Source organism: Nitrosomonas sp. Nm51, from assembly GCF_900111165.1.
Lineage (GTDB): Bacteria > Pseudomonadota > Gammaproteobacteria > Burkholderiales > Nitrosomonadaceae > Nitrosomonas.
Window position 1 is genome coordinate 1 of sequence record NZ_FOGH01000022.1, and the last position, 47548, is coordinate 47548.

The window sequence follows — 47548 nt, forward strand, 5'->3', positions numbered from 1 at the left end:
TTCCTCAATAGCCACCCAATTGTCCGCTCCACAAATAACTGAACAAAGAGTGATAAAAAATATATCCTGGAGCTGATGTTTCTTTTGCCTATCCACTCTTGGGTCTTTTATACTTGAAAAATGATGAATGATTGAAGGCGTTGCCGTTGGTTTGTCTATCATTTGAAATCAAAATGATAAACCTAATACCTCAACTAATTTCTATTTTCAAGTATTTTTAAGCCCGATTGCCCTGATTCGAACTGTTCATATGCTGGTGCATTCAGCAGGTTGGGGTATAATACCTGGTTTATTTATTTTTGAATTGTTGGGGGTTTTTATGCCAATTTATGAATATCTTTGCAATTCATGCGGCACCAAAAATGAGCATATGCAGAAAATGAGCGATACGCCGATCAGAGTCTGTCCTGAATGCGGCAGTGAAAACTATGTGAAACAAATATCTGCCGCCGGGTTTCAGCTGAAAGGCAGCGGCTGGTACGTGACAGATTTTAAAAACAAGCCTTCGCAATCGACAGCCAAAACGGAAAAAAGCGGTGTATCGTCCAAACAGACGGACAATCAAAAAGGTACGACGGAAAAAACATCTAAAACAGCGACTGCATCTGCACAAACCGCTGACAGCAAATCCAGTTCATCTACAACTGCAGCAACAGACTGATAATAAGCCGGTTATATTTTCCAACACGTAACACAATAGAATAAAAATTTTTACTACGACACCAGCCTAAAAAGTCCTGAAACCATGCGAACAAACTATTGCGGCGCCATCAACACTCATTATCTCGACGAAACCGTTACTTTGTATGGCTGGGTGCATAGACGGCGCGATCATGGCGGTGTAATTTTTATTGATTTGCGTGATCGCGAGGGTCTGGTGCAGGTAGTCTGCGACCCCGACACGATAGAGATATTTCAACTCGCGGAAAAAATACGTAACGAGTATGTGTTGATGGTCGTTGGCAAAGTCAGAAGACGACCTGAGGGCACCATCAATCCAACACTGCACAGTGGCGAAATCGAAGTACTGGTGGTTAACATGGAAATATTGAATACGTCGTTGACGCCGCCATTTATGATGGACGATGAGCATATCAGCGAATTTGTCCGCCTGGAACATCGCTATCTTGATTTGCGCCGCTCAGTCATGCAATCCAATCTGCGCCTGCGCCACAAAGTCACCATGGCGGTACGCGTTTTTCTCGATCAACAGGGTTTTCTCGATATCGAAACACCCATTCTGACCAAATCAACACCCGAAGGTGCACGCGATTACCTTGTGCCATCACGCGTCAACGTCAGTCACTTTTTTGCATTACCGCAATCGCCCCAGTTGTTCAAACAGCTACTTATGGTGTCTGGATTTGACCGCTACTATCAAATCGCGCGCTGCTTTCGCGACGAAGATTTGCGCGCGGACCGGCAACCGGAATTCACCCAGATCGATATAGAAACCTCGTTTCTTACCGCCGAAGAAATCATGACGCTGATGGAAGAAATGATGCGGTATCTATTCAAAACAACCAGCGATATTGATTTACCTGATCCGTTTCCACGCCTGACCTATGCCGAAGCCATGCATAGATACGGCAGTGACAAACCGGATCTGCGTATTTCACTGGAGTTGACGGAGTTGACAGATATTATGACGGATGTACCGTTCAAGGTATTCAAAGACGCAGTGGAAAAACCCGGTGGCCGTGTTGCCGCTTTACGGGTACCTAACGGCGGCCAGCTGACACGCAAGGATATCGACGACTACACGCAATTCATCAGTATATACGGCGCTAAAGGTTTAGCTTACATCAAGGTCAACAAGCGTGAAGACGGTCTTCAAGGTTTGCAATCGCCGATTTTAAAATTTTTGCCGGAAGACGTGGTTTATTCCATTCTTGAACGCACTAAGGCCCAGAGCGGTGATTTGATTTTCTTTGGCGCGGATAAAACGCGTGTGGTCAACGAGTCACTCGGTGCGTTGCGGGTCAAAATCGGTCATCAGCACGGTCATGCCGACTCGGACTGGCGGCCTGCCTGGATTGTCGATTTCCCGATGTTCGAGTGGGACGAAGAGGAAAGCCGCTGGCAAGCGTTGCACCATCCGTTTACCTCTCCCGCCGATAGTCATGAGGATTTGTTACTTGACCATCCCGGACAGGCGTTGTCAAAGGCCTACGATATGGTCTTAAATGGCTCGGAAATCGGCGGCGGTTCCGTTCGTATTCATCGCCAGGATGTGCAGACAAAAGTCTTTCAGGCGCTGAATATTTCGGAAGAAGAAGCCAACGAGAAATTTGGCTTTCTGTTAGAGGCGCTACAATATGGCGCGCCACCGCACGGCGGCATCGCATTCGGGCTGGACCGCATTGTCGCGCTGATGGCCGGTTCGGAATCAATTCGTGATGTAATTGCATTCCCGAAAACACAACGCGCGCAGTGTCTGTTGACACATGCACCGGATACTGTTGATGAAAAACAACTGAGAGAATTAAACATTCGCCTGCGTAAGTCCGATCAGTCTAAAAACTGAGCATCGATTTTATATATGTCACTGCTTATACCATGTACAAGCTGCCTGTATCCGTTCTGGTTGTAATTCATACGCTGGACTTGGATGTATTATTACTCGAACGTTCGGATCACCCGGGTTACTGGCAGTCCGTGACAGGCAGCCAGCATTGCGGCGAGACATTACGGCAAACCGCACTGCGCGAAATTCATGAAGAAACCGGGCTGAATCCTTGCGATTATATGTTATTAGACTGGGAAACCGAATACCGTTACGAAATATTTAAAGAATGGCGCTGGCGTTATGCGCCGGATATCACTCATAATACAGAACATGTATTCAGCCTTTGCCTGCCCGAAAAAGAAACTGTCGCCATTGCGCCCGAAGAGCATCTTGATTATCTTTGGCTACCCTGGCACAAGGCTGCAACCAGGGTGTTCTCATGGAGCAATGCAGAAATTATCCGGCGTCTCCCCCGGCATTTGGGTGCGATGAGTGATCTTTTACTGCTACCAACTTAACGGACTGTCAAAGCACACAGCCCTTGACACTTCTACACAATACCCGACAAATCAATAAAACGGCTCAATGCCGGCAAATCAGGTTTGGAATCAAATGGTACCGTTCCTAATAACGGACGATCAATCCGGTGCTGCAAAGCTATGATATTTTCTTCGAGCGCCTGCATCTTCGGATCAATACAATTTGCCACCCATCCGAGCAGCGGTAATCCGGCGTGCTGAACTGCATGCACAGTTAACAAAGCATGATTAATACATCCCAGCCGCATGCCTACGACCAGTATTACTGGTAAACCCAGCGACTGCGCCATATCCGATGTATCCTGATACGTATTGATGGGTACGAGAAATCCGCCGGCACCCTCCACGACCACATAATCCGCCGCCTTTTTAAGCGCATGAAACGCATTGAGAATAGCCGGCAAATCAATCTCGACACCTTGTTGCCGGGCTGCAATGTGCGGTGCAATTGCTTGATCCAGCGCATACGGGTTGATCAGTTCATGTGGGACTTGCACATTACCCGCTGTACGCAGCAATTCCACATCCGGCCACTTGCCGTTTTCCTTGCCGGCGGCAATAGGCTTCATACCGACAGTCTTGTTACCGAGTGCTGACAAGGCATGTAGCATCAGGCTGCTGACCAATGTTTTACCAATCCCCGTATCTGTACCGGTTACAAAAAAACCCGCCGTCATTTTATCCATTCGTCAAAATCTGTCTACGAGTTTCCGGCGTTAAGACAGTTTCCTTAGGCGGCAACTTCCAGGCGTGCCCGTAAATCACTTCATAAGTAGCGGGCAGCTTTCCTTGCTCGCGCCAAGCATCGTAGCCATCAATTATCTTTTGCCATTTTACTTTACCCATCAAGCCCTGGCGCCTCCCCTGCGTCACATTATGCGCGCCAATTGCTTTAAGATCGCGCATCACGCCGACAACATCTTCGTATGTCAGCGTGATATATTCCATATCCATAACGGGCGTCGCAAATCGATTGCGCACCAACAGATCGCCGACATCATGCATATCAACAAATTGATTGACATGCACATAGTCATCCACTTGACCGAATACCTGCCTGAGTTCCTGCAAAGTATCCGGCCCGAAGGTACTGAACATCAACAGACCATCCGGTTTTAGCACACGATTCATTTCGCGAAACGTCAGATTCAAGTCATTACACCACTGCAGTGCCAGATTCGACCAGACCATATCCACACTGTCTTCACAAAGTGGCAATCGCTCGATATCTGCACAGACATAGTGCGTTTGTCTGCGATTAAACGGCCAATATTGCCGCCAGCCTGCTTTAACAGGCCGGGCCAGTAATAACATCGCTTGCGCAATATCCATTGCAATCAAACGGCTGTTCATATAACGTGCACCGAGTTTCCTGGCGCAGTAGCCAGTCCCGCAGCCCGCATCAAGAATTGTATCCGGCGCGTAGTTAATATAATCCAGACGCGCAAACATCCGGTCCCCAACTTCACGCTGCAATACTGCGGCACGATCGTAACCTTGTGCCGCGCGCTCAAACGCATTACGCAACAAACGTTTATTCAATGTAAAATGACTCATTAAAACTGGAAACAAATTTTTCAGGATCGTTCAGGAACGGCGCATGACCGCAACGTGGAAACATGGCCAGTCTCGAATGTTTCAACTGTTCATCCATCCATTGCGCGGCGAATGGGTGTGTGATCATGTCGTTCTCACCATGCAACAGCAATACCGGCTGCTCGATTCGAGATAATTTTTCACGCATGTCATTAGTTTGTAAAATCAACAGCCCTTTTTGCAACGCGTTATGGTCGGGTTGGCTGCGCTCAAAAAAGTATTGACGCAATTGTGTCAGAGTACTGGACATCTCTTGACCACCGTTAATTTGCAACGTCAAAAATCGGTTAATTGTAGTACGGTAATTTTGATGCAGATTTTCCATAAAAAATTGCAGAAACTTGCTATCCATTCCCCACGGCCAGTCGTGCCGTTTTACAAAACAGGGGGTGGTGGACACAAGTGCCAGACCTTTAATACGCACGGGATCACGTAGTGCTAGTTCCATCGCCACCTGCCCTCCAAGCGACCAACCACAGACGACACATGTAGCCGGTAGTCTTGCCTGGATGACTTTGACAACATGATCGAAATCACCCGGCTCGCAAGCAGAGCTAAATCCATGCCCCGGCAAATCAAGCATATGTAAGCGAAATTGCTGCGCCAACTGATCACGGATACCTTTCCAGATACCGCTATGCATTGCCCAGCCATGCAGCAATACCAGGTCAGTTCCGCTGCCCAGTGTTTCAATATGCATGGCGTCTTTTGACATAAGCGTTGAAATCGGCGTGACAATTAGTTATGCCAGACTTCGAAGCGTGTCCGCCAAACGTATAATATCCGCTTCTTGATGTAAAGCCGATAATGAAATGCGCAGTCTGGCTGTGTTTATCGGAACGGTCGGCGGTCGAATGGCCGGAACCAGAATTTTTTGCGCTTTCAGCTCCTGGCCGATACGCAGCACTTCACGGGTACTACCGATAAATACGGGCTGAATCGGCGTATTTGATGGCAATAGCCGCCAGCTTGTCTTCCGCAGTTCATGTTTCAAGCGATTGACGAGACGGAACAAATGTTCGCGCCGCCAGTTCTCATGTTCAATCAATGTGAGACTGTGCAGTAAAACATGCGACAGCAGAGGCGGCCCTGCAGTTGTATAGATATAGCTTTTAGCAGTTTGTATCAGGGTTTCTATGATTTCTGATGATGCGGCGACAAATGCGCCGGAAACGCCAGCGGCTTTTCCAAGTGTCGCCATGTAAACAATATGCGGGGAATGCAGAACATTGCAACCGTGTGTCGGCATGCTGTTTTCGGTAAATAATATACCGCGCCCTTCTTTACCAAGTACGCCAAAACCATGTGCGTCATCCAGCAGCAGCATTGCATTGTAGCGTTCACACAGCGCAGCCAAATTTGGGATTGGTGCGGCATCGCCATCCATACTGAACACTGCGTCTGTGATCACCAATTTGCGCCTGGCATTGGTTTTTTTCAGATGTTGTTCAAGCGCCGTCAAATCGAGATGAGGATAACGAATCAACCGCGCCCTGGACAGTATCGCCGCATCATTAAGCGACGCATGATTCAATTTATCTGCGAAAACCACATCATGACGCCCGACAAGGGCTGTCACAACACCGATATTGGCCATATAACCGTTGGAAAACAATAATGTACGCGAAAAACCCGTAAACTGCGCCAGAGCCTTTTCCAGTTCATGGTGCGCGGCACTGTGCCCATAAAGCAAATGCGATGCTCCGGCACCCACTCCATAATGCCGCGCTCCCTGACAGGCTGATTGAACTAACACCGGATGGTTGGACAATCCCAGATAGTCATTACTGCCAAAGGATAAATATTCGTTTCCGTCAATGTCAACATATCTGGACTGCGGGCTATCAAGTATTGATCGATAACGCTTTAAACCCTGTTGCTCGCGAATCGATAATTGCTCAGCCAGATCATCGAAAAACATGTATGATCTGAATACTCATTCCGGGTCAAACGGTAATGACTGCATCCCTAATTTATTGAGCAATGCCTGATCCTGTTGCACCTCGGGATTGCCGGTAGTCAGCAATTTATCGCCATAAAAAATAGAATTGGCTCCTGCCAGAAAACACAGTGCCTGCACTGCTTCTGACATTTCCCGCCTGCCAGCTGATAATCGGACCATTGTCTTCGGCATGGTAATACGTGCAGCAGCTATGGTTCTAACAAATTCCAGCGGATCCAGCTTGGCCGTGCCATATAAAGGCGTACCTTCAACTTGTACCAGATGATTAATTGGCACAGACTCAGGGTATGGATTTAGATTGGCAAGTTGGGCGATCAAGCCGGCACGTGTCTCACGAGTCTCACCCATTCCTACAATACCGCCGCAGCAGACGTTAATACCTGCATCACGTACTTCTTGCAGGGTATCCAAACGATCCTGGTATTCGCGCGTAGAGATAATAGTATCGTAGTAATCGGCAGATGTATCCAGATTATGATTGTAATAGTCCAGACCAGCAGCACCCAATTGTCCGGCCTGTCCGGGCTTCAGCATACCCAATGTAGCGCATGTTTCCATCCCCAATGCTTTTACTGCGCTGATCATTTTCGTGACAATTTCAATGTCACGCTGTTTGGGGCCCCTCCAGGCTGCGCCCATGCAAAAGCGTGTTGCACCCTGCTCCTTGGCCGCAACAGCAGCGGCCACGACACTGTCTACAGAAAGTATTGCCTGATTATCCACGCCGGTATGATAACGCGCCGCTTGCGGACAGTACCCGCAATCCTCGGGACATCCTCCCGTTTTGACAGATATCAGCGTCGATAGTTGAACGGCATTTGCATTATGATGCTGACGGTGCACTTGTTGGGCCTGAAAAATCAGATCGCCGAATGGCATATCAAGCAGCGCCTGTACTGCCCCAATATGCCATCTGTTTGATTTGCTGCGTTTCAATGCGTTACTTTCATCATTTTCGTGACCATCAGCCAATTCTGGTAGGATTGAATTACATTGCATACTTGCATCCTTGACTATAATAGGATTGTTTTACCGTGTTTCAATTTATAATGACGAGGATGATTACGGATTCAGACACTATTGTCAATTTTAAGCAGCTGTTTTTTTCCAGAGTAACAACGTGAAGCAGCTGATATATAAAAACTGTATTCTTTGCGATACATTATCCCGCAACGACTTTTGCGATGCATGCTTTAAAAGTCTTCCTCGGCTTCCCACTGATTATTGTATGATGTGCGCTAAAATCGTTACTATCAGCAGGGACGGCTGTTGCGGTGATTGTCTGACCGATCCGCCGGCATATTCTGCAACAATCGCTGCATTGACCTATACTTTTCCAATTGACATGCTGATTCATGCACTAAAATATCGCATGCAGCTCGCCATCGCACCTGTTCTGGCAAAATTGCTTTTAGAAAAAACTATGGCAAAAGAACTGACTGAGCGCCCGGATTTAATTATTCCCATGCCGCTACACCCAAAACGGCTACAAGAGAGAGGGTTCAATCAGGCATTAGAAATTGGCCGCTATGTGGCACAACAAATGCACATCGAATTGTCCCCAGATAGCTGCAAACGCATCAAAAATACGTCGCCGCAAACAGAGCTGCCGTGGAAAATGCGCAGAAATAATGTAAAAAATGTTTTCAGCTGCGATCCAAACCTGTCAGGAAAGCATTTAGCGGTCATTGATGATGTCATGACAACTGGGGCAACATTGAACGAATTGGCACAACAACTACGTAAACAAGGTGCAAAGAAAGTTACGAACTGGGTTGTAGCCAGGGCACAAAAGGACCGGTTTTGGACACAACTCGATCAATATTTTTAGGGTCTCAGCAGTCTGCTTTGCGTTCGTTAGATGTAAAGCATGTTTAACATTATTCTTTATCAACCGGAAATCCCGCAAAATACAGGTAATATTATCCGTCTGTGTGCCAACACGGGAACACAGCTGCATTTAATTAAACCGCTTGGATTTGTATTACGCGATAAACAACTGCTGCGCGCAGGCCTAGATTATCATGAGTTCGCCAGTATCAGGATTCATAACAACTGGATGGATTGCCTTGATCAGATTGACACCAATCGTCTTTATGCAATAACGACCAAAGGTAATATTCACTATGACACGGTCGGATTTTCCCGTGGTGATGCATTTTTGTTTGGTTCCGAAACGCAAGGATTACCCGGAAATATTATGAATAACATCTCAGATCAAATGCGTCTGCGTGTACCTATGGTAAACGGTAGCCGCAGTCTGAATTTATCGAATACTGTCGCCATCATCACGTATGAAGCATGGCGACAGTCTGGATTTCAATCTGGAATATAGTTTTCCTATTGCAAATTCAGCCTTTCATTTAGGATGCGCGGCGTTACAAAAACCAACAGCTCGCGCTTATCATCACGTTTCGATGTATTCCTGAATATATATCCGATGTAAGGTATATCTCCGAGTAGCGGCACCTTATTTACGATGTTATTTTCGGTACGCTCAAAGATACCGCCGATTACGACTGTTCCACCATTTTCAACCAGCACCTTGGTTGTTACTTGTTTTGTATTAATCGCAGGTGGTAAAAACGCACTGACACTTTCACCGATTTTATCTTGATTAACAGTAAGCTCCATGTCGATCTGATTATCAAACGTAATCAACGGTTTTACTTTTAAACTCAATACCGCGTTAACGAAACGTACACTGGTTGCGCCGCTGCTGGTCGCCTGCTGGAAAGGCACGCGGTCACCTTGTTCGATGATCGCTTCAACACCATGCGCTGTTACAACGCGCGGGCTGGCAATGACACGCCCCTTGGTGTCTGTTTCCAGCGCCGACAGCTCTAGATTGATTAACCGGGAATTATTGATTTTTAATAAGCTCAGCCCCAAAGCTGCCGGACCGCCAAGCAAACCGGCGCCTGCAGCTGCAGGCAAGTTCACGTTCAGGTTATCCCCGGCAGGCACTTCCTCCCCAACCGCCAGATTGCTTGAATCAGTGACATTGCCTGAAACCCCTAGACGGCGGTTACCAATATTGGAAACATTTTTGACGCCAAAACGGGCACCGAGATCTCGGCTGAACGTTTCAGTCGCTTCTACAATCCGCGCTTCTATTATGACCTGTCTCTCAAATACATCCAGACGCTTGATTCGTTTTCTGATTTCGACGATTCTTTGTGGAATATCGGTCACGGTCAATGTGTTACTAATTTCGTCAAGATTAATTGTGCCGCGTTCACTCAACATGCCATCGAAAGAAATTGAATCAACCCGGCGATGATTCAATTGAAAAGTTTCTGTGAGAAGAGGCTCCATTTCCGCGACTTGCTGTTTTGCTTCCAGCTCAAGCAACTCTCTATCGGCCATTTCCTTGCCTGGCGCAACAAAAATCACATTTCCTGTCTGGCGTTTTGCCAGGCCATTTGCTTGTAATACAATGTCCAGTGCCTGATCCCAGGGCACATCTCTTAATCGCAGCGTCAGATTACCGCCGACAGAATCGCTGGCTATAATGTTTAGATTTGTAAAGTCAGCAATCACCTGCAATACAGCCCGAACTTCAACATCCTGAAAGTTAAGCGACAGTTTTTCTCCAATATAACCGCCATTTGCGCGCCTGCGTTCTGCAAGCTCATCTTCATCTTCAGCCAATGCGCGCACTTCCAGAACAAATTGTGTATCTGTCTGACGTGCCGTATGTTCCCAGCGGCCGGACGATTCAACCATCATGCGCACATTGTCGCCCAGCATCATCGTATCAATGATGTGTACAGGCGTGGCAAAATCAATCACATCCAGCTTACGTTCCAGATTGCTGGGCAGATAGGTATCAATAAACTCCACAACGAGCTTCTCTCCTTGCTGATGAACATCGATGCCTGTTCCAGTATTCATTAAATCAACAATAATCCGGCCTTCACCACTGTCACCGCGGCGAAAATTTATATCGAGTATGTTATTTAATTCCTTCTCCAGTGTATTTTGAGAAAATTGTGCGACCGGCCCTGGATTCTGATACGCATCAACGGATTTCAGACTGACCAATAAGATGTTATCCTGTAGCAACGTTTCATGATGCATCAGGCCATGCAGATTAAATACGACTCGCGTACGATCACCCACCTGTATAATATTAATGCTTTGCAAATCACCCTCTTCCACTTCCTGAAAATTTTTCCCCAGTCCGTTAGACGCATGGTGCAGATCAAAATATATCCGGTGCGGATTACTGAGAGAGACACCAATAGGCGAGCTTGCAAGCGGTTGTTCAAGCTCCAATTTCACAACCACCCTGCCGTCTTCTATAGTTGAAACATCAATCAAAATCAATTGATTGAATACTTTTTCATGCAGGGTATCAGCATTAACAGAACATGGTAATAGCAATAACAACATGACAAGCCATACTCTAAAAGACATAACGCTGTTGCTGGATAGTTTCATTGCTAAACTCCTAGTTTTTGAGCATAAGCGTACTGATACGCTCTGTCCATTCATTGACACCATCTTGCACTAATTCCCTTAATCTGATTTCTGATTCAGAAATTTGATTGATTCTGCCAAAATCCTGGCCTAGGTAATTTCCAATACCGACCCGAAGCAGACTGCCTTCCGGCGTTCTAACCACTGCGTATATGGTTTCATTTTGTTCTAACGAGCCGACCATCTCCAGACTTTCCAATGGAAAGCTTTCCAGGTATTCTTTTCTCCGCGTCAGATCAGGCTTAATGCCATTACCTGCGCCTTGTGTTTGTTCGTTTTTCCTTGGTTCAAAGGGGCTTGACATCTCAAATGCATCGTAAGTAAAAAATTCATAGGACTTAACCTCCGGCAACGGATCAACCTGCCCGCGCAACCCTTTACCGGCGGTACTGATAAAGTTTTCAAGATCATCATGACCACCGCTTTCGCAAGCCATTAACAATGCTGCAGCAAACATGATCGCTATGAGTCGTATTTTCATTGCCCTTGTGTTCCCTGATTGATCATTTCATTTTCATCAAGATAGCGGAATGTTTTGGCAACGGCATCCAGTATGAGCGTATTGTCTGCACCTGGAACAATATTGATGTTATTCAGCGTTACAATCCGCGGCAGTTGCGCGATATCACTTGCAAAAGACCCAATATCATGGTAGCCACCAGTTACTCTGACGGTAACAGGTAATTCTGCATAAAATTCGTGTATGGTTTCATTTTCAGCAGGTTTGAATAGCTCGAACTGAAGCCCGCGGCCAAGCCCGGCCTGATTGATATCGACCAGTAACGCTTCCATCTCTGATTTATTGGGCAACTGTTTCAACAGCGCACTTAATGATCGTTCGATATCTTTCAATTGCTGTTTGAGTACCGGTAAATTAACCGCGCTCCGTTTTTTGACAAGGTATGTATCTTTCAACGTTTGTTCTTCCGCTCGAACGGTCTCGAGATTGTTCAATTGGTCCTGCCAGATAAAATAATAGCCCGCACCAAGAGTGATCAACATCAAGACCAGCAAAGCGATCGCTCTTATCGATGCCGGCCATTTTCCAGGATCGTTCGGATCAAGATGACGTAATTCTTCAAGCATATTCATAATGCACGGATCTCACGAAATGTTGGAACCCGCAACAGCCATTTCACTATCGCTATCCACTGCGGGCTTCAGTTGAATGTTCAAATTAAATTCATTCTGTCGCGTGCTATTCACCGTCACAGCTTTTATTTCAATCAATACGGGCGATTCCAGCCACGGCGAAGACTCCAGGTTACGCATCAATGTTGAAACCCATGCATTCGACTGTGCAAAACCAGTTAAATTGATAGTGCGGTTTTCTTGCTTGATACTTTTAAGATAAACGCCATCGGGCAACAACCTTACTAATTGATCAAGCAAGTGAACGGCCTCGGAACGATTACCCTGCAATGACTCAACAACGCCTTTACGTGCAAGCAACTCCTGGGTTTGATTTTTGATTTCCCTGATCTCGGCTATCTGTTTGTCAAGAATTGCAATATGATTGCTCAGGTATTGGTTACGCTCTCGCTGAAATTCAATTTTTTCATTGATGATGGAATACACGCTCCAGATAGTAAGCAGGCCAACCACACAAATTATGCCGGCAAAGATTGCAAACTGCCGTTGCTGTGCTTTACGTTTTATTTCTCGATGGGGAAGAAGATTAATATGCATCATAACGAATCAAAACTACGCATAGCTAAACCACATGCTATTAAAAGAGAAGGCGCATCGTTATTGATTTGCCTCGGAATAATTCGACTGGATAACTCCATATTCGAGAATGGATTCACAACAAGTGTGCTAACCTGCGTGCGTGAAGCGATGATCTTATCGAGACCGGGTATAGCAGCACACCCCCCGGCTATCAAAATATAATTAATCTCGGTATATTGCGTCGATGTATAAAAAAACTGTATGGCCCGCATCACCTCAATTGCAAGCGTTTCACAAAATGGCTGCAGCACATCTGCTTGATAATTTTCCGGCAAGTTGCCACTACGCTTGGCCTTCTCTGATTCTTCCAGCGATAGATTAAACTGATTGTGGATTTCTTGAGTAAGCTGATCACCGCCAAATGGCTGATCCCGCATATACACAGATTCGCCCTTATGTAGAACATTTGTTTTCATAACAGTGGCACCAATATCCACTATAGCGGTCACTTGATCATCACCGCCGCCAGGGAACTGATTCTTAAGCAGCTCATATACTGTTTGGGCGGCGTAGGATTCTACGTCCATCACAATGGTCTTCAGGCCGGCGGTTAACGATGCGGCCACACGATCCTCAACCTTTTCTTTACGCGATGCCGCTATCAGTACTTCTACTTCATCCGGATTATTGGGTAAAGCTCTTATAATTTGAAAATCAAGATTCACTTCGTCTAGCGGAAAAGGAATGTATTGACTGGCCTCATTTTCAACCTGGAATTCAAGATCGTCCTCACGCTGTCCTGCAGGAACAACAATTTTCTTGGTGATCACGTCAGAAGCCGGCAAAGCAAGCGCGATCTTCTTGCAACTTGAGCCTAGACGTTTCCAGCCGCGCTGTATGCCCTCGCTGACAGCATCCATATTGACAATGGCACCATCTTGTACAGCATCCGTTTGCAACGGCTCAATCACATAACGTTCAACACGAAAACTATCGCCCGCTTTTCCGGCCTTCGATAACTCAACCATTTTTACTGATGATGAACTGATATCAACACCAACCAGAGATGGCGACTTCATTTTCAGAAAGTCTAGATTAAAATCAAATTTTCCCTTGAACATTGTGTTGTTTGAGGTAATACTCACATGTTAGTTAATTTTCAAATTTCCCAGGACTTCAGTTGGTATCTCGACATAAAAATTTTGTTAATCCTGAGAAACCAGCAATTTGGCAATATTCTGACAGACTCAGAAAAAAAGGATTTGTAAAAAAAAGGGAGATATACCCTCTATAACCGTTTTAACCCGACTTTGTTTACACGCTCTAATCCATCTTCATGATTACCCGCTGGCTTTATTATTCGCTTATTACTTTTTTTGCATTAAGTTTAATTGGTGTATTGCTGATTATTTTTGCAGCACTCGTAACTTTTTCTTCGCTGCCCTCATTAAATACACTGACAGACTACCAACCCAAGATACCGTTACGTATCTACAGCGAAGAAGGTTTTTTGATTGGAGAATTCGGCGCCGAGCGCCGTAATCTTGTCAGCATTGACGCGGTGCCAGCACACTTAAAGCAAGCTATTCTTGCAGCTGAGGACGATCGTTTTTATGAGCACAGCGGTGTTGATTATCTGGGGGTTTTACGTGCCGCATACTCCAATTTCACTGCAGGCGGCATGCGTCAGGGCGCCAGCACAATCACCATGCAGGTCGCACGAAACTTTTTTCTAACCAGAGAGAAAACACTGACGCGGAAATTTAGTGAAGCTTTACTTGCATTTAAAATCGAACACAGTTTGAGTAAAGATAAGATTCTGGAACTGTATATCAATCAAATTTACCTTGGTCAACGCAGCTACGGTTTTGCAGCAGCCGCTCAAACCTATTTCGGCAAGCCATTGCAGGGTATCAACTTGGCTGAAGCGGCTATGTTGGCCGGACTGCCTAAAGCTCCCTCAAGCTTTAATCCCGTGGTCAACCCCAAGCGCGCGAAAGACAGACAGCGCTATGTTTTATCCCGCCTTTATAAATTGAACCATATTTCCGAGCAGGAGTTTAAACAGCTAGAGAATCAGCCCGTTCCCATTGTCAAGCAATCCAGAGAATTTGTCATGCCGGCCGACTACGTTGCAGAAATGGCCAGGCAGATTATATACGACCGTTTAAATGATGAAGCCTACAGTAGAGGTATCAAGGTCTATACAACCATTCGCCAGCTCGATCAACGAGCCGCTTACCGGGCATTACGTTCGAGCGTGCTGGAATATGACAAACGCAGAGGCTATCGTGGCCCCGAAGCTTACATTGATTTGTCAAAGCACGGCACTGACCAGGAACGTGTGTTGGAGGAAACACTTGATAATATTGCTGAAAGTGACGATATTATTCCTGCAATCGTCTTGACTGTAAAAAATAATGAGATTCAAGTATATAAAAAGAATGGAGAGACTCTAGTCATACAATCTGAAGGATTGCGTTTTGTAGAAAAACATCTGAACACTCGAAATACGGCCGACAAAAAAAGCATTCGTCCAGGCGCAGTGATACATATTCAGCAAGACTCGAAGAAAAACTGGCAAGTCGTACAACTTCCAAAAGTCGAGGCGGCGCTGGTCTCAATCGATCCAAACGATGGCGCGATCCGGGCTCTGATCGGCGGATTCGATTTTCATCTCAATCAGTTTAACCATGTTACCCAGGCCTGGCGGCAACCCGGATCAAGCTTTAAACCATTTATTTATTCCGCATCATTGGAAAAAGGTTTTACAGCGGCAACTATCATAAACGATGCGCCACTCTCTTTCAGTGCTGCCCAGACCGGCAGCAAGTTATGGGAACCGAGAAATTTTGACGGCAAGTATAGCGGACCGATACGCATGCGCGAAGCATTGGCAAAATCCAAGAATCTAGCGTCCATTCGCATATTGCAGGCTATAGATCTTCAATATGCCCAAGATTACATCGCGCGATTTGGATTCGATGCGGATAAACACCCCCCCTACTTACCTATGGCTTTGGGCTCGGGCTCTGTAACGCCATTACAAATTGCGGCCGGATATGCCGTTTTCGCTAATGGCGGGTTTCGGGTTAAACCCTACTTCATCAAACGTATAGAGGATAATCACGGCAACATTCTTGAACAGGTTCGAAGAGATTCAGTTCTAAAAGAGAACAAACGCGTGATTGATCCGCGTAATGCGTTTATTATGACCAGTATGATGCAAGATGTAATCAACTATGGAACCGCAACCAGAGCAAAACAGCTTGGACGTAGCGACCTGGCCGGAAAGACAGGCACAACTAGTAATTTTGTTGACGCCTGGTTTTGCGGGTTCCAGAAAAACTTAGTAGCCGCCGCGTGGATAGGATATGATGAACCTCAATCTCTGGGAAAAAATGAAACGGGAGGGCGGGCGGCACTACCAATGTGGATACAATATATGAAAATTGCGCTTAAAAACGAACCAATCGCAAAATATACCCCTCCAGATGGCATTACAGTTGATAGAATTAATCCAGAGACCGGTCTGAGAGTTCTGTCTAACGGTATTACAGAATACTTCTTTCGAGAACAATTACCACCATTATCTACAGATCATTTGTATGAGACTGAGCAGGCACCGCAAAACCTGAAAGATCAGTTATTCTGATAGCAAGCAGACATCCCATCGACCCAGTGTCCCCATGCTAACACTTACATCAATCAAGTACGGCCAATGTTACACCAACAGCATCCTCAAGTTGATCGATCTCAACCTTGGCATAAATCATCGTTCTGATCCCGGCTATGCTGCACATTAAAAAGCTAGCCAATACCTTGGGTGTTTTTTTCTTAGTAATCAATCCATTATCCTGACCTTTTTTAATGGCGGCTTGCAACAACTGATTATATTGCTCTATTGTGCCTGATATCAATTTTGAGATATTGACGTCTCGATCAACAAATTCATAAATAGTATTTGTCACAAAACAACCTTTGTGCCGCTCCTCTTTATTCCTCGCAGTTTCGACCAAGTCATGCAGAAACGTTTCAATAAAATCACGACCCGTTGAAGACTGCTGTAGTTCTTCCCGAATAAGCGCAAGTTGTTTATTGCAATATCTGCTTAGACAACGCTCAAATAATTGTTGTTTATTACCGAACATGTGATAAAAGCTGCTTTTGGAAATATTTGCAGCACTCAAAATATCATCCAGAGAAGTTGCATCATAACCATCAGCCCAGAAAAGCTGCATTGCTGTCTCAAGCATTTCTTCTGGATCATATCCTAGCGGCCTTCCTTTTTTGGGCATTTTATCCCTTTGTTTTTCTATTAATTCTTCATTTGTATTCATACGACTTAAACTCAAAAATCTGTTATTCAGAAAAGTTATCAGTGAGACATCATTCGACGAATGCTGCAATACTGATAAACTTTCAATACTATTCTTCATAAGCTTTTGACTGGCTGCGCTATAATCAACTACAAGACGTTCTAAACAAGACCATAAAACAGCAATTATCATGACATTTTCTTTTCCTGGTTTCTGGCGGCGGCTTGTCAGCCTGCTTTATGAATTTCTAATTTTGCTGGCGGTTATTTTCATTGTCAGTTTTATTTTTCATCTTATTTTCCGTGATGCAAATGCCTTTTACTTTATACCGTTATATCAGCTTTATTTACTGATTATCATGGGTTATTATTTCACTTGGTTCTGGACGCATGGTGGGCAGACACTGGCTATGCAGACCTGGAAAATACGCGTCGTTACTGTGGATGGCAACATCTTGGATAGAGGAAAAGCGATCACCCGTTATCTGATTGCGGTCATCGGCATTCTGCTATTTGGTGTCGGAATCCTTTGGGCCCTGATTGATCGGGACCACCAGTTCCTTCACGACAGGCTGGCAGGTACTCGTATTGTAAAAACCGAAACCTAAAATTCTCAAATTCAGATTTTGTACCCACACCTCTGTGAGTATTTGTTTCCATGATCCAGCTCTTTTAAACCGGAAAATTTCCCATAACTTCTTAATTGTTTTTTTATTCGCTTTTAAATAAATGACCCGCCTTTTGTCTATCTTCTTTCGTTCGCGGGCTAGGTTCTAACTCCAAGCATTATAACAAGAAACAATCTATTTTTAAGTCAATATGATAAAATACTTTTCTTGTTAAAATGGATTTTTAATTACAAAAAAGCCAAATCATGACGTAAATAATGTGTAGTTAATTTTTCACAACCCTGATGATAAGGTGGCCATATGCGTTCACTAATTTTTCCTAAAATTAACAGTTTAAAATTACCTGAGAATCAGCACGCAAATCATATCTATTGGTTATTTCTATCTATATGTTCGGTCAGTATTTTTTTATCCGACCTGTGTACGCCTCTTGGAGTGGCCGCCGGTTCGCCTTATGCATTACTTGTTTTTGCAAGCATAAGGTTTAAAAGCAACGGGAGCACCTATATCACAGCAGCCATAGGGTTTCTGCTCACTTTGACAGGTCTTTTTCTGTCACCGTACATCGCTGCACCCATGGATGTCGTTTTAACCAATCGTATTTTGGCGCTTCTAATTATAACCATTACCACGTATATGGTACTTAGAATCAAAAAAATTAATCATGAGCTCTACACACTCATGTCAGAAACCTGTGTCGATCCTCTAACGCAATGTAAAAATGGCCGCGCTTTTGAAGAGGAGACTAAAATTGAAATAAAAAGAAGCAAAAGGTACAAACGGAATTTATCACTGGCCATTTTTGATATAACCGATTCCAGCAATACAAACACGGCCGAAAATTCGGTTATCCACATTGACAATCAATATATCAAAACACTATCCGACGAAATCAGAAAATCCATCCGCAGTTCTGATCAATTATATCGTGTTGACTTAAATCGATTCGTAGTCGTATATGTTGAAACGGATATCAACAAAGCCAAAGAAGCGACGGAAGCTCTGTGTAAGAAAGTCTCTCAGTTGGATCAACACAGTACACAGCAAAGCTTGGCTGTGAATGTCGGCATCACCATGTTAAACGACAAAGACCATATTCGAAAACTATATAATCGCGCTGAAGATGCGTTAATAATCGCTAAACAAAATGGCAAAAACAGGGTTGCAACGTTACCGGAAACGTCACGTTCTGACAAAGCGCATATACCGGCTATTCTATGCCGACCAAGGTCGGGTTAATCCACTAAAAATTACAGAAACAAGAGATAAAAGCAGATTAAATAATGTAGCCAGTTGTCCGCTGTCGACGTTTTCTGACGATTTTCTTATATAATTCAAAACTCACCAGATTAAATAAAGCTCAAACGCTTTGAAACATCCATGAGTTTGATCAATAAATCAATGGCCAGCAAGTCAAGTGGGCGCACCCTGCCGCCGCGCGTATCCCGGTTACTGCGCGAGTCCGGTTGGCTAGCGCTTGTTGGTGGCGCGCTCTATCTCATTCTAATCTTTTACAGCTATGACCGCGGAGATCCCGGGTGGACACACAGCGGTGACTATGATCATATTAACAATGCTGGTGGACATATCGGGGCGTGGCTGTCGGATTTTTTACTTTACATGTTTGGCGCATCGGCATGGTGGTGGGTGGCATTTTGTCTTGCTGCAGTTTCCTGGAGCTACCGTCGAATTGATATTGCCGGCATATTCGACCGTCATTCAATTTTTTTGTCTATCGGTGGCTTTTTATTGTTATTAATCGCGAGCAGCGGATTAGAATCTCTGCGTTTTCATACATTGAATATTGAACTGCCATATCAATCAGGCGGCATATCCGGAAAGGCCGTCAGTCTGTGTCTATCTCAATTGCTTGGATTTACCGGTGCGACCATGACACTTTTAATACTCATCGCAATTGGTTTCAGTCAGTTTACGGGATTATCGTGGGTACGCTTTGTTGAGAAAATTGGCGAGACCATTGAAAACAGCATTTTTTTGCTACAGAAACAATGGCATAACAGACGCCATCAACAGCCGCGCTGGATAAACGACGAATATGAGCATGTTAAAATACCTGCAACAGAAAAAAAACCGGTACTTGATGCGCGTTCGATCCACATTGAGTCACCGGCGGCCAATATTGAAAAATCAGAACGCGCAGTAAAAGAAAAACAAAAATCTTTATTTCCCAGTTTACCGGAATCCTCTTTACCACCGCTGCACTTACTCGATGAGCCTGATAAGAACGTCGAAGTGTTATCCAAAAATGTTCTTGAATCAACATCGCGATTGATTGAAAGCAAATTAAAGGAATTTGGCGTTATTGTCAAAGTTGTTGCTGCTTATCCCGGACCAGTCATTACACGCTATGAAATCGAACCGGCTGTAGGCGTAAAGGGCAATCAAATTATCAATTTAATCAAGGATCTGGCACGCGCGCTTTCTGTTGTCCGCATTCGTGTTGTAGAAACCATTCCCGGTAAAACAACAATGGGGCTGGAAATCCCCAACCCCAATCGGCAAGTAGTTCGTCTACTTGAAATTCTCAGCTCACAATCTTATGCCAATACTACATCACCACTGACAATAGCACTGGGAAAGGACATCAGTGGGCGCCCTGTTGTCTCCGATCTCGCTAAAATGCCGCACGCCCTGGTTGCCGGCACGACTGGCTCTGGTAAATCCGTAGCCATTAATGCCATTATTTTAAGCTTGGTATATAAAAGCACCCCCGAACAGGTTCGTCTGATACTGGTTGACCCCAAAATGCTGGAGTTATCCGTATATGAAGGCATACCTCACCTGCTCACACCGGTTGTCACGGATATGGGTGAAGCAGCAAATGCCCTGCGCTGGTCAGTAGCTGAAATGGAGCGTCGCTACAAACTGATGTCGTCTTTAGGCGTGCGCAACTTAAACGGTTACAACCATAAAATTCGTGAAGCTGAAAAAAAGGAAGAGCCTATTATGAATCCACTGGCATCAGAAGAAGCGCCGGAACAGCTTGAGGAGTTGCCGCTGATTGTCGTAGTCATCGATGAATTGGCAGATTTGATGATGGTCTCAGGTAAAAAGGTAGAACACCTGATTGCCAGGTTGGCGCAAAAAGCCCGTGCAGCTGGCATTCATCTACTCCTGGCCACTCAGCGGCCTTCTGTCGACGTCATTACCGGGCTGATTAAAGCAAATATTCCTACGCGTATCGCTTTCCAGGTATCCAGCAAAATTGACTCGCGCACCATTCTCGATCAGATGGGTGCGGAAACTTTGCTGGGACAGGGTGACATGCTGTATCTACCACCTGGCAGCGGTTATCCGCAACGCGTGCACGGCGCTTATGTGGCTGATCATGAAGTTCATAAAGTCGTAGAATATCTTAAAGAACATGGAGAACCCTGTTATGTGGAAGAAATCTTGCAAGCAGGTGAAGAGGAAAGTGCCGGGAATACCCTGGAAGAAACTAAAAAACAGAACGGTGGAGAGCAAGATCCGCTTTATGATGAAGCCGTTCAGATTGTCATCAAAACACGTCGCGCATCCATTTCTCTAGTGCAAAGAAACCTGAGAATTGGCTATAATCGTGCGGCACGAATGATCGAAGAAATGGAACGCGCCGGTCTGGTATCCGCCATGCAAAATAACGGCAATCGTGAAGTCCTTGTTCCTGCGCGCAGTGAATAATTTTAAACCTGCACTCACATCGCGGCAGCACAGATCGGCATAAATTCATAACAACCTATGCATCCTACAACTTACTTCACATTTTTTTTATGGGTTATATCCCTATGCATGCCGGTTTTAACATACAGCAATGCCAACGCCACAGCTGTTGACCAGTTGAAAACCTTCATTCGAGAGACGCAAACCGTAAGCGCCCATTTTTCCCAGACATTGCTCGACAAAAACGCACGCAGCATTCAAAAATCCAGCGGCACGCTGGAATTTGAGCGTCCGGATAAATTTCGCTGGATATATCAAACACCTTATGAACAATCTATCGTGGGTGACGGCAATCAAGTCTGGTTTTACGATCATGATTTGAATCAGGTAACAGTCCGCCGGTTTAACATTGCGATTGGCAGCAGCCCGGCAGCGCTCCTGGCCGGTAACAGCACGATTGAAGATAACTTCGAATTAATTAATCTTGGCATACAGGATGAAATTGCGTGGATGGAAGCGATTCCAAAAAACAAGGACAGCGCTTTCGCATTTATTCAATTGGGTTTCTCGCTCAATGGTGATTTGCAATACATGGCATTAAGGGACAGCTTCGGACAGACCACCTATCTCACATTTTCCGAACTTATTAAAAATCCCGTACTGCCTGATAGCCTTTTCAAATTTACGCCACCGGATGGCGCTGATATCATCAGTGAGTGATTTATTTAATTCACACGTTCCCAAAGCACCACTTGCAGAGCAGTTGCGCCCCAAAACCCTCGGCGATATTATCGGACAGCAGCATTTGCTCGGTGAAGGCAAGCCACTCCGGCTTGCCATTGAATCCGGCAAACCGCATTCAATGATCTTATGGGGTCCGCCTGGCACCGGCAAAACAACACTGGCGCAATTGATGTCTCGTGTATTTAATACAGAATTCATTGCGTTATCAGCAGTATTATCTGGCATCAAGGATATTCGCAGCGCTATTGAAAAAGCGCAGGCCGCTTTACAGCAAAGTGGCCGGCACACGATTCTGTTTGTCGATGAAGTGCATCGTTTCAATAAGTCGCAGCAGGATGCCTTCCTGCCGCATGTCGAACAGGGATTGTTTACATTTATCGGTGCAACCACCGAAAACCCGTCGTTCGAAGTCAACAACGCCCTGCTCTCACGTGCGCAGGTTTATACATTAACGGCTTTGAGCGATGATGATTTGACGCAGATTTTTAACCGGGCATTAAAAACACTGTCACGCCAACTGAAATTCACCAGCGATGCACGTCAATTAATTATCGCTTACGCAGACGGCGATGCAAGACGCATACTTAATATGCTGGAACATATGTTAATTGTAGCCGAAAACGGTAAAACCGATGAAATCGACACACCGGCTGTGCAAAACGCATTATCCCGCAATACACGCTTTTTTGATAAAGGCGGCGACGCATTTTACGATCAGATTTCTGCGCTGCATAAATCGGTACGCGGTTCATCGCCGGATGCGGCGCTTTACTGGTTATGCCGTATGCTGGATGGAGGTACCGATCCTCTGTATATCGGACGACGCCTGTTACGGATGGCTGTCGAAGATATTGGCATGGCTGATCCACGCAGTTTGCAATTAACCTTAAACGCCTGCGAAACCTTTGAGCGGCTTGGTAATCCCGAAGGCGAGCTGGCGCTGGCGCAAGCTGTCCTGTATTTATCCTGTGCGCCGAAAAGCAATGCGTCATACCTTGCTTATAAAAAAGCACGCGACTTCGTCGTTAAAGACAAATCCCGGCCGGTACCATTGCATTTACGCAACGCACCCACAAAATTGATGAAGAAAATGGGATTTGGTGACAAATACCGTTATACGCATGATTACCCCGAAGCCTACGTAGCCGGCGAGAATTACTTTCCCGATGAAATGAAGGAAATACAATTTTATCACCCAACAGACAGCGGTCTTGAAAACAAAATTCAGGAAAAACTGAATTATTTACGCAGCCTGGATAAAAAGGCCAAAGAACACAAACGTTTTGATCGAAAACGTTAGATGGTTACCGGTACAACAACAGATCCCGCCAATTTTAAACAAAACAGTATCGCACAATCATTTGTTACCCGGAGCTTTCATGCTAGATATCCAATTGTTACGCACTGATCTCAATTACGCTGTTGAAAAACTGAACAGTAGAAATTATTCTTTTCCAGTTGATCGATTCAATCAACTGGAAACTGAACGCAAAAAAATTCAGATCCATACTCAGGAATTACAAGCCAAACGCAATACCGTATCAAAGCAGATCGGCTCGGCCAAAAGCAAGGGTGAAGATACCACCGCAATCCTTGCCGAAGTCGCAAATCTAGGGGATGAACTGAAACAGTCTATTAGCCAATTAGAACAGATACAATCTGAATTGCATAAAATGCTGCTTGAAGCACCGAACCTGCCTCATGACAGCGTTCCAAAAGGCAAAGATGAGTCCGATAACCTGGAAATCCGCTGCTGGGGTGCTATCCCGTCGTTCGGATTCGAGATTAAAGATCACGTCAGCATTGGAGAAGGACTGAAATTACTGGATTTCGAAGCAGCTGCAAAATTGAGCGGCTCACGTTTTAGCATGATGAAAGGCAGTTTGGCCCGGTTACACCGCGCTTTGGCGCAATTTATGCTGGATATGCATACACAAGAACATGGTTACACGGAAACTTATACCCCTTATCTGGTCAATCATGACAGCCTGTATGGAACCGGCCAGTTACCCAAATTTGAGGAAGATTTGTTTGCAATCAAAACGGAAGGCGACGCGGCTGATGATGCACACACAACCGGATTGTATTTGATACCCACCGCTGAAGTTTCACTCACCAATATCGTACGTGATGAAATCGTAGCACTGCATTCCCTTCCTTTAAAATTCGTCGCGCATACGCCCTGTTTTCGCTCGGAAGCCGGCAGCTACGGTAGAGACACCCGCGGTTTAATTCGTCAACACCAGTTTGACAAAGTTGAGCTGGTGCATATTGTTCATCCGAAAGCATCCTACGCTGCGCTAGATGAACTTGTTGGGCACGCCGAGACCATCCTGCAGAAACTGGAATTACCTTATCGTGTCATAACGCTCTGCACGGGCGACATGGGCTTTTCCGCTGCGAAAACTTATGATATAGAAGTCTGGCTGCCTGCACAAAACACTTACAGAGAAATATCTTCCTGCAGTAACTGTGAATCGTTTCAGGCCAGGCGCATGCAGGCCCGTTTTCGCAACGAAAGTGGAAAAACCACGCTTCTACACACGCTAAACGGCTCCGGTCTAGCCGTAGGCAGAACGCTGGTTGCCATTCTGGAGAACTATCAAAACGCGGATGGCAGCGTAACCATTCCTGAAATACTACGCCCTTATATGAATGGTCTTGACCAATTGAGTGCTGCGGGAGGACAATGAAACCATTACAACAAAATTTTAAAATGACAGGAACAGTAACCATGCAAACAGATAACGACGAAATGCATCAGAACAGCACGGCAGACATTAACGACGATCTGAGCCAATTAGAACGAGATATTCGTGACGCACTGGTAGACGGTACTAACGTTCAGGAAACTGTACATCGACTAACACTGAAAGCTATGAAAGCTGATCGATTGGATATCGATTCTATCCGGCGTATCGTCACTGCAGTGGTTAGTGGCGTGCAAGAAGGCGCCCAGCAAAAATTCCTCGCAGTGAACAATCAGTCGCAATCGGCAAAATCCCAGGTTACCGCAGCGATTTCTGGATTGGATTCGGCGCTGGCAAGATTTGCAGAAGCGTCCAAACTTGCCGTTCAGGAAGCAGCGGGACGGGCACAAAAATTTTCCGATAAAGAGCTGGTCCGGACGCGCTCAGACCTGGAAGGCCTGGAAAGTTTATTTCTGGATACGCTGCAAAACACCGCTTCGGCTGCAAAAGGCACGATTTCGGATATTCTGCACGATATCACCAAGCACGCAAAAAACAATGGAACTGTTGTCGGTGCGCAGCTGAAAGAAACACTCGCCACGTTTGCCCAACAGGCCGCCTCTGTCGGACATGCGCAAATTGAAGCCGGGGCTCAGCTGACTCAGACAACAGCCGGTTTTATTCATAAAATTGCCACCGGCGTTCTATCAGGTATTAAAGACCATTCTAAGGACAAACATTAGCCTGTCCACATAATTGGCAAGGCAATGTTTTCAAATTAAAAATTTTCGCCTTGCAAGCAGCTACAACCCGACTCAAATCCCTGACCGGTTTTCACCACCGAGCGCATGCAACAGATCAGGCAAAAACCGGCTTAACTCACCTGTCATCAACGCGAAATCGCTGTCAAACAGTTCGTCTGAATCTGTCGCATCGGATGACTCCTTAATGATATCCAGTGGTTCTATACGTTTGATCTGAAAATTGTCATGAAGCACAAACGAAATTCTGCCTGCCCAGGTCAAGGCTAAGCGGATGACTCGCTTGCCTGCTGTAATATGCCTGACCGTATCATCCCTATTCAGCACATGATGCGTATACCGGATTATGGATTTTTCGTCATCCACGCCCTGTAATTCACAGTCGCGATCAATCGTGAAGATAGCTGGTGGATCGTCGCCCGACAGCCAGCGTGTCATCGCGGTTGCAGGTGAAATGTTCGTTGTAATCGGCACCAATCGCACACCAGCCACTGTTTTTAACAGCAGATCAACCAGTTCTTCCGCTTTTTTCAGATTAGCAGCGTCAACAACCAACAATCCTTCTGCCACATCAATCCAGGCATAAATTGCCTGGCGATGCACAAATGCGCGCGGCATTAACTCAATCAATACCGCCTCCCTGATGTTTCTGACCTGCCGCTTACCCGCCTTATGACCTTGGTGCTGCTCCATCGTTGCAATCCGTTCCTTGGCGTACTGACTCACTACTGTGTTCGGTAATAATTTTTTTTCAATACCGAGCGCAAACAACAGATGCCGATCGCAGACATGGACAAACTGATCTGCTCCTTCTTTTGGCTGCACCCACCCCACACTTTGCATTTCCATTTGCGGACAATCTTGCAATGCCAGTTTACCCAGTGCATCATTGACTTGGGTTGGATCGATTTTTCCATCAGATATACGGTAAATCAGTAAGTTTTTAAACCACATTTTTAAACTAATCAGATAAATAAGTTGAATTGCCTCGCATAAGCATGCTAACGCTTATACAATCTAAAAAATAAAATAACGTCCGATTATTCAGAACTAAACAAACTATTATAAAATCGCATAAAATATGCCTGCTGAAAGTATTAGCCGGCAGCATGCCGGCAAACCTCACTAACAATAAGAACGTTATGAAAAAAATTTACTCCGCAAATAATCTTATGGAAGCACAAATTGTGCTCGATATGCTGGAGCATGCGCTTATCCCGGCACAATTATTTAATCAACACGCACAAGGTGGCACAGGCGATATTCCATTTACGCACGCGTATCCTGAGGTATGGGTAATACGAGATGTGGATTATGAACGCGGACGTAAAATTGTTCAAGAATACGAAGCTATACCACAGACCGATACAATCATCCAATGTCCCGCTTGCGGTGAAGATAATCCGTCCAATTTTCAGTTATGCTGGCATTGTAGCTGCGGACTCGAAACCGTCGCATCTGAAGCAGCGACATCACATACAACACGCAGCAGTTCACAGAAGTAACTGGAACAAAAATACCCGTTACTGGAGTTCAGCAAGATGGATATTGCGTTCATATTAAACGTTTCTAAGGAGTATTTAGTGCTCTATCGATATGGTATTGTGCCAGGCACAGCGTTACTGTAACGTTATACAACAAAGCACGGCGCTGCGCAGGAAAAGGCTGTTACCTTTTCAAATACTGTAACGCAGTTGCGAGGCACCACGGCAACGCCCATGGACGCTGACAAATTCACCGAACCGGCAATATCATATGGATAGAGTACTAGATACGCGTACCTAGTAACACGCCCCGATTTAAAAAGTCAAGCATGATTTCATATCCCCCGTGGATTACAGTATCCGGCTGTGGATGCTGCAATTCAGCAGCAATTCTTGTCAGCAGCGTTTGACCGTTTTCACATACGTTGTCGATTATGTGTTGCATCAGACGCGCAGTGACATGATTGGCTTCGATAAAATGAATTTTATCGTCGGCGTCACGATACACAATCAAATTTGTTGTTTTTTCACCGGGCAATTGCGGCTGGAACTCAGGACTGATTTTATGCACCGGGAATTGATAGCTCAGTACCCACGCCAGAGGAGACACCATCGGAATTCCTGATAGAATATCGCCTTCTGCATCAAATTGGTCCACATCAATTTTCTCATCCAGTATCGATAACGCAAGCTCCACCCATTCATAATGCGCTAATTCCAGCATAAACGGAGGATCTTCAGAATCAAAATTACACTCAAGCTGCAAATATTTTAGAAACTCACGCGGCATTTCAGGGAACAACGGTGTACTCGACCGGTGAGTGGCAAAATAGTCACGCACCATAGCATGCCAGCGTTCATCTGGCATAATACTGCGTAAAACAGGATACGTACTAGCCATAAAACCTTCGACATTATTGTAGAGCAGATCGCAATAAATTTTCATACGCCGTTCTTCAATATCGCGCGGACATGAATGATGTTCAGGGTTCCGTATATATGCGGTAAACGCATATTGTTGCTGCATAAAATCAGGATGTTCAGGCATGCCAGACACGTCCATTCCCCGCAGGGTGCTGCCATTGCAATTGCAGACTTTGAATCTGTGTTATTTCGCGACACAGCGTCTGCAAAGATGGAATATTAAAATCTCTTTCAAGCAACGTTGGAATAACACCGAATTGCTGGTAGGTTTTTTCGAGCAGCATCCAGACCGGATCGATAACATCTGCCCCGTGGGTGTCTATAATCAAGTCCTCAGCCTCGTTGTAATGACCCGCAATATGAATATAACGTATACATTTGGCAGGTATCCGCTTTAAAAAGGCCTCGGCTTCGTAACAATGATTGATACTGTTGACATAGATATTGTTGACATCGAGTAACAAATCACAGTCAGCTTCTTCGAGAACAGCATTCAGAAAATCAATTTCGGCCATTTGCTGGCCGGGCGCTGCGTAGTAAGATACATTTTCTATAGCAATACGCTGTTCCAGAACATCCTGTACACGTTTTATCCGGTCTGCAACGTATTGAACGGCCTCTGCTGTAAATGGAATCGGCAGCAAATCGTAGAGATGACCATCGTCACTGCAGTAACTTAAATGTTCACTATAACAGCGTATATGATGATCTCTCATAAAACGTTTAAGCCGTTGCAAAAACGCTTCATCAAGCGGTGAAGGACCGCCTATTGATAGCGACAGACCGTGACAGACAAATGGGTATTGCTCGGTAAACATACGCAATTTTTTGCCATAATATCCACCCACGCCAATCCAATTTTCCGGAGCGATCTCCCAGAAATCTACCGGACATGCGGGCTGATCTGCCAGCGAATGCACCATCGTTCGCCGCAGACCAAGTCCCGCACCATGAACAGGATACGCTAATTTGTTCATGAAAAGCTGTCTTTGATCGAGTTACTTACTGCTGCCGCACTTGCCTTCGCCGCATTTGCCTTCTTCTTCAGCTTTCTTGCCGCCGCAGTTACCTTCCATATTTTTTTTCATATCTTCGCCACATTTGCCTTCGCCGCATTTGCCTTCTTCTTTGGCCTTCTTGCCGCCACAGTTGCCTTCGCCGTATTTGTCCTTTTTATCCGATTTGTCACCGCCGCCGCCATAGGCAAGCTGCATATAACCGCCAGACAGTTCACTCATAGCAAATGGGTTATCATCAGTAACAACTTCGGCTGAAACATTATTTGCAGCTAATGTAGCAACGAAAACAGTACCAACAGCAAATGAAACTGGTTTTAATGTTTTTTTTGACATAACAATCTCCGTAAAAAAATTAAAAAACAATTGAGTTGTTTACCAATACTCGTTTACCAATACAATACAAACTACTATAAACACTTCGTACTTTGTAATAGAAATTGGCTGTTTGCTCACGCAGTTATTTTATTACAAACACCTGTCTATACACACATGTAACACATTGATCTGATATCGACTACGACAGCAAACGGTGTTTTGACCCGTGTTTCGTAAATTATTTTTATACGCACAACATTACACAATCTCACTTTTTTTGCAAGCCGCACTCTGATACACTCAGCCCTTCAAAAAACGCTGTTGAAAACATTTATATTTTATGTAAGCACAAAATAAGGGAAAATAACACGCTGTTACCAAGAAAAAACCATATCGTGAATTTATAACGCTATAACGAAAAGATAAGCCAGATTTAAGGAGCAACGAATGTTTGACAAACGCAACCAGTTGATTTTTTATGCCAATGTTCTAATCATAATATTTGGTATTACAGTAATCGTCATGAGCGATTTTTTGATAGTCGGCTTATTGTTTATACTCGGCGCCGCTTTGTTAATCTACGAGCAAATACAGCAAAACAAAGGTGCTTTCAGCATTTCCGGGCTGGAAAAAATTCTTGTTGTTAAAGACACCTGCGGCAATAAAGCCGAATTGATTCAGAAACAAAAGACTACAGCGTGTCATGTCGATAACACTGTTTTCTGGTTTAAAAATATTAATCCCACCGGTTCAGTCAGCGGTTTCCGTATTAATAACCAACTACCCATTGAACAAACAAAAGATAGCAATAACAACTACCAGGTCTGCATGGCATTACCGTCCCACCCGAAAGCGAAAAATGGATTGGATACGACATTGTCGTGCACCTACACCGGCGCATTTGGTAAAACAGAATGTACACTTTCACATACGATAGACAATGAAACCGATCAACTCAAACTTGTTGTTGAGCTGCCGAAAGGACGCCCCATTTCCTCTGCACATGCATATTGTGTTTACAATGGTAACAAAGAAGCGCTGTTGCCACCTGTTGTCGCCGGCGAAACGCGGATTGAAACCGAAATCAAGAAACCCAAACTAGGCGCGGAATATCGTCTGGAATGGACATGGCCAGAAGCTAATATTATCAGGAAAATTGGGTGCTATCTGGGGTGACGCGGTTTTAAAAGCCGGCCAATCTTGCCGCAACGTTTTTTATCCGGCATCTTACTTATCCGAATATCAGTGCGCCACCGGCTCTGTCACGAACAACGTTCACAAGATATGGCGCACAATTAAACAAACCGCTGCGTGGCAAAACCGTCTGTGCTGCCGCTGCAGCGTTAAAAACAGACGCAAAATACAGCTTTTATACATATAAACGCTGTTTTTTTACGCATCACAGCATTCCACCACTTTGCTACACACCTCTGCAATCCGGTATTCAACCATTTTAAAATCAATCTGTCCTCGCCAATTTTGTCACCTGTTCTCACCTTTTGTATCAACTTGTCAACTGCCTCGAGGCGTTTTTTCAACGACACCTTGATTCCTTCCCACAGGAAGCGTCAATTTCCAACGCAATCTTTTTTCAGAAATACGATGAAATGACTTAAAATCAGTGCAAATTTTTTCTCTTACTGCAAACCTAGTCAACTTTGAATTTATTACGTGCGCTGGCTGCTGTCAGCAGTATGACTTTTATCTCCCGCATTCTCGGCTTTATTCGCGATGTTATTATTGCGCGTATTTTTGGTGCTGGAATGGCAGCGGATGCTTTTTTCGTAGCATTTCGTATTCCAAATCTACTCAGACGATTATTTGCTGAAGGCGCCTTTTCCCAGGCATTTGTTCCGATACTGGCAGAATATAAAAACAAACGCACTGTTGAAGAAACGCGCCTGTTAATTGATCATGTTGCAACACTACTGAGTCTGGCGCTTTTTATTGTCACACTGACCGGCGTGATAGCCGCGCCGCTGATTATTTATATCAGCGCGCCTGGTTTCGCTGCTGACGCTGAAAAATTCGGTTTAACTGTGGAACTGTTACGAATCACATTTCCGTATATTTTCTTTATTTCCCTGGTATCACTTGCCGGCGGCATTCTGAATACATACGGAAAATTTTATGTGCCGGCACTGACGCCAGCGCTGCTAAACGTTTCTTTTATCGCCTGCACACTGTGGTTAACTCCGTATTTTGACCCCCCTGTACGTGCGCTGGCATGGGCTGTATTCATAGGCGGCGCACTACAGCTAAGTTTTCAAATTCCATATCTGGCACGCCTGAAGCTAGTGCCGCGAATACGTTTTAGAACAAGAGACACAGGCGCCTGGCGAATCATCAAATTAATGGGCCCTGCTGTATTTGGCGTATCGGTCGGCCAGCTCAGCATGCTGATTAATACAATTTTTGCCTCATTATTGATAACCGGCAGTGTTTCATGGCTTTACTATGCAGACCGGCTAATGGAATTCCCAGCCGGTCTATTGGGCGTTGCACTGGGAACAATATTATTACCATCCCTGGCCAAACAATACAGCAGCAACAGCATTGAGGCGTACTCGAGGCTGTTGGACTGGGGCCTGCGCCTGACAGTGCTACTGACACTGCCTGCAGCACTTGCATTGGCGCTATTGTCAGTGCCACTGATCACGACACTGTTTCATTATGGTGCGTTTACCGATAATGATGTATTTATGACCCGCGATGCACTTGTGGCATACAGTTTTGGGCTAATCGGGCTTATTCTGGTCAAAGTATTGGCACCCGGATTTTATGCCCGGCAAAATATCAGAACCCCGGTAAAAATCGCAGTTATTACATTGATTGCAACCCAGATGATGAATCTTGTTTTTATTATTCCGCTTAAACATGCTGGTTTGGCACTGGCGATTGGACTTGGCGCCTGTTTGAATGCGGGCTTGTTATATTACAAACTCCGCAGCCAGAGTATATATCAACCGCAACCCGGATGGGCTGTTTTCCTATTCAAGATTCAAACAGCGTTGCTTGTCATGGGAACCGTATTGTGGTTTACTTCGGGCACAAGTGCATCATGGCTAGCCGATACAGCAGTCACACGCGCCAGTCGCCTGGCAGCTATCATCGCCATTGGCGCGGGCAGCTATTTTGCGACCCTCTGGTTACTGGGATTCAAAATAAGAGATTTTTCCAAAGAACAGTTTGAAGATAATGCCTGAGCAAAACTGATCGGTCAGATACATGCTGTTTTTTTGTCATGTTCGATCAATGCATAAGCTGAATGATTATGTATTGATTCGAAATTTTCCGACTCAACCACGTAGGCGTCAATGCGTTTGTCTTTGTTCAGGGTATCTGCAACATCTCTGACAATATCCTCGACAAACTTTGGATTGTCATACGCCTTTTCAGTGACATACTTTTCGTCAGGACGTTTGAGCAATCCGTAAAGCTCACATGATGCCTTATCTTCTGCAATTTTGATCAAATCCTCAATCCACACAAAACTGTTGGTGCGCGCAGAGATTGTTACATGCGAACGCTGATTATGCGCGCCATAGTCGGATATTTTCTTTGAACAAGGACACAAACTTGTTATCGGCACCACAACTTTGATCGTAAAAGCATACGCATTGTCCTTTATTTCGCCAATGAATGTCACTTCATAATCCAGCAGGCTTTTGACGCCGGATACAGGCGCCGCCTTGTCAACAAAATACGGAAAAGTCATTTCAATATGCCCGGAGTCGCTTTCCAGCTTATCCACCATCTCCTGCAAGATGGTTTTAAAAGATTCCACTGATATTTCCCGTTCATGACCGTTTAAGATTTCCACAAAACGGGACATATGCGTACCCTTGAATCTATGCGGCAAATTTACATACATGTTAAACATGGCCACCGTGTGTTGCACACCATCATCTTTATCCGCGACCACAACCGGATGACGAATTGCTTTGATGCCAACTCTGTCAATCGCAATGCGTCGCGTATCGTGTGTACTTTGTACATCAGCGATGGGTAAATCTATTTCTTTATTCATATCCACCCCATCCTTTTATTAAACGTTGCTTGATCTTGTATTACCAATAGCAAACAGGTTTAAAAATTTATCTGTTTGCTCCGGCAAATCCAGCTTACAGTCTATCAGGACAAATACTCCTGTACAGATTGAATAATACCAACCTTATCCAGTCCACAGCTTGCAAGCATCCGAGCATGGTCTCCCTGACCCAGAAAAATATCGGGAAGACCCAGTTGCAATATTTTTACAATGATTTTTTGCCTGCTTAGAAATTCGGCAACCGCGCTTCCAGCGCCACCCATGACGGCGTTTTCCTCAACAGTAACCAATAGATCATGATCATCAGCCAAAGTTGCTATCAATTCGTCATCCAGTGGTTTAACAAAACGCATATCGGCTACCGTTGCATTCAATTCTTCGGCAGCAGCAAGAGATGGCGCAAGCATGCTGCCAAAAGCAAGAAAAGCAATTTTCTTGCCACTGCGGCGAACCATGCCACGACCGACAGGCAGTTCAACCATGTCCTTCTGGATTTTAGCGCCCGGGCCAGTCCCGCGCGGGTATCTAACCGCAGTCGGTGTATTAAGCTTGAATGCAGTATAGAGCATTTGTCTGCATTCATTTTCATCCGATGGCACCATGACAGTTATATTGGGAATGCAGCGTAAATACGACAAATCGAAACTTCCAGCATGTGTTGGTCCATCTGCGCCTACCAATCCCGACCGGTCAATTGCAAAAAGCACCGGTAAATTCTGTATAGCGACATCATGTATCAATTGATCATAGGCGCGCTGCAAGAATGTTGAGTAAATAGCCACAACTGGTTTCAGTCCGTTACATGCAGCCCCTGCTGCAAACGTCACAGCATGCTGTTCTGCAATACCGACATCAAAATAATGGTCCGGAAATTCCTGAGAAAACCTTACCAGACCAGATCCTTCCCGCATTGCCGGTGTAATGCCTATTAAGCGTGAATCCTTAGCAGCCATATCACATAGCCATTCGCCAAAAACTTGCGTGTAGGTTGGCTTGCTGGGTGGTTTGGCGACAATACCTTCATCCGGATCAAACTTGCTCACGCCATGATACAGAATCGGATCTTCTTCAGCAACTTGATATCCCGCGCCTTTCCGTGTAACCACATGCAAAAACTGCGGCCCATCAAGATTCTTGATGTTTCTCAGCGTGGCAGTCAGTACTTTTAAATCATGACCGTCAATGGGACCGATATAATTAAATCCAAATTCCTCAAAAAGCGTACCTTCGGGTGTGACCATTCCTTTCATATGCTCTTCTGCGCGCTTGGCCAATTCCAGCATAGACGGCACAACACCAAGCATTCTTTCACCTGCCCGGCGTGCCGTGGCATAAAATCGGCCCGATATCAGTTTTGCAAAATAATTGTTTAGCGCACCCACCGGTTTGGAAATGGACATATCGTTATCATTTAATATAACCAGCAGATTGGCATCCATAACTCCTGCATTGTTCAATGCCTCAAATGCCATACCTGCACTCATTGCGCCATCGCCAATGATAGCGATTGCCCGCCGGTCAATTTTTTCCAGTTGCGTGGCCACTGCCATACCCAGTGCTGCACTGATCGACGTACTCGAATGGGCAGTGCCGAATGCATCATATTCACTTTCGTCTCTTTTCGGGAATCCGGAGATGCCGCCTTCCATACGCAGTTTATCCATAGCGTCTTTCCGGCCTGTAAGCACTTTGTGCGCATACGTCTGATGACCTACATCCCAGACTAGTTGATCATGCGGTGTATTAAATACATAATGCAACGCAATCGTTAATTCAACGGTACCCAGGTTAGAAGATAGGTGGCCACCGGTTTTTGAAACAGATTCAATCAGAAAGTTGCGCAATTCCTTGGCGTACTCAAATAACTCTTTCAGTTCGAGCTCGCGTAATTGTGCAGGCGAATTAATACGATCTAGCAGTAAAGACATTCAGATTTTTAAAATTTATTAACAATAAATATGAAAATTATTAGAATTTGCGTTTTATAATAAAATCCGTTACCTGACGAAGCCGTAAGGCATCGTCTCCAAACTCGCATAATATGTTGTCCGCATCCTGTTGCAGTTGTTCTGCTCTTTCACGCGTTTCGCGAATACCCATGATGCTGACATAAGTGGGCTTGTTATTTTCGGCATCTTTGCCAGCTGTTTTTCCAAGTGTCGCCGTAGTGGCTTCTGCATCCAGCAAATCATCGACGACTTGAAACGCGAGGCCTACACATTTTGCAAAGCGGTCCAGTTTTTTTAATTGTGTCTCATTCAATTGACTGCTGCAATGTGCGCCCAGCATCACAGCCGCTCGAATCAGTGCGCCGGTTTTATGAATATGCATAAACTCGAGCTCTGGCAAGGCCAATGTTTTCCCCACATTGTCAAGATCAAATGCCTGCCCGCCTGCCATACCCCTGGAACCGGAAGCGTTTGCAAGCTGTTTAATCATGTCCAGCTGTGTTGACGCGTCCTCAGTCAGTCGCTTTTCAGCAAGTAATTCAAACGCAAGTGTCTGCAGACTATCGCCGGTCAACAACGCAGTCGCCTCATCGAATTCAATATGACAAGTCGGTTTGCCCCGCCTTAGCACATCATTATCCATACAAGGCATATCATCATGAACCAGGGAATAAGCATGTATTAACTCAATAGCTGCTGCTACAACTTTCACACGTTCAACATCGGCCTGCCCCAGTTCTCCCGCTGCGAAAGCCAGCAATGGACGGACCCGTTTGCCACCATCAAGAACAGCATAGCGCATTGCCTGATGCAAACGAACAGGCACGCAGTCAGCAGCAGGCAAACGCAAATCCAAGAAAGCTTCGATAGACGCCTGACAATGACCCGCCCAGCTCTGAAAATCAACGATCATGGATTTCGGGTGTCGTATAGTTTTTCAACAGATCATCCTCAAGAATACGCACTTGCTGTTGTGCATCCTGCAGTTGTTTTTGACAGTATTGTAATAACTCAACACCACGTTTGTATGCGGCCAAAGAAGCTTCGAGCGGCATCTGTCCCGCTTCCATTGCTGTAACAATATTTTCAAGTTCGGTAGACGCAGCTTCAAAACTCTCTGGCTGCGAAGTCTCTGGTCGCGAAGAAGCGGAAGCTTTTGATGTCTTTGCCATAAAATATGAAAAACGGTAATTGTAAAGTTTGAACGTAATTAGCGTCCGGGCTGTCCGGTTTTTTTATAATTTTGTCTTTGCAATTTTTGAAATTAACGTAATTGACCGTGCACGGTCAATTTTATTTTATCATGCCATGCTAACAGTTTGATCAATACAATCCACTTCACCCGGCAATAAGTTTGCCCGCAATACCTTTCTAACTGACAATAAATCTTACAGATTAATAATGCGTATCGCGCATTCCTCTCGGATCGCTCGCAACCAGCGATTGGCGACTTTTTTTATCAAAAAAGATCATTTGCATGTTGCCCCATTTGCGCTGCATCGCACGAACCACATGTCCTCTGGACCGCATCGACCAAACCCAGCCGGGTCCAAATGCTTCAGGCTCAATTTGAATGAAATCAGGCAGATATTGATGATGAAAACGCGAACGCGCCACCAATTTTTGAGGGTCTGTTTGCCCGTTGTTCACGTAATCGAGGATCACCAGCAACACCATGCTGATAATACGCGACCCGCCAGGCGTACCGAAAATTAAAATGCCCTCGTCATTCTCCACAAAGGTCGGCGACATACTCGATAACGGACGTTTACCTGGTGCGATAGCATTTGCGCTCGAACCGTATAAACCAAAAACATTGGGAACATCCGCACCCATTGCGAAATCGTCCATTTCATTATTTAATAGAATTCCGGTGTTGCCCGCCACAAATCCGGAACCAAAAAAAGTATTGATACTCATCGTAGCCGCGACACGGTTGCCGTCCTTATCAAGAATTGAGAAATGTGTGGTTTCTCTACCTTCATTCGCGACAGGTTGCTCCGGCAAACTCACCCCGGCACGTTTCAGATCTATCGAAACAGCCTGTTGACGCGCATAGACTTTGCTGACTAATTTTTTGACAGGCACCTGTACGTAGTCGCTATCACCGAGCAATTCAACGCGATCCTTATACGCTAGCCGCAATACTTCTACAATCAAATGCGCCCGGTCCAACTCGTCACTGTCGTCAAACGGCAGCCATTCAAGCATATTCAGCGCCTGCGTAAGAGTCAAACCAGCTGCCGAAGGTAATGTCGCGGTTGTAATACGTGCATTCCCATAGCTAAACTGAATGGGCTTTCGTTCTGCAACGCGATAATCGATCAAATCCCGCTCACGCCAAATCCCACCCGTTTCTCTGACTGACCGGATCAGTTCCTGTGCAACCGGGCCTGCATACAATCCGTGTCTACCCGATTGCGCAATCGCATCCAATGTTGCGGCCAGTTGCGGCTGACGAAATAGCTGGCCTGCGGCCGGCGGATGACCGTTCGGCAAAAAAATCTTTGCCGTGTCTGCGTACCGCATAAGCTTTTTCTTATGATAATCAAGTGCTTGCGCAAAACGCTGATCGACTTTAAAGCCTTCCTGTGCCAGCCGAATTGCCGGGGCCAGGCTTTGCGCCAGTTCCAGCTGACCGTATTGCCGTGACAGGTAAACAAGGGCGGCGGGTGAGCCCGGTATACCGGCCGCTAAAGGGCCATTCAGCGATTTTCCCGGCACAGGATGGCCCTGATTATCCAGATACATTGTTGCAGAAGCTTCTCCCGGCGCAGTTTCACGCCCATCGATCATAACTTCACGGCCTGTTTTCGCCTCATGCAACAGCCAAAACCCCCCCCCCCCCAGACCTGAAGCATAAGGTTCCACAACAGCCAATGCTGCACTTACAGCAACGGCCGCGTCAAAAGCATTTCCACCCTGATCCAGAATCTCGTAACCGGCCGAAGTTGCCAAATGATGTGCTGACACCACCGCAGCCGGCGTTTCTGCGTAGGCTGGACCGGCAAAACTGATCCATACGATAAAGCAAGATATGCACCTGCTGTAACCGTATTTTTTCAGAAGCGACAGAATAATCGACATACACTTAAAATATTTTTAATAAAATCAGCGCAAACACATTCGTTCAGTTCTTATCACTGTTATCATATTGATACATTGATCTGTCTATGGCAAGATTCAGCGAATTAAATTAACGTATGAATAACATTGAATGGCAAAAACTGAATGGTCGAAACACAAATGACACGCTTTATATAATTTTAAAACGAACGATCCATTAATTTAATGTACATATAAGAGGCTGCCTTGGAAGATTATATCGATCAAATTTCCAAATACTTTGAAACCGTACCGCTTTGGCCCTTTTTATTATTTGGCATAATAGCCCTTGTCGCTGTAGCTGTAGAAATAGTAAACCGCAAACGCCGCGAAGAGGCAATCAATAATTTCCGTCATACGATTGAAACAGAATTAGCGAGCATGTATCCAAGGCATATTCGCTGGCCGGAAAATGTCAATCAATACCTTTGTTCACGCTTACCTGAAATGCAACACAACTTTGATGTGCTGCGGATTTTTATTCCACAGGATCAATTGCGCAGCTATAACATGGCATGGAATGCATATTGCGATTTTTGCCGCAATATTACGGACGAAATTTGTGCTGCAAACGAACAGTCCACAAACACCCAATCGGATTCAGATGCTAAAATGGTATCTGCCGGCAATAATGAGAATGATCCAAAGAAAAGATTTCATAAACTCGTTTCTGACCTGCTTGCATTTACAAAAATTTAGCAAGTATTTGACAGCAGGTGGTCATATCTAGGGGACGTCATGAATCATGGATGCAACACTGACTATCTTTCTTATGCCATAAGGCCTCGAGCCAGTTCTTCCAGTTCATCTTGGATCGCCAGAACTTGCTCCAGTTCAAGTCCCGCCTCCGCTTCACCGATACCTAATTCTTCCAGCAACGCAGATGTCTCAATATGCTCACAGGCATCAGTAATACAATCTTTATGAAGCAAGCGATTGGCGGTTGCTACAACTTTTACATATATAACGTGCTTGCCGACACTGTCCGGATAATGATGCTTTGCCGCCATCATAATCACTTCCTCCGGCAGACGCCATGCCTTCAACAGATACAAGCCGACAAGATCATGCGTAATACCAAATTGCTGCAATTCTAGCGGCCTTATATCCTGTTCAGGATTATGCGCCATCATTTCATTAAGGCTTGCAAATTCTCTCGGACATACATGCCCGACCAGCAAGTAGCCAAAATTATGAAGCAGCCCACCCAAATAGGCAAGATCAGGATCTATACATTGTTCTTTTTTCATTAATCGGCACAACTGACGGCATAACTGGGCGCATTGCAACGCATCTTTCCAGAGACGAACACGTCCGAGCGGCCCGTCATCCGGCATTTTGAGAGAACCTGACGAGGCGACACCCAACGTCACATTCAGTGCTGTTGTATAGCCAAGCACAAGTGAGACCGCGTATGTCACTGATGTAATTCGATCACCATAGCCAAAAATCGCCATCCGTGCATATTTCATAACAAAAGCCGCCAAAGAAGGATCGTCTTCTATCACGCTTACCAGTTCCTCCAAATTAGCATCCTGTCTATTACGAAGCTGTAGAAGCTTATTGGCTGTTTCTGACAGTGGCGGAATCAACTCAGTTTGCTGCAATGTTTCACGCAAATTCGCATTTAGTGCCTGCCGATTATGTACATTCAAAATGTTCACCTATGACCATTTAATATTTCCGGTTTTGTGTCGTCCTTAAACAAGCCCAAATCCATCAGACCCATGATCCCATATTTGCTTTTATCGCAAACACCGAAACAATCCTAAGTGGGTATTGAAAATGTTCCCAGGATGCATCCAGCATCGTATATTTTCATTATGCGCTTAAAACAGCACGATAATGGATATCGCCTGCTTTTAAATTTGCAATAGCCTTATTGACATCGGCCATATCAAATATTTCGATCACAGGTTTGATATCGTGCAGGACTGTAAATTCCAGCATTTTCTCGATAATTGACGGGTCGCCAACAGGAGAACCGGAAACAGATCTTTGCTGCATAATTAAAGCGAACACATTAAGATCCAGCGGTTCCAGTGCTGCGCCAACAAAATGCAGACGACCTTTAGGTGCAAGTGCGCCAAGATACAAATTCCAGTCGAGTTTGACATTTACAGTAGAAATAATCAAATCGAAGCGCCCTGCCGCAGCTTCGAGCACCGCAGGATCGCCGGAATTGAGTGTTCGATGCGCCCCAAGATCCAATGCTTCTCTACGTTTAACATCACTGGATGTAAACGCAGTCACCTCACACCCCCAGGCGTTTAAAAACTGCAATGCCAGGTGTCCTAAACCACCAATTCCGATCACCGCAACTTTATCTGTTGGCCTGACACCAAACTGCAGCAAAGGGTTGAAAACCGTCACACCGCCGCAAAATAAAGGCCCGGCGACTGCCAGATCAATCCCGTCTGGAATTTTTACAACACTGTTTGCATCCGCACGCACCTTATCTGCAAACCCACCATGACGACCCACGATTGTTTGCTCAGCTGTGACGCAAAGATGATGATCGCCCGTATTGCAGGCGGCGCATTGATTGCAATAACCTGAGTGCCAGCCCAACCCGGCCCGGTCGCCGATTTTCAAGGATGTTACTTTGCTCCCAACCTGGGAAACCGTACCTGCCACCTCATGACCCGGGACAAGCGGATAAACGCTTATCCCCCATTCATTATCGATCATGCTAATGTCGCTGTGACAGATGCCGCAATAGGCAACTTCGATTTCAATCTGACTTTCACCCAATTCACCCGGATCGTATTCAAACGATTTCAGTACTTGCTTTTCTTCAAATGCGGCATAGGCATTAATCATGTAAAAAACTCCTTTTTAATAATTGGCATACAGCGCATCTCTTCATGCGTGGCACTACCGAAAGTTTACAACTGCTCACAACCGGTTTCCGGTTTCGCTGGGGCAAAAATTTATCTATGGAAATTTCTCCAAAAATACCAGTAGCGCTGAATTCTTTGAAACTGACGCAGTTGTCAGCATTTTTTACAATTTTTTTAAAAAATATATTTTTATGCCATAAATATCCGGCTAAACAATCAGATAGAACTTGGCATAGAATTTGCTTCATATACAGTTGAAAACAACAAAAAGTTTCATCTGATTTTTAAAGAGGTTCAAACAATGACAAGAATATTACAAATAGTTATAACAATAACACTCATTGGTTGTCTGCTTGTGCCTCATGCACATGCAATTAATACCGGTACCTATGTACTGCACAATCATCCGGACGGCGGCATTGCTCCGCCATTATATGGTTTACGGCTTGATGGCTTATTGGGCGATCCGGCTAAAGAATACACATTCGATTTTGATCACAGCAACAGTAACATGCTGCTTACCTGGAATGGCAGCAGAATTGTTATTGACGGTGTCGCCTATGGCGGTGAAGACACCGGCAGCGGTTATAAAGTAGGAACAACTGCTCTTTGGAATATTCATTTTGAATACGATACAGGTGTTTCGCAAACTGCAAATGGCGGCTTGAGCGATCTTATCGTAAATTCGGACAATGCGAATTTCGGCACAATCAGCAGCGGATTCGGTGCCTGGGAGCTTGAAGATCAATCCAACAATGCCGGTCTAGCATTTCAATTAGGCGATGAAAACGGCAGCGGTCATCGCGGTTTTGCGGGAATTTCTGGCTGGGGCTGGATGAATCACGGCGCCAATTGTATCGCAGGAGACTGCAATCATATCTATGCAAGTGACTGGCTGTTCACTGCCGACCCCGCCCGGATTCCTTTGCCTTCGACAATCGGACTGCTGGGAACAGGTTTGCTGGGTTTGATGTTGCATCGCAGACAGAAGAAACTGCCTTGAAAAACAGGCGATAAATAACAAGAAAAATATTACGGACTGTGCTTCGTAATAAGTGCTTAAACCAAAAAATGCAGACAGGAAATTACAATCTGCAGATGCCGGTTTAAATTCCGCCGTCTTGTTGGAGTAATAATATATTTACAGATTGGCCTTTTAGGCCAACATTCAGCAAGACGGTAATTTTTACGTCACCAGTCTTCGTTCATGCGTTATTACGCGCTGTCATGATGCTGTACTGTATAAGAATTAACGGGTAATCAATAGCCGTATCAATAATTCTGCAGATAATTCAGCAATAACAAAACGCGATTCTTGATTATCGTGACGCGGTAATTTCCGCGGGAGATAACCGAAGCGCTGCCGAAGCTCTCCATAGTCCAGTTAGCCGCAATAAATTCAAATGCGACATCCCTGTATCCAAGCCACTTGCGTTGCGATGCGTACAGCGCGCTTTGCATGTCATCACTCAATTGATCCATCAGCCGGTTGTATACCTGATTCAGTTCTTTATCCAGAAATTGTTCATATGCTGCATAGGCTGCCAGATAGTCTTGCGTGGTTTGCGCTGTCTGTTGAGCAGCTCGCTCATAGGATTGTGCGCGTCCATTGAATTCAGCGATATAATCCGGTGCATCCGGATTATCCAAAGCCAGAACGGTGCCACTTAAACAGCTAAACCAGCCCAGCAGAACCAAGCCATAAATGCAGTTTGCCAGGCAACAGGTCAATCCGCTGTGTATCCTGTTACCAGCGCTCATAGATATTGTCGGCATAAATTTTCCACTCGGCGTTGCGCCGGTTGACGAGCCCCTGCATCACTTTTCCCTGAGACTTTTTCCACGCTTTCCATGCTGTTTCCAGACCGGGATAGCCGGTCTGTGCGGACGGATTGTTGACCAGCTTAAGTGCGGAAGAACTGCCAAAATTGCCCAGACCGATGTTAAAAGACAGTATCACCAATGCATCAAACTGGTTTTGCGAAATGACAGCCGTCACTTTGTCATTGACGCCATCAACAAATGGCGTCAGGTCCTGCACGAATAATATTCGGGCCTGAGCTGTTGTTATCCCCAGTTTATACATATCACCTGAACGGCTCCACTCATCCCGGCTGATCAGATGACCGTAGCCGATTGTCGCACCCTTGTCCCAATTCGAAATTTCTGCGCCGGTCTGATCGTCGTAAGGCTTTCCCCTGAATGCTTCAACCGACATAAGCAGTTGCATACCGTTCTCACTCATTTGATAGCGAACTGTTTGTTGCATGATCGATCTCCTGCATTTTGTTTTGCTGACGTGCTTACGGACCTGACCCAGCTGCTCTAAGCTGTTTTAGGCTGTTTGGGGTTGTTTTAAGCCGCTTTTGGCGTTTTTAGCCGCTTATAAATTCACCGGTTTGTTCCTGCGCCATCATACAATATACACTGTCATGCGTCAGCCGGTTTTTTTTACTGTGAATAACGAGAGGAGATATTATGACAATTGAGGGAATGAATCACTTTACGGTCATCAGCAGCGATCTGGAAAGAAGCAAAACGTTTTATTTAAAAATACTTGGGCTGCGTGAAGGTTACAGGCCGCCAATGGACTCAACCGGCGCGTGGCTTTATGCGGGCGACCAAAAACATTCTATTCTGCATATCATGGCCGAACGGCCGATGCCGGAACAGGCGCCCGGCGTCATTGATCATATGGCTTTTACCGCCACCAATCTGCAGTCGGCTATCGACACGCTCAAGCAGCACAATATCACGTACAAATTAAACCGGATGCAGGAACTTGGGGTCTGGCAGTTATTTTTTTTCGACCCGGATGGCGCCAAGATTGAACTGGATTTTGCCGCAGAGGAACCTGCGCCTGCCGAATAATAAATTCTGCTTGTTTTTCAGGCAAAAGGACAGGTTTCTGTGCCGCAGAACATGTCAGAGCATACTCAAGGCGCAAAAACGACGATAAATTTGTCCGAAAAACAAACCCGAAGGACGCGGCACATTTCTGCTCCTGTATTTTTCATGTCAATTATTTCGTCAGTTGCATGACGCCATACCGGGCAGCTTTGGTTTCGAACACACTTACCAATGTTTTAATCCAGGCGCAGCGCACGCACAGCGGAGCGTGAAAAAATGCAGAATGTTAGCAATCATATAGCTGCGTCTATTTTACGCAACGTGGTTTTTTTCCGGCTGCGTGCGCCTGCCGCATCAGGTTGAGCGATTCAGGCATCAAAGCCCGCAAATCTTCAATGCGCGTGCCATGCGACGGGTGCGTAGATAAAAACTCAGGCGGGCGCGCACCCTGGCTGGCCTGCGCCATTTTCTGCCATAAGGTGATGCTCTCGGTCGGATCAAAACCCGCCCTGGCCATCAGTTCGACGCCGATGTCGTCCGCCTCGCTTTCATGCAACCGGCTAAACGGCATGATAATACCGTATTGCGCTCCGACGCCCAGCAGACTGACCGCTGTCTGCCCCAAAGCAGTTTGTGGCGCCGCAACAGCAGCAATCAGCGACACCCCCACCTGCGCACCCAGCTTTTGCGACATACGCTCATTACTGTGCTTCGCGAGTACGTGACCGACCTCGTGCCCTATCACCGAAGCCAACTGATCCTGATTGTCAACCAGATTCACCAGCCCGGTATGCACGCCGATTTTGTTTCCGGGTAACGCAAAAGCATTCAAGGTGTCATCCTCAAAAACAACCACTTCCCAATTACCGCTGACTTCAGCGGTAATTGCATCAGCAACACACTGCACAAACTGGTTGACCTGCGGATTATTGCTGACCGGTTTTTCAGACTTCAGATTATTAAAAGCCTGCAATCCCATGGCGTCGACTTCATCGTCCGGCATAAAAATCAACTGGCTCCTTCCCGTTGGCGACGTGGCGCAGGCTGACAACGCCAGTATCAACATGATGGCTGTTACTGTTCGAATATACATGGATGTCGGTTCCTAAAAAATTGCGTTAAACTGTGACGCTATTGTATACCGAACAGCCGCGGTTCCTGAGTTCCGCTGCGCCGGTTCGTATATTATTCTGCCAGCAACGCAACGACTTCATCATCACCGACCTGCTGAAACACCTGATAAAACTGACCAACGGCATAAAAAAGCGCCGGCGACTCAAGACAAACTGTTTCATCGGCATAGGACGCCACTTTGCGCAGCGTCTCTGGCGGCGCTACCGGTACGGCACAAACCAGTTTTTTTGGATTTCTGGCGCGCAGGGCATGCAAGGCGGCGATCATGGTTGATCCCGTCGCCAGGCCGTCATCCACCACAATCACAACGCGTCCCTCAGGATTCAACGGTGGACGGACCGGTGTATACAATTTACGCCGCGCCCGCATAATCTCAAGCTGTTTATTCTTTTCCAGCTCAGCATAGTGCGGATCGTGCACAATCTGATCCGCTTCCGGCGTCAGATAAGTCCACCCCGTCTCATCAACAGCGCCAATGGCCAGTTCCGGATTACCGGGCGCCCCCAGTTTACGGACAAGCACAATATCCATCTCACCGTGCAGTGTCCCGGAAATGATCTTTGCCATGGGCACCGCACCGCGCGGTATCGCCAGCACCAACGGGCGCCGCCCCTGATACTGCGCCAACCGTTCCGCCAGCTTTTCAGCCGCATCGTCACGATCTTGAAACATCACTGGCCTCCATCTATTTTATTGAATTCGAATCCGCACGAAGTATTATAAATACGCGCAAAAGGATAAAATAACAGAAAACGATTTGTCTGTATCAATTGGAGTATCTTTTGAAACGAAGCCCCGCACTGAAAGCGTTATCCATCGACCATCATCACGGCCTGGTATTGGCACACAAAGCCAAAAAAGCGGCGGCGCAGGAACTGAGCGGCAATGAACTGCAGGCCATCTGGATGGAATTGCAGGAACACGCAGACGCGGTTCTGGCCGCGCATTTTGAAATCGAAGAGTCCTACATCGCTGCCGCGTTCGCTGCGTTTGGTGATCCGCATCTTATACAACTGGCTGACCGGCTGACCGCCGAACATGCGGCATTGCGACAATTACTGTCCCCTGATACCCCGCGGAATGCTGCCAATTTAAAACAGCTTGGCGAGCTGTTACAACAGCATATTCGATTTGAAGAACGCGAATTATTCGAAGCGGCCCAGACAGCGCTCGATGAAGATACGTTACAAGCCATTGCCACCGCATGTGATGCACGGCACAATTGATAGCATATCGATCGTATTTTCACGATATAATGGCTTGCTTTCTGATGGAAGGTATTCAGTTAGAGTTAAGGGTAAGTGTCGGAAGCGACCCGGAGCAGACGGTGGGATAGGGAAAGTTCATCCTCAACAGAGATAACGGCTCGCTTCAGCGAGCCGGCACGCATTCCGCGCGCGATCTAATCTTATTCGTTATGATGCGGCTTTCTTTTGATTTTCGAGAATCTTTCTCAAGGCATCGTTTACCGCTTTGGAATTTGGGAAGGCCTTCGAGAGATCCGGGTCGATGACTACAACATTCGTCCCTTTTTGATATTGATCGAAATACTTCCCCCTGACGCCTTTTCCAAGCGATTTCAAGTCGTATTCCTTTTCGAGATCGTCGTTAGTATTGCTCATAGGCTGATCTCTCTTTTCGGGTCATTTCTCGGGTGGAAATTATTCTAATTTTATCATCTCTATCGGTATGGGACACGACTAAGTATTTGCCGTCGGAACCCCTTCCAAATGTTAGAAAGCGGTCCTCTCTATCAGAGTGGGCAGGATCACCAAATGTGATAGCTAACGGATCTCCAAATACCGTGGCTGCTTCGTCAAAAGAAACACCATGCTTGCTCCTATTTGAAGCTGCCTTTTTTCATCCCACTCAAAGTTCACGGCGATTGTTTCGCATCATAACGCTGGAATTCAGACGCCGACAGCCCGCGTAGCGGGGTGGCGGTCGGCTGCAATGACTTGTTAGCTGCTATGCGTGATGAGTTGCTGGATAGCATTGCTGAACAGATACGGCTGTAGCCGTCCAGCCCCACCATCTACAAACTAGAATCTGATCTGTTTATCCTCGGGTATTTTCAAAGGAGGATGACGAGTGACAACACAGGAACAACAGTTGCGTCATATTAGGGCGTGGCAGTCGAGCGGATTGTCGCAGACGTCTTATTGTCGCAAGCATGGCTTGAACAGCAAGACTTTTGGAAACTGGCTGCGTACTTAGTCGGCCCTGAAAAAGGATATTTTGAAAATTCTTCTTCGCAAAAATATTTGCCAGAAATTTTTTATCCTGTCTGTACATTTTTTTCAGAAATT

Annotated in this window: 48 protein-coding genes and 1 pseudogene; 20 read left to right on the forward strand and 29 right to left on the reverse strand. The window is 45.6% G+C overall.

Annotated features, from left to right (window positions below):
• The coding region (locus BMY60_RS08765; RefSeq protein WP_143057391.1) for a transposase family protein at nucleotides 1-162 on the reverse strand (162 nt) is incomplete at its 3' end.
• Between the two features lie 157 nt (nucleotides 163-319).
• Between BMY60_RS08765 and BMY60_RS08770 the strand changes: the two genes are divergently transcribed.
• From BMY60_RS08770 to nudB, 3 genes are all read left to right on the forward strand, one after another.
• Nucleotides 320-661, forward strand: a complete 342-nt coding sequence (locus BMY60_RS08770) for an FmdB family zinc ribbon protein (RefSeq protein ID WP_090333040.1) — start codon at nucleotides 320-322, stop codon at nucleotides 659-661.
• 84 nt (nucleotides 662-745) lie between these two features.
• Nucleotides 746-2527 carry an aspartate--tRNA ligase gene (gene aspS, locus BMY60_RS08775; protein WP_090332978.1) on the forward strand — a complete coding sequence of 594 codons (1782 nt, stop codon included), beginning with the start codon at nucleotides 746-748 and terminating at the stop codon, nucleotides 2525-2527.
• A 32-nt stretch (nucleotides 2528-2559) separates the two neighbouring features.
• A complete protein-coding gene (gene nudB / locus BMY60_RS08780; RefSeq protein ID WP_090332980.1) occupies nucleotides 2560-3027 on the forward strand; it encodes a dihydroneopterin triphosphate diphosphatase in 468 nt (155 codons plus the stop codon).
• A 32-nt stretch (nucleotides 3028-3059) separates the two neighbouring features.
• On the opposite strand, the gene bioD is transcribed toward nudB, so the two are convergent.
• Genes bioD through bioB form a run of 5 tightly spaced genes read right to left on the reverse strand, consistent with a single transcriptional unit; the run spans nucleotide 3060 to nucleotide 7606 of the window.
• Nucleotides 3060-3734, reverse strand: coding sequence for a dethiobiotin synthase (gene bioD / locus BMY60_RS08785; protein WP_371264207.1), 675 nt, complete (start codon nucleotides 3732-3734; stop codon nucleotides 3060-3062).
• Nucleotides 3727-4605 carry a malonyl-ACP O-methyltransferase BioC gene (gene bioC / locus BMY60_RS08790; protein WP_090332981.1) on the reverse strand — a complete coding sequence of 293 codons (879 nt, stop codon included), beginning with the start codon at nucleotides 4603-4605 and terminating at the stop codon, nucleotides 3727-3729. Before bioC ends, bioD begins: the two co-directional genes overlap by 8 nt.
• Nucleotides 4583-5344 (reverse strand): pimeloyl-ACP methyl ester esterase BioH, encoded by a 762-nt coding sequence (gene bioH / locus BMY60_RS08795; protein ID WP_256250770.1) that lies wholly within the window; start codon nucleotides 5342-5344, stop codon nucleotides 4583-4585. Before bioH ends, bioC begins: the two co-directional genes overlap by 23 nt.
• A 42-nt stretch (nucleotides 5345-5386) precedes the next feature.
• Complete coding sequence (bioF, locus tag BMY60_RS08800; RefSeq protein WP_090332985.1) at nucleotides 5387-6565, reverse strand: 8-amino-7-oxononanoate synthase; 1179 nt, start codon at nucleotides 6563-6565, stop codon at nucleotides 5387-5389.
• A 15-nt stretch (nucleotides 6566-6580) separates the two neighbouring features.
• Nucleotides 6581-7606: a biotin synthase BioB gene (gene bioB / locus BMY60_RS08805; RefSeq protein ID WP_090332986.1), complete on the reverse strand. Its 1026-nt coding sequence runs from the start codon at nucleotides 7604-7606 to the stop codon at nucleotides 6581-6583.
• Nucleotides 7607-7952: 346 nt separating this feature from the next.
• Here bioB and BMY60_RS08810 point away from each other — a divergent pair, with 346 nt between their 5' ends.
• Together BMY60_RS08810 and trmL are read left to right on the forward strand one after the other, a co-directional pair.
• Nucleotides 7953-8438: a ComF family protein gene (locus BMY60_RS08810; RefSeq protein ID WP_256250771.1), complete on the forward strand. Its 486-nt coding sequence runs from the start codon at nucleotides 7953-7955 to the stop codon at nucleotides 8436-8438.
• A gap of 39 nt (nucleotides 8439-8477) precedes the next feature.
• The gene (trmL, locus tag BMY60_RS08815; protein ID WP_090332988.1) at nucleotides 8478-8942 is read left to right on the forward strand and encodes a tRNA (uridine(34)/cytosine(34)/5-carboxymethylaminomethyluridine(34)-2'-O)-methyltransferase TrmL; all 465 of its coding nucleotides are present in this window, start codon (nucleotides 8478-8480) and stop codon (nucleotides 8940-8942) included.
• Between the two features lie 5 nt (nucleotides 8943-8947).
• Here the strand turns inward: trmL and pilQ are convergent, their stop codons facing one another.
• From pilQ to BMY60_RS08840, 5 genes are read right to left on the reverse strand one after another with little or no spacing between them, the layout of a single operon-like run.
• Nucleotides 8948-11053 carry a type IV pilus secretin PilQ gene (gene pilQ, locus BMY60_RS08820; protein WP_256250772.1) on the reverse strand — a complete coding sequence of 702 codons (2106 nt, stop codon included), beginning with the start codon at nucleotides 11051-11053 and terminating at the stop codon, nucleotides 8948-8950.
• A gap of 10 nt (nucleotides 11054-11063) precedes the next feature.
• Nucleotides 11064-11573, reverse strand: a complete 510-nt coding sequence (locus BMY60_RS08825; protein WP_090332989.1) for a pilus assembly protein PilP — start codon at nucleotides 11571-11573, stop codon at nucleotides 11064-11066.
• Nucleotides 11570-12184, reverse strand: a complete 615-nt coding sequence (locus BMY60_RS08830) for a type IV pilus inner membrane component PilO (RefSeq protein ID WP_090332991.1) — start codon at nucleotides 12182-12184, stop codon at nucleotides 11570-11572. Before BMY60_RS08830 ends, BMY60_RS08825 begins: the two co-directional genes overlap by 4 nt.
• 12 nt (nucleotides 12185-12196) lie before the next feature.
• A complete protein-coding gene (locus tag BMY60_RS08835; protein ID WP_090332992.1) occupies nucleotides 12197-12784 on the reverse strand; it encodes a PilN domain-containing protein in 588 nt (195 codons plus the stop codon).
• Nucleotides 12781-13884, reverse strand: coding sequence for a pilus assembly protein PilM (locus BMY60_RS08840; RefSeq protein ID WP_090332994.1), 1104 nt, complete (start codon nucleotides 13882-13884; stop codon nucleotides 12781-12783). The genes BMY60_RS08835 and BMY60_RS08840 overlap by 4 nt, the downstream gene beginning before the upstream one ends.
• Nucleotides 13885-14099: 215 nt before the next feature.
• Here BMY60_RS08840 and BMY60_RS08845 point away from each other — a divergent pair, with 215 nt between their 5' ends.
• Nucleotides 14100-16418: a penicillin-binding protein 1A gene (locus BMY60_RS08845; RefSeq protein ID WP_090332995.1), complete on the forward strand. Its 2319-nt coding sequence runs from the start codon at nucleotides 14100-14102 to the stop codon at nucleotides 16416-16418.
• 49 nt (nucleotides 16419-16467) lie between these two features.
• Here the strand turns inward: BMY60_RS08845 and BMY60_RS08850 are convergent, their stop codons facing one another.
• Nucleotides 16468-17274: a TetR/AcrR family transcriptional regulator gene (locus tag BMY60_RS08850; protein ID WP_090332997.1), complete on the reverse strand. Its 807-nt coding sequence runs from the start codon at nucleotides 17272-17274 to the stop codon at nucleotides 16468-16470.
• Here BMY60_RS08850 and BMY60_RS08855 point away from each other — a divergent pair.
• The 7 genes from BMY60_RS08855 to BMY60_RS08885 all read left to right on the forward strand — a co-directional run bounded on the left by BMY60_RS08855 (nucleotide 17273) and on the right by BMY60_RS08885 (nucleotide 25547).
• Nucleotides 17273-17689: an RDD family protein gene (locus tag BMY60_RS08855; RefSeq protein WP_090332999.1), complete on the forward strand. Its 417-nt coding sequence runs from the start codon at nucleotides 17273-17275 to the stop codon at nucleotides 17687-17689. The two genes, BMY60_RS08850 and BMY60_RS08855, sit on opposite strands and share 2 nt — an antisense overlap.
• A 321-nt stretch (nucleotides 17690-18010) precedes the next feature.
• Nucleotides 18011-18949, forward strand: coding sequence for a GGDEF domain-containing protein (locus tag BMY60_RS16015; RefSeq protein ID WP_090333000.1), 939 nt, complete (start codon nucleotides 18011-18013; stop codon nucleotides 18947-18949).
• Nucleotides 18950-19090: 141 nt separating this feature from the next.
• A complete protein-coding gene (locus tag BMY60_RS08865; protein ID WP_090333001.1) occupies nucleotides 19091-21391 on the forward strand; it encodes a DNA translocase FtsK in 2301 nt (766 codons plus the stop codon).
• A gap of 108 nt (nucleotides 21392-21499) precedes the next feature.
• Nucleotides 21500-22090, forward strand: coding sequence for an outer membrane lipoprotein periplasmic chaperone LolA (gene lolA / locus BMY60_RS08870; protein WP_256250773.1), 591 nt, complete (start codon nucleotides 21500-21502; stop codon nucleotides 22088-22090).
• A complete protein-coding gene (locus BMY60_RS08875) occupies nucleotides 22083-23414 on the forward strand; it encodes a replication-associated recombination protein A (protein WP_090333046.1) in 1332 nt (443 codons plus the stop codon). Before lolA ends, BMY60_RS08875 begins: the two co-directional genes overlap by 8 nt.
• Nucleotides 23415-23493: 79 nt before the next feature.
• Entirely contained in the window at nucleotides 23494-24807 is a 1314-nt protein-coding gene (serS, locus tag BMY60_RS08880; RefSeq protein ID WP_090333048.1) for a serine--tRNA ligase, read from the forward strand.
• 41 nt (nucleotides 24808-24848) lie between these two features.
• Nucleotides 24849-25547, forward strand: a complete 699-nt coding sequence (locus tag BMY60_RS08885; RefSeq protein ID WP_090333049.1) for a DUF6781 family protein — start codon at nucleotides 24849-24851, stop codon at nucleotides 25545-25547.
• Nucleotides 25548-25619: 72 nt separating this feature from the next.
• Here BMY60_RS08885 and BMY60_RS08890 read toward each other — a convergent pair whose 3' ends face one another.
• Nucleotides 25620-26519, reverse strand: coding sequence for a recombination-associated protein RdgC (locus BMY60_RS08890; RefSeq protein WP_090333005.1), 900 nt, complete (start codon nucleotides 26517-26519; stop codon nucleotides 25620-25622).
• A 188-nt stretch (nucleotides 26520-26707) separates the two neighbouring features.
• On the opposite strand from BMY60_RS08890, the gene BMY60_RS08895 reads away from it, so the two are divergent.
• Entirely contained in the window at nucleotides 26708-27070 is a 363-nt protein-coding gene (locus tag BMY60_RS08895; protein ID WP_090333051.1) for a putative signal transducing protein, read from the forward strand.
• A gap of 262 nt (nucleotides 27071-27332) precedes the next feature.
• Here BMY60_RS08895 and BMY60_RS08900 read toward each other — a convergent pair whose 3' ends face one another.
• Genes BMY60_RS08900 through BMY60_RS08910 form a run of 3 tightly spaced genes read right to left on the reverse strand, consistent with a single transcriptional unit; the run spans nucleotide 27333 to nucleotide 29325 of the window.
• Nucleotides 27333-28097 (reverse strand): HvfC family RiPP maturation protein, encoded by a 765-nt coding sequence (locus tag BMY60_RS08900; protein WP_090333006.1) that lies wholly within the window; start codon nucleotides 28095-28097, stop codon nucleotides 27333-27335.
• Nucleotides 28090-28950: an HvfB family MNIO-type RiPP peptide maturase gene (locus tag BMY60_RS08905; protein WP_090333008.1), complete on the reverse strand. Its 861-nt coding sequence runs from the start codon at nucleotides 28948-28950 to the stop codon at nucleotides 28090-28092. The genes BMY60_RS08900 and BMY60_RS08905 overlap by 8 nt, the downstream gene beginning before the upstream one ends.
• Before the next feature lie 21 nt (nucleotides 28951-28971).
• Nucleotides 28972-29325 (reverse strand): HvfA family oxazolone/thioamide-modified RiPP metallophore, encoded by a 354-nt coding sequence (locus BMY60_RS08910; protein ID WP_090333009.1) that lies wholly within the window; start codon nucleotides 29323-29325, stop codon nucleotides 28972-28974.
• Between the two features lie 429 nt (nucleotides 29326-29754).
• On the opposite strand from BMY60_RS08910, the gene BMY60_RS08915 reads away from it, so the two are divergent.
• Together BMY60_RS08915 and murJ are read left to right on the forward strand one after the other, a co-directional pair.
• Nucleotides 29755-30483, forward strand: coding sequence for a hypothetical protein (locus tag BMY60_RS08915; protein WP_090333011.1), 729 nt, complete (start codon nucleotides 29755-29757; stop codon nucleotides 30481-30483).
• A gap of 482 nt (nucleotides 30484-30965) precedes the next feature.
• Nucleotides 30966-32513 carry a murein biosynthesis integral membrane protein MurJ gene (murJ, locus tag BMY60_RS08925; RefSeq protein ID WP_090333013.1) on the forward strand — a complete coding sequence of 516 codons (1548 nt, stop codon included), beginning with the start codon at nucleotides 30966-30968 and terminating at the stop codon, nucleotides 32511-32513.
• Between the two features lie 14 nt (nucleotides 32514-32527).
• Here murJ and folE2 read toward each other — a convergent pair whose 3' ends face one another.
• The 5 genes from folE2 to ggt all read right to left on the reverse strand — a co-directional run bounded on the left by folE2 (nucleotide 32528) and on the right by ggt (nucleotide 38394).
• Nucleotides 32528-33337: a GTP cyclohydrolase FolE2 gene (gene folE2, locus BMY60_RS08930; protein ID WP_090333014.1), complete on the reverse strand. Its 810-nt coding sequence runs from the start codon at nucleotides 33335-33337 to the stop codon at nucleotides 32528-32530.
• Nucleotides 33338-33441: 104 nt separating this feature from the next.
• Nucleotides 33442-35286 carry a 1-deoxy-D-xylulose-5-phosphate synthase gene (dxs, locus tag BMY60_RS08935; protein ID WP_090333015.1) on the reverse strand — a complete coding sequence of 615 codons (1845 nt, stop codon included), beginning with the start codon at nucleotides 35284-35286 and terminating at the stop codon, nucleotides 33442-33444.
• A 40-nt stretch (nucleotides 35287-35326) separates the two neighbouring features.
• On the reverse strand, nucleotides 35327-36220 hold the full coding sequence (locus BMY60_RS08940) for a polyprenyl synthetase family protein (protein ID WP_090333016.1): 894 nt from the start codon (nucleotides 36218-36220) through the stop codon (nucleotides 35327-35329).
• Entirely contained in the window at nucleotides 36210-36479 is a 270-nt protein-coding gene (locus BMY60_RS08945) for an exodeoxyribonuclease VII small subunit (RefSeq protein WP_090333018.1), read from the reverse strand. The genes BMY60_RS08940 and BMY60_RS08945 overlap by 11 nt, the downstream gene beginning before the upstream one ends.
• 223 nt (nucleotides 36480-36702) lie before the next feature.
• Nucleotides 36703-38394: a gamma-glutamyltransferase gene (ggt, locus tag BMY60_RS08950; protein WP_090333020.1), complete on the reverse strand. Its 1692-nt coding sequence runs from the start codon at nucleotides 38392-38394 to the stop codon at nucleotides 36703-36705.
• A 225-nt stretch (nucleotides 38395-38619) separates the two neighbouring features.
• On the opposite strand from ggt, the gene BMY60_RS08955 reads away from it, so the two are divergent.
• Complete coding sequence (locus BMY60_RS08955; protein WP_090333021.1) at nucleotides 38620-39111, forward strand: hypothetical protein; 492 nt, start codon at nucleotides 38620-38622, stop codon at nucleotides 39109-39111.
• Nucleotides 39112-39182: 71 nt separating this feature from the next.
• Here the strand turns inward: BMY60_RS08955 and BMY60_RS08960 are convergent, their stop codons facing one another.
• Nucleotides 39183-40067, reverse strand: a complete 885-nt coding sequence (locus BMY60_RS08960) for an HDOD domain-containing protein (RefSeq protein ID WP_177166639.1) — start codon at nucleotides 40065-40067, stop codon at nucleotides 39183-39185.
• A 166-nt stretch (nucleotides 40068-40233) separates the two neighbouring features.
• Nucleotides 40234-41235 (reverse strand): NADPH-dependent aldehyde reductase Ahr, encoded by a 1002-nt coding sequence (locus BMY60_RS08965; RefSeq protein ID WP_090333024.1) that lies wholly within the window; start codon nucleotides 41233-41235, stop codon nucleotides 40234-40236.
• Nucleotides 41236-41556: 321 nt separating this feature from the next.
• Between BMY60_RS08965 and BMY60_RS08975 the strand changes: the two genes are divergently transcribed.
• Nucleotides 41557-42258: a PEP-CTERM sorting domain-containing protein gene (locus BMY60_RS08975; protein ID WP_090333027.1), complete on the forward strand. Its 702-nt coding sequence runs from the start codon at nucleotides 41557-41559 to the stop codon at nucleotides 42256-42258.
• Nucleotides 42259-42527: 269 nt separating this feature from the next.
• Here BMY60_RS08975 and BMY60_RS08980 read toward each other — a convergent pair whose 3' ends face one another.
• Nucleotides 42528-43031 (reverse strand): lysozyme inhibitor LprI family protein, encoded by a 504-nt coding sequence (locus BMY60_RS08980; protein WP_090333029.1) that lies wholly within the window; start codon nucleotides 43029-43031, stop codon nucleotides 42528-42530.
• Nucleotides 43003-43524: a lysozyme gene (locus BMY60_RS08985; protein WP_218141664.1), complete on the reverse strand. Its 522-nt coding sequence runs from the start codon at nucleotides 43522-43524 to the stop codon at nucleotides 43003-43005. Before BMY60_RS08985 ends, BMY60_RS08980 begins: the two co-directional genes overlap by 29 nt.
• A gap of 209 nt (nucleotides 43525-43733) precedes the next feature.
• On the opposite strand from BMY60_RS08985, the gene BMY60_RS08990 reads away from it, so the two are divergent.
• Nucleotides 43734-44126 carry a VOC family protein gene (locus BMY60_RS08990; protein ID WP_090333031.1) on the forward strand — a complete coding sequence of 131 codons (393 nt, stop codon included), beginning with the start codon at nucleotides 43734-43736 and terminating at the stop codon, nucleotides 44124-44126.
• Nucleotides 44127-44412: 286 nt separating this feature from the next.
• On the opposite strand, the gene BMY60_RS08995 is transcribed toward BMY60_RS08990, so the two are convergent.
• Together BMY60_RS08995 and BMY60_RS09000 are read right to left on the reverse strand one after the other, a co-directional pair.
• Nucleotides 44413-45198 carry a M48 family metallopeptidase gene (locus tag BMY60_RS08995; protein ID WP_090333034.1) on the reverse strand — a complete coding sequence of 262 codons (786 nt, stop codon included), beginning with the start codon at nucleotides 45196-45198 and terminating at the stop codon, nucleotides 44413-44415.
• A gap of 92 nt (nucleotides 45199-45290) precedes the next feature.
• Nucleotides 45291-45911, reverse strand: a complete 621-nt coding sequence (locus BMY60_RS09000; RefSeq protein WP_090333035.1) for a phosphoribosyltransferase — start codon at nucleotides 45909-45911, stop codon at nucleotides 45291-45293.
• 110 nt (nucleotides 45912-46021) lie between these two features.
• On the opposite strand from BMY60_RS09000, the gene BMY60_RS09005 reads away from it, so the two are divergent.
• The gene (locus tag BMY60_RS09005; RefSeq protein WP_090333037.1) at nucleotides 46022-46465 is read left to right on the forward strand and encodes a hemerythrin domain-containing protein; all 444 of its coding nucleotides are present in this window, start codon (nucleotides 46022-46024) and stop codon (nucleotides 46463-46465) included.
• Nucleotides 46466-46654: 189 nt separating this feature from the next.
• Here BMY60_RS09005 and BMY60_RS09010 read toward each other — a convergent pair whose 3' ends face one another.
• Nucleotides 46655-46861, reverse strand: a complete 207-nt coding sequence (locus BMY60_RS09010; protein ID WP_090333038.1) for a hypothetical protein — start codon at nucleotides 46859-46861, stop codon at nucleotides 46655-46657.
• A pseudogene (locus BMY60_RS16670) lies at nucleotides 46848-47087 on the reverse strand (BrnT family toxin); the annotation flags it as partial. The pseudogene BMY60_RS16670 and the gene BMY60_RS09010, both read right to left, overlap by 14 nt.
• Nucleotides 47088-47548: the final 461 nt, after the last annotated feature.

Bases quoted from the DNA above. Each gene is read 5' to 3' on its own strand.
- BMY60_RS08770 (WP_090333040.1), top strand. From the start codon at position 320: ATGCCAATTTATGAATATCTTTGCAATTCATGCGGCACCAAAAATGAG.
- aspS (WP_090332978.1), top strand. From the start codon at position 746: ATGCGAACAAACTATTGCGGCGCCATCAACACTCATTATCTCGACGAA.
- nudB (WP_090332980.1), top strand. From the start codon at position 2,560: ATGTACAAGCTGCCTGTATCCGTTCTGGTTGTAATTCATACGCTGGAC.
- bioD (WP_371264207.1), bottom strand. From the start codon at position 3,734: ATGGATAAAATGACGGCGGGTTTTTTTGTAACCGGTACAGATACGGGG.
- bioC (WP_090332981.1), bottom strand. From the start codon at position 4,605: ATGAGTCATTTTACATTGAATAAACGTTTGTTGCGTAATGCGTTTGAG.
- bioH (WP_256250770.1), bottom strand. From the start codon at position 5,344: ATGCATATTGAAACACTGGGCAGCGGAACTGACCTGGTATTGCTGCAT.
- bioF (WP_090332985.1), bottom strand. From the start codon at position 6,565: ATGTTTTTCGATGATCTGGCTGAGCAATTATCGATTCGCGAGCAACAG.
- bioB (WP_090332986.1), bottom strand. From the start codon at position 7,606: ATGCAATGTAATTCAATCCTACCAGAATTGGCTGATGGTCACGAAAAT.
- BMY60_RS08810 (WP_256250771.1), top strand. From the start codon at position 7,953: ATGCTGATTCATGCACTAAAATATCGCATGCAGCTCGCCATCGCACCT.
- trmL (WP_090332988.1), top strand. From the start codon at position 8,478: ATGTTTAACATTATTCTTTATCAACCGGAAATCCCGCAAAATACAGGT.
- pilQ (WP_256250772.1), bottom strand. From the start codon at position 11,053: ATGAAACTATCCAGCAACAGCGTTATGTCTTTTAGAGTATGGCTTGTC.
- BMY60_RS08825 (WP_090332989.1), bottom strand. From the start codon at position 11,573: ATGAAAATACGACTCATAGCGATCATGTTTGCTGCAGCATTGTTAATG.
- BMY60_RS08830 (WP_090332991.1), bottom strand. From the start codon at position 12,184: ATGAATATGCTTGAAGAATTACGTCATCTTGATCCGAACGATCCTGGA.
- BMY60_RS08835 (WP_090332992.1), bottom strand. From the start codon at position 12,784: ATGATGCATATTAATCTTCTTCCCCATCGAGAAATAAAACGTAAAGCA.
- BMY60_RS08840 (WP_090332994.1), bottom strand. From the start codon at position 13,884: ATGTTCAAGGGAAAATTTGATTTTAATCTAGACTTTCTGAAAATGAAG.
- BMY60_RS08845 (WP_090332995.1), top strand. From the start codon at position 14,100: ATGATTACCCGCTGGCTTTATTATTCGCTTATTACTTTTTTTGCATTA.
- BMY60_RS08855 (WP_090332999.1), top strand. From the start codon at position 17,273: ATGACATTTTCTTTTCCTGGTTTCTGGCGGCGGCTTGTCAGCCTGCTT.
- BMY60_RS08850 (WP_090332997.1), bottom strand. From the start codon at position 17,274: ATGATAATTGCTGTTTTATGGTCTTGTTTAGAACGTCTTGTAGTTGAT.
- BMY60_RS16015 (WP_090333000.1), top strand. From the start codon at position 18,011: ATGCGTTCACTAATTTTTCCTAAAATTAACAGTTTAAAATTACCTGAG.
- BMY60_RS08865 (WP_090333001.1), top strand. From the start codon at position 19,091: ATGAGTTTGATCAATAAATCAATGGCCAGCAAGTCAAGTGGGCGCACC.
- lolA (WP_256250773.1), top strand. From the start codon at position 21,500: ATGCCGGTTTTAACATACAGCAATGCCAACGCCACAGCTGTTGACCAG.
- serS (WP_090333048.1), top strand. From the start codon at position 23,494: ATGCTAGATATCCAATTGTTACGCACTGATCTCAATTACGCTGTTGAA.
- BMY60_RS08885 (WP_090333049.1), top strand. From the start codon at position 24,849: ATGCAAACAGATAACGACGAAATGCATCAGAACAGCACGGCAGACATT.
- BMY60_RS08890 (WP_090333005.1), bottom strand. From the start codon at position 26,519: ATGTGGTTTAAAAACTTACTGATTTACCGTATATCTGATGGAAAAATC.
- BMY60_RS08895 (WP_090333051.1), top strand. From the start codon at position 26,708: ATGAAAAAAATTTACTCCGCAAATAATCTTATGGAAGCACAAATTGTG.
- BMY60_RS08900 (WP_090333006.1), bottom strand. From the start codon at position 28,097: ATGCCTGAACATCCTGATTTTATGCAGCAACAATATGCGTTTACCGCA.
- BMY60_RS08905 (WP_090333008.1), bottom strand. From the start codon at position 28,950: ATGAACAAATTAGCGTATCCTGTTCATGGTGCGGGACTTGGTCTGCGG.
- BMY60_RS08910 (WP_090333009.1), bottom strand. From the start codon at position 29,325: ATGTCAAAAAAAACATTAAAACCAGTTTCATTTGCTGTTGGTACTGTT.
- BMY60_RS08915 (WP_090333011.1), top strand. From the start codon at position 29,755: ATGTTTGACAAACGCAACCAGTTGATTTTTTATGCCAATGTTCTAATC.
- folE2 (WP_090333014.1), bottom strand. From the start codon at position 33,337: ATGAATAAAGAAATAGATTTACCCATCGCTGATGTACAAAGTACACAC.
- dxs (WP_090333015.1), bottom strand. From the start codon at position 35,286: ATGTCTTTACTGCTAGATCGTATTAATTCGCCTGCACAATTACGCGAG.
- BMY60_RS08940 (WP_090333016.1), bottom strand. From the start codon at position 36,220: ATGATCGTTGATTTTCAGAGCTGGGCGGGTCATTGTCAGGCGTCTATC.
- BMY60_RS08945 (WP_090333018.1), bottom strand. From the start codon at position 36,479: ATGGCAAAGACATCAAAAGCTTCCGCTTCTTCGCGACCAGAGACTTCG.
- ggt (WP_090333020.1), bottom strand. From the start codon at position 38,394: ATGTCGATTATTCTGTCGCTTCTGAAAAAATACGGTTACAGCAGGTGC.
- BMY60_RS08965 (WP_090333024.1), bottom strand. From the start codon at position 41,235: ATGATTAATGCCTATGCCGCATTTGAAGAAAAGCAAGTACTGAAATCG.
- BMY60_RS08975 (WP_090333027.1), top strand. From the start codon at position 41,557: ATGACAAGAATATTACAAATAGTTATAACAATAACACTCATTGGTTGT.
- BMY60_RS08980 (WP_090333029.1), bottom strand. From the start codon at position 43,031: ATGCCGACAATATCTATGAGCGCTGGTAACAGGATACACAGCGGATTG.
- BMY60_RS08985 (WP_218141664.1), bottom strand. From the start codon at position 43,524: ATGCAACAAACAGTTCGCTATCAAATGAGTGAGAACGGTATGCAACTG.
- BMY60_RS08990 (WP_090333031.1), top strand. From the start codon at position 43,734: ATGACAATTGAGGGAATGAATCACTTTACGGTCATCAGCAGCGATCTG.
- BMY60_RS08995 (WP_090333034.1), bottom strand. From the start codon at position 45,198: ATGTATATTCGAACAGTAACAGCCATCATGTTGATACTGGCGTTGTCA.
- BMY60_RS09000 (WP_090333035.1), bottom strand. From the start codon at position 45,911: ATGTTTCAAGATCGTGACGATGCGGCTGAAAAGCTGGCGGAACGGTTG.
- BMY60_RS09010 (WP_090333038.1), bottom strand. From the start codon at position 46,861: ATGAGCAATACTAACGACGATCTCGAAAAGGAATACGACTTGAAATCG.